Raw genomic sequence first — 55,430 nt, 5'->3', positions numbered from 1 at the left:
CTGCTGGGCTGTCTGCTCGCCACATCGGTGCAGGCGGAATGCGCCTATCCTGATAGTGATAGGCGAGAAGCGCCAGATTGGGTCTGTAGTTTAGCGGCTTATGAGGGCGCAGAATTTTTGGCCTATGGTGATAAGAGTCGCTTGCCCTCTATCTCACTTCAAAATCGATTAGCGGGAAAAGCCGCTATGATTGCCGTGGTGGCCAATTTACTCGATTACGCAAGGGCCGACCTTGCCGCGCAGCTACCCGCCGACACCGTTCTTGAATTACCCGATGCCAAGGACTTGGCGCGGGTAGCAAAGTTTAAAGGCGTGAAAATTCTTGAAAAGGCCGCCAGTCCCCAGCGTCATTTATATGTTTTGGCTGGGGTAAAGCCTGATGTTCGGGACGAGCTTATTGCTGTCGCCAAGAAAGAAGTCTTGAGCGTGAATAAAAAAAGCCTGATTGCCCAGCTTGGGCAAGATGCCTGGAAAAAATTAGCAGCCGCGAATTAGTGTTCACCCCCAGAGGACGATTTCTCTGGGGAGTAAAGAGCTAAGCTAACTCTGAGGTACAACAAGCACAGCGGCTTGCTTTGATTGGAATTTGGCTAATGCAGTGCGGGCACTCTTTGCTTGTTGGCTCTGCAGGGGCAGCTTCTTCCTCTTTGCGTTTTAAATTATTCATTGCTTTTATGAGTAGAAAGACTGCGAAGGCAACAATAATAAAGCTGATAACCGCGTTAATAAAAATTCCATAGTTGATGGTAACGGCGCCAGCTGCTTTCGCCGCCGCGAGGGTGGCGTAGGGCGCAGCGACTTCTGTCCCTTCTTTTAGCGTAATAAATAATTCTGCAAAATCGACACCGCCCATCAATATACCAATTGGCGGCATGATGACATCGGCGACCATGCTTTTCACTATGGTGGTAAATGCGCCGCCGATAATGATACCGACGGCCATATCAACAACATTGCCGCGCATGGCAAATTTCTTAAACTCATTTAGCATGGCTTATTCCTTCGGATAGATAGACGTTTAAGTATGTAGTGCATAGAAAAAATAGTGCAAGTGACTTACCGCGGAAAACGCAGGCTAAGTGCGGCGGCAAGCCCCCAAATACCGTTGACCAAGAGCACTAAGATCGGCGTGTAAATTCCTAGCTCGGTGCCGCCGAGGCCCTTGTTGGCTTGAGGAAAAAAGACCAGTAACTGCACCGCTGTTGGGGCAAGGCTAATAATTAAGCCCTTCAGTAGTAGGCGAGATTGCAGCATTGGCAGTATAAACAATAGCCCCCAAATTCCACCCCACACAATGCGCGGATACATCCACTCGGGGCTGAGGTGGGGTGCAATCGCGATATCAAATCGTGCCGTTAGTCTGTAATAGCCCAGCCACCAAAGTGCTAGGCTGTTTGCGACAGCGCCAATGCTACCAGCGGCAAAATAAATCATTAGTTTTCTCATAGATCATTTTCTCTTGATGTTGGGGGAGCCGCTTTATGGCGTGTTATTGCTAGTGAAGCCGCAGGCAAGTTCTGCGACTAATTGCGCAGCTGGGATGTCGCGGCAGTGGTGGTAATCGCTTCCTGCCCAAAGTGGCGAGAAATCGCCGCTCTCTTGTTTTTCGGCATGGCTGCGAAGCGGGCCGATAGCGGTGCTCGCCAGCGGAAATGCCGGTGCATGCGGATTGATTGGGCCAAGTTCGTGGATTAAGCGGTTGCTAATGCCACGAGCGGGACGGCCGGAAAAAATATTGGTCAAGGTGGTTGGGTGTGCTTTGTCGTGAAGTGCGCGGCGATGAACCGCACTGGTATCTGCTTCTGGGCAGAGTAAAAATGCTGTTCCGATTTGTACGCCGTCGGCGCCGAGGGCCATAATTTCGGCAATAGTGTTAGCAGAGCTAATCCCGCCCGCAGCGATAATCGGAATGTTGATAAGGGGTTTAATCGCCGCCAGCAAATCTCGTAGCGGTAATTGCTCGTCGATATTACTAGAGAGAAACATACCTCGATGGCCGCCGGCTTCAAGCCCCTGAGCGATGATGGCATCGGCGCCGTGGGCTTGCAGCCATCGCGCTTCTTCAACGGTGGTAGCTGACGCCAATATGACGCTACCCCAGCTTTTAATGCGCTCCAGCAGACTTGCATTAGGTAATCCAAAATGAAAACTAATAACCGGCGGTTTAAATTTCTCTATTAAGTCTGCGGTGGCACTGGTGAATGGTTTGCGCGCAGGGCCGCTCTTGATGTTCGTAATATCTAGGTCGAATTCATTGTAGTAGGGACTAAGTAGCTGTCGCCATGCGGCCTCTGCCGTATTGTCTGGCTGCGGCGGGGTGTGACAGAAAAAATTTAGCTGATAGGGCTTGTCTGTTTGCTTGCTAAGTGTGTTGAGTTCAGCGAGTAGTGTGTCGTCGCTTAACATTGCGCAGGGCAGTGAACCTAGGCCGCCGGCGTTTGATACCGCGATGGCGAGCTTGCTGCCCTGCACCCCAGCCATAGGTGCTTGCACAATGGCCAATTCGGTGTTGATAAGCGAGCAAAGCCTTGCTGACATAATACCGTCCGAGCGATTGATAGATCCAAACAGCTTAGCCCAGAGCTGAGCGCTGCGACAAATAAAAATCACGGTGGTCTGCCTATAATCCGCTTAGGGTTTTGCGGCCAATATGCGCTGGGGTACTATGCTGCTAATCGATAAATAAAAAGGAAACAAAATGAGTGCGCAGTCGCGAACAGAAATTGCCTTGATTACGGGTGCATCGGCGGGAATTGGGCGCGCCTTTGCCCAGCAATTGGCACCGCGTTGCAAGGGCATGATTTTAATTGGCCGCGACGCGGACAAGCTAGCGAGCGTTGTTGCAGAGCTGGAGCACGCAGATTTAAGTATTACGAGTTTGGCTCTGGATTTAACCGGTACCGAGGGGCTAACTCGGGTGATGGAAGCTATTCGTCAGAAAGGGCCCGTCACAATGCTAGTCAATAATGCGGGGTTTGCTACCCACGGGCGTTTTGCTGAGTCAGATTTGGATATGGAGATGGCCATGGTCAATCTGCACTGCAATGCCACATTGGCGCTTTGCCGCGCTGCGCTGCCTTATATGAAAGACGAAGGGCGGGGGGTGGTGATTAATGTGTCATCGATCGGCAACTTTTTCCCAGTAAAATACTCTGCGGTATACGGCGCGAGCAAAACATTTTTGAATATGTTTTCACAGGCGCTGCAGCAGGAAGTGCAAGCTGATGGTATTCGCGTGCAGTGCCTGTGCCCTAGTTACACTCGCAGCGATTTTAGTAGTAGGGAGCCTTTGGCGGCGCTTGATCAGAGTAAAGTGGCGGATGAACTTTGGTGGAATGCTGAAGACATCGTGGCGGTAAGTCTTGCTCAGTTAGATGCAGAAGAGCACGCGGTAATGTGTCTACCCGATGATCATAATCGCATGCTGGCGCAACGCGGCATAAGTGCGCAAGCCGCTGGTTTGGCTTAGTGTTTTTTGTATTGGCCAAATGGCTTTACTAATTTATTTTCGGAGTACGCTCATTTGATCAATTGGTCGCCAGATTTAGATCCGCTCAATCTTCCTCCCTTGCCAGAAATAACTGCGACCAGTTTGATTTCTGATGTTGAATGGGCGCCTGAGTATAGTTGTTACTACGATATTGATTTCGAGGAGCGCTATCCGAAATTGCGCCACCTCTTTGGCGCCTTCAATAGCGCCGGTGAGCGTATAGCCATGCAGGTTTTTCAGTTGGCAGACGCTCATAGCACGGCATTTGTCTACCACGGTTATTATGACCATGTTGGCTTGTTTAATAACGTCATAAATTATTTTTTAAAACATGGCTATTCTGTTGTCGCCTACGACTTGCCCGGGCATGGTTTGTCTACGGGAGAGCGCGCCGCAATTGATGACTTTATGCGTTACCGCCAAGTGCTGAGCGATGCCTTCGCCGTTGTGGCGGATTTTGGCTTGCCATCGCGGCGAGTAGCGTTGGCACAAAGCACGGGTTGTGCTGTGCTTATGTCGCACCTGCTAAGTGGTGGTGATAGGGATTTTGAACACGCCGTGTTGCTTGCCCCGCTGTTAAAACCCTGCGATTGGTGGTGGGGAAAGCCAGCTCATAGTCTGTTGAAATATTTTATACATAGCCTGCCGCGTAAATTTGCCGATAATTCCGATGACCAATTATTTTTGGAATTTTTGCGAGAACGCGATCCGCTGCAAGCCCGCTCGTTACCGTTAAGCTGGGTGGGCGCACTTAAAAAATGGCAGCCTTGGTTTCATCGCCAAAAGCCGGTGGCTAGCTCCTTACTCATTTTGCAGGGCGATCAAGACGAAACGGTTGAGTGGCGTTACAACCTGCCGAGGATTCAGACTAAGTTTCCCAATGCGAAAATTGTTTATGTGCCGGGAGCGCGACATCATCTTGCGAAGGAAGGGGAGCGTTTTCGGGAGCAGTTGTGGCAGGCTTGTGATGATTATCTATAGGGAGGTCGGGCGTCAGACGAAAAAACAAACTTCAATCGGAGGTCTTTGGTTGGGTTGCTAAGGATTAGTTGAAAGCAGCACATTTACTTCCGACTTCCGACTTCCGACTTCCGACTTCCGACTTCCGACTTCCGACTTCCGACCAAGCAACATTAACCCACCGACGGCGGTGTGGTATTCGCCACCCATTCCCACCACTGGTGTTCGCCTTCGGGTTTGTCGGCGTCTTGGCAGCGGTGTACATCCCAAGTAACTAAATAGTCGGGATTGCTGATTATTTCGCCGTCGCTGCTTTTATAGTTGCCCGCTGGTGCGAGAAACCAAGACGCCATTGAGGAGGGGAGGGTGAATTCTTCCTCATTTTGTTGGCGCAGGGTGATGCCGTCTTTTGCGGTAACTCTAACGACGGTACCCGCCAACATTCTTTGTTGAAGGGTGTCGCCATTGATGTCGAAATAGCTGATGCCGACCATGGCGCGCTTATCGATTAGCGCGGCGAGTTCGGGAGCGAGAATATCAGCCATTTCAACAATGCTTCCTTGTGACGGGTTTAGAACAATACGCGGCAGCGAATGGTGCCTTTTACGTTCAGCAGTTTTTCTACTGCGAACTCACTGGAGGCTTCGTCGATATCCATGACCACATAACCGACTTTTTCGCTGGTTTGCAGGTATTGGCTGCAAATATTGATGTTGTTATCAGAGAAAATTTGGTTAATGGCGCTGAGTATGCCGGGCACATTGTGGTGAATATGCAGGATACGGTGTTTGCCGGGGTGGGCCGGCAGCGCAACTTCTGGGAAGTTCACTGACGAAGTGGTGGTGCCGTTGTCTGAGTATTTTACCAGTTTGTCGGCGACTTCCATGCCGATATTAAGCTGGGCTTCAACGGTGGAGCCACCTACGTGGGGCGTTAAAAACACATTGTCGAACTCCCGCAGCGGCGAAATAAATTCATCGTTATTGCTGCGCGGTTCTTCTGGGAATACGTCGATAGCAGCGCCGGCGAGCTTGTTGTCGCGCAGTACGTTGACGAGTGCGTCAATATCAACCACGGTGCCGCGTGCGGCGTTGATTAAAATCGCGCCGGGTTTCATTTGCGCTAGTTCGTTGGCACCGATCATCATTTGGGTGGATGCGGTTTCCGGAACGTGAAGGCTGATTACGTCTGCGGTAGCCAGTAATTCACCTAGGCTGACTTGGCTGGCGTTGCCCAGAGGCAATTTATTTACCACGTCGGTGAAGCAAACTTCCATGCCCAAGCTTTCGGCGATAACAGAAAGCTGCATACCAATAGAGCCGTAGCCGATAATGCCAAGGCGCTTGCCGCGAATTTCGTAAGAGCCGACGGCGGATTTCATCCACACGCCACGGTGAGCGGCGGCGTTTTTCTCAGCTAGGCCGCGCATTAATAGTATGGCTTCGGCAATAACGAGTTCGGCTACGGAGCGGGTATTGGAGAATGGCGCATTAAATACCGCAATGCCGCGCTCGGTGGCGGCCTGTAAATTGACCTGGTTGGTGCCGATGCAGAAACAGCCGATGGCGATTAGTTTTTTGGCTTCGTCCAAGACCTCTGCGGTGAGCTGGGTGCGTGAGCGAATGCCGACAAAATGGGCGTCGGCGATCTTTTTCTTGAGCTCGTCGTCAGGCAGGGCTTTTTGGTAGTAGTCGATATTGGTGTAACCCGCCGCATGCAGGGCGTCGACAGAGGACTGATGAAGCCCTTCCAATAACAGAAATTTGATTTTGGCTTTGTCGAGGGATGTTTTTGCCATGAGATTGCTCGCCCCACTCTGAGGTACAGTGAAAGCGCAGTATGGTATCATATTCGCCTTTCCCAAGTGCTATTCAGAGAGGCATTTTTACCATGTCGGCAAGCCCTGTCCCGTCTTCCGAAACCATTATTAGTGAACTGCAGGCGATAGTCGGCGATGACAAGGTGCGTAGTGACGCGGAAATCCTGTTTAGTCATGGCCGAGATTGGACCAAAGCCCATGCCCCGACACCGCTAGCGGTGGTTTTTCCGCGCACCGCAGCAGAGGTGCAGGCGGTGGTGAAGCTCGCGAATGCATTGGAATTTGCCATTGTCCCCTCGGGTGGGCGCACCGGTTTGAGTGGCGGCGCAGTGGCGGCCAATGGCGAAGTGGTTGTGTCTTTCGATTATATGAGCCATATCAGTGACTTCGACCCTATTGATCGCACCGTGGTTTGTCAGGCGGGGGTGATTACCGAGCAGTTACAGGATTTTGCCGAAGAGCGTGGCTTATTTTACCCCGTTGATTTTGCCTCAGCAGGTTCGTCGCAAATTGGCGGGAATATCGCCACCAACGCGGGCGGTATTAAAGTGATTCGCTATGGCATGACCCGCGACTGGGTGGCGGGTTTGAAAGTCGTCACCGGCAATGGCGATATGCTGGAGTTGAATCGCGGTCTGTTGAAAAACAACGCGGGCTACGATTTGCGTCAATTATTTATTGGCGCAGAGGGCACCTTGGGGCTGATTGTTGAAGCAACTATGCAGCTCACCCGTGCGCCCAAAAATCTCACGGCCTTTGTGCTGGGGGTAGAAGACTTTAGCGGCATTATGAACTTGTTTAACCGCTTTCAGGCCGAGATGGATCTAACAGCCTTCGAGTTTTTCTCTGAGCAAGCACTGCAAAAGGTGGTTGCCCACAGCAATGTGCCACGCCCCTTTGAGTCGACCTGTCCGTATTACGCGCTCTTGGAATTTGAGTGTTTGAATGACGAGGTGGAAGCGCAGGCGATGGCCTTGTTTGAGGCCTGTGTGGAGGAGGGCTGGGTAACGGATGGCGTGATGAGCCAAAGTTTGGAGCAGCTCAAAAATCTGTGGCGTCTGCGTGAAGACATCTCTGAAACCATTTCTAAGTGGACGCCCTATAAAAATGATATCTCTACCATTATTTCTCGGGTGCCGGATTTCTTAGAAGCCGTTGAAACTTTGGTAGATGCCCAGTACCCCGATTTCGAAATTATTTGGTTTGGTCATATCGGCGACGGTAATTTACATCTGAATATCCTCAAGCCTGATGATATGGATAAAGACGAGTTCTTTGCAAAGTGCGCGACGGTTAGTACCGGCGTGTTTGAAATTGTTGCCAAATATGGCGGCAGCGTGTCCGCCGAACACGGTGTGGGATTATTGAAAAAAGCCTATTTGCCGTATTCCCGTTCAGAAACTGAAATTGCCCTAATGCGGCAAGTGAAGCAGGTTTTTGATCCTAAGGGCATTATGAACCCGGGCAAAATTTTCGATTAAGCGCATATCGCTAAGGACGGTTTATTATGCCGAGCTACAAACACCATATTGTTAATCAAGGTGAGTTTACTCATGCGCCTGGCAAAGTAGTGTGTGTGGGCAGAAATTACGCCGAGCACGCCAAAGAACTTGGCAATGCCGTTCCCTCATCCCCCTTGTTATTTATTAAACCCGCGACCGCAATGGTGACGATGGGCCAGCCGCTGCAGCTTCCAGAAGGCTTTGGGGCCTGTCACCATGAGTTGGAGATGGCGCTGTTGATTGGGCAGTCCTTAAAAAAGGCCGCGCCTGACGAGTGTCGCACAGCCATTGCCGGTATTGGTTTGGCCTTAGATTTAACCCTGCGCGAATTGCAAGATGAGCTAAAGAAAAAAGGCCACCCGTGGGAACGCGCAAAAGCCTTCGACGGCGCCTGCCCGCTGTCTGAGTTTGCAGCCTTTGATCAAACCCTGGATTTTTCATCGCTCACTTTACGCCTGCGACGCAATGGCGAGCTGCAGCAGCAAGGCAACTGCAGCGACATGCTATTCAGCGTTGAAAACTTACTGAGCGAGATTAGTCACAGCTTTACACTAATGCCCGGCGACGTGGTCTTAACCGGAACCCCTGCGGGCGTTGGGCCGCTGCATTCCGGCGATAAATTACTGGCTGAGCTAGGTGATTTGTTGCGGGTTGAGACGGTAGTGCTTTAAGCTTGAGTCGGAGGTCTGACGTTGGGCGTCTGATGCAAATTCAAAATACGTGAGTCGGAAGTCTGGTGTCGGGCGTCTGATGAAAATTCAAAAGCAGTATTTGACAGCGTCTGCGGATGCCTAAAAACTTTCCGACATCCGACATCCGACATCCGACATCCGACATCCGACATCCGACATCCGACATCCGACATCCGACATCCGACATCCGACATCCGACATCCGACATCCGACATCCGACATCCGACATCCGACATCCGACATCCGACATCCGACATCCGACATCCGACGTCGCCCTTTAAGCCTTCAGCGTTTTCACCCCTTCCGCTGTTCCCAATAACAAAATATCCGCTGGTCTGCAGGCAAAGAGCCCGTTCGTTACAACGCCGGTAATATTGTTAATCTCTTCTTCGGTTTTGCGCGGTGTGCTAATCATAAAGTCGTAGACATCGAGAATGATGTTGCCGTTGTCTGTGACCACGCCTTCACGATAAACCGGGTTGCCGCCGAGTTTTACCAATTCCCGCGCGACGTAGCTGCGCGCCATGGGGATGACTTCAACGGGTAGGGGGAATGCCCCCAGCTGATCGACCAATTTACTGCCGTCGGCAATGCAGATAAATTCTTTGCTGGCTGCCGCGACAATTTTTTCACGGGTGAGGGCTGCGCCGCCGCCTTTGATTAACTCTAGTCTGCCATTGCTTTCATCTGCGCCGTCAACGTAGACCGCGATAGTGCCAGTGGAGTTAAGCTCAAGAACTTCGATACCGTGTTTGCGCAGGCGTTCGGCGGAGGCCTCTGAACTGGCAACGGTGCCTTTAATGTCACCCTTAAATTCTGCGAGGAGGTCGATAAAAAAATTCGCTGTGGAGCCGGTGCCTACACCGATAATTTCACCATCTAATATGGCGGGCTTGATGTGGTCGATTGCGGCCTGTGCTACCGCAAGTTTTAGCTCATCTTGTGTCATTGTCGGCCTTTGCTGTTGTACGCTGGGGGCGGGATGGGTAGGCAATTATAAAATTCGCTGAGACCAATTGCGAGGTGCAATTGATTTTGAGCAAATTGTTTCGGGCAGTAGGAGAGGAAAATGCCTAAATACGAAAGTTACGAGGCGTGGTTTGACGAGTTTCAGGCTCTCGCAGAGGCAGAGGATTTAGCGTGGCTGGTGGCCACCACAGGCAAGGGCCACCGGCAGGCATTTGAGCGGGGTGATAGCCCCACAGAAGAACTGATGAGCTTAGCTGATATGGCTGAGTGGCGAGGCTGTGGTTGCGGGGGTGGTAGCTAGTCGTTTCTTCGGTCTTGCTGCGCTTTGCCCGTATACGAGGTAGACTTGCCAGCTTGAATTTTCGCGCTGTTAAATAGCGTAGCAATGGAGGCCGCACAGAGTTATGCCACAGAGTTACATCAAAAAAATCCTCAAGGCCCGCGTTTACGATGTTGCTATCGAGTCGCCGGTTGATCATATGCCTCTGCTGAGCAAGCGCCTAGGTAATGAGGTTTTATTAAAACGCGAAGATTTGCAGCCGGTGTTTTCATTCAAGTTGCGCGGCGCATATAACAAAATGGTGAGCCTTAGCGAAGAAGAGCGCAGCAAGGGTGTGGTTGCCGCATCTGCTGGAAATCACGCTCAGGGCTTGGCGCTGTCTGCATTAAAGCTTGGTGTAAAAGCCACCATCGTGATGCCGAGAACCACGCCGCAGATTAAAGTGGATGCAGTGCGCTCCCGCGGCGGAAAGGTGGTATTGCACGGCGACACTTACGATGAAGCGTCGAGCTTTGCCAAGAAATTAGTTGAAGAAAAAGGCATGGTTTATGTTCACCCCTACGACGATCCAGAGGTGATTGCCGGTCAGGGCACCGTAGGTATGGAAATTCTCCGTCAGGTTACCGGCCCGCTGGATGTGGTGTTTGTGCCTGTTGGTGGCGGCGGTTTGGCCGCCGGCGTTGCTGCCTATATCAAATATGTGCGTCCAGAAGTGAAGGTAATTGCGGTGGAGCCAGAAGACGCCGCCTGCCTTAAATTGGCAATGGAAAAAGGCCGCCGGGCTATTTTGCCGGAAGTGGGTTTATTTGCAGATGGCGTTGCGGTTGCGCAGATCGGAAAAGAAACCTTCCGCGTTTTGCGTAAAACCATCGACGGCGTATTGACGGCTAGCACCGACGAAATTTGTGCGGCGATCAAAGATATTTTTGACGACACCCGTTCAATTGCAGAACCCGCCGGGGCCTTGGCCTTGGCTGGCTTGAAAAAGTACGCAGAACAACATGATTGCAGCGGGCAAACCCTATTGGCGATAGACAGTGGCGCCAATACCAATTTTGACCGCCTGCGATATATTGCCGAGCGCACTGAAATTGGTGAGCAGCGCGAAGCGATTTTAAGCGTTACTATTCCAGAGCGTCCCGGTAGTTTTAAAAAGTTTTGCGGTGCCTTGGGTAAACGCAATATCACCGAGTTTAACTACCGTTTTGGCGATGACCGCGATGCGCAAATTTTTGTAGGTATCTCTGTAGCGGCGGGTGGCGGTGACCGGCAGGAATTGGTCGAAACACTGCAGAAAATGGAATACCCCGTCGCGGACTTTACCGACAATGAAATGGCGAAGCTGCATATCCGGCATATGGTGGGTGGGCACCGGCCGGCGACGGTGAAAAGTGAATTGCTCTATCGCTTTGAATTTCCGGAGCGCCCAGGTGCGTTGATGAACTTTTTGACCAAGCTGGGTAATCGCTGGAATATTTCTTTATTCCATTATCGCAATCACGGCGCTGCTTATGGTCGCGTTTTAGTGGGTTTGCAAGCGGATAAAAAAGAACGGGCTGAAATAGAAACCTTTCTTGATAAGCTGGCTTATCCCTATCATGAAGAAACCGGTAATCCGGCGTATGAGCTTTTCTTGAGCTAGCGTGGATCTGGCTCAGAATGCAGCCGCAGATAAGGGTTTAATGTATTGATAAAAATGGCTCTCAAGGTGAGGGCCATTTTTTGTATGGGTTCTGTTTGATGAAGGCTTCGTCACGTGGACGGACATAAAATCACAGCTAGTTAGATTTGTGGCTAGGTGCCGGTATGATATTATCATACGCTTCAGGCTAACTGAGGACCCGCCATGAGCATGCGTCGGAAAACTATCACTCTAACAGAACAACAAGAAAGCTGGGTGAAGTGTCAGATTGATGGTGGGCATTTTGGCAACGACAGTGAATACATCCGCCACCTAATCAGACAAGATCAGCACTCCCAAGAGCGCCTTTTAGAGCTTAGGCAGGCCCTCAAGAAGGGTGAGGCCAGTGGCAAATCGCGTCCGCTAGATATGTCTGCTATTAAAAGGGCAGGACGCAAACTTATCAAAGCTGCTGAGTAGTGCTTGGCCTTGAAATAACGCCCGAGGCGGAATCCGATCTCGTCGATATTTGGCTCTACACTTGCACCGAGTGGGGTGTTGATCAGGCGGACAAGTACTTGGATCAATTGAAGCGCGGCATCGATCAACTGATTGATCATCCTGAGCTGGGGCTCGATTATAGTCACGTTCTTCCCGGTTATCGCCAGCTTCACCAAGAGCACCACTTGGTGTTTTATCGACTAGAAAAACACTACATTCTTATCGTTCGAGTTCTGCATGAGGACATGGACGCACCTCGTCGACTTGCGGAATAGATATTAAAGAGCGTTCGCTATCGATCGATTAAGGGGCGCCATGATAAAGCATCTGCTTATTACCAGTTCAGAAAATGCCGCATAGATATTGGGAGTGTTTGGTTCCTGCGTCACATTGCCGGTCGATCGCAATTTTCGCGTAGTCGAAACAAGTGAACAAGAGAGTGCTTCCTATTAACACCTTGGGGAGTCACTTAAGCGATTGAAATTTATATAAAACGAGATATGATCAGGCGAAAGGGATGCTTGGCAGAAATAAAGGGATTTAGTCTTCGTTTGTAGGGCGCTTGCTAGTGGCGGGCCGCTATATCATTGAATCCCCTAGAATTCCCCAGTCAGCGTAAAAGCCAGCTCCGTGATAAGGGGGCTAAAGTGATATATGGCCTGAGTCATTTGAATAATGACTATTAGGCTACACAGAAAGGATGGTGCAGATGGAAACGGTAGATCTACCGAAGTTTAATGAAACGTTTGGCCCAATTCTTCAAGTCCTTTCAGATGGCAAAATTTTGAAAGGCAGGGAACTTCTTGGCGTAGTTGAAGAGCGGTTTTACAGCAATTTGCCAGTAGAGCTTTTGCAAAGAACCACAAAAAGCGGCGAGAGATTAATTGAAAACAGGATCGCTTGGGGCAAGTCGTACTTGAAGAAGGGCGGCTTGGTTCACTACCCGCAACGTGGTCAAGTGCAGATTACTGATAAGGGCAAAGAAGCAGCGGCGCAGGGGGTCGGGCTTGAGCAGTTGCACTCAAACGTAATCTCATTTTATGAGCCCGAAAATACCCGTCGCACAGGTTCGTCTATTGCAGTGGGAGCAGATAGTCCACAAGACCTCATAGATGCTGGTTTTGAGCAAATTGAGAGCGAGGTCAAAGACGAATTACTATCGAAGCTGAAAGAAATCGACCCGTATAGGTTTGAAACAATTATCCTAATATTGCTCAAAAAAATGGGGTATGGGGATTTTATTGAAACAGCAAAATCGGGGGATGGAGGAATTGATGGAATCATCAACGAAGATCAGCTGGGCCTCGAAAAAATATACATACAAGCCAAAAGGTTCACCCAGAACAAAGTTCGTGAAACAGATATTAGGAACTTCATTGGAGCGATGAGTGGAGATACCCGCAAAGGCATCTTCGTAACCACCTCTTCCTTTGATCAAAAGGCCGTTAAAAAAGCGCACGATGCCCACCACACTATCGTTTTGCTAGATGGTGAAGGGTTGGTAGATTTGATGCACAAATTTAATGTTGGGGTGCAGATCAAAAATTCATATGAGGTTAAGGCTGTTGATAGCGATTTTTTTGATTCCGGAGAGGTGTAGCCTAACAATTCGTTGCAGTCGAACGTTTGACCCGCCACCCACTTTTGCTATCGCAAAAGCAGGCGTCGCCTCAAGCGCCGCTGAGCTCAGGCGTTAACTGTCTATGAGAATTGTAACGTGGAATTGCAACGGTGCACTGAGAAAGAAACTTAATGAAGTTGATTCTTTAAATGCAGACGTTCTCATTATTCAAGAATGTGAAGATCCTTCTCAATCTACGAAGGCTTATCAAGAGTGGGCGGGTAATTACCTCTGGGTCGGCACAAGTAAAAATAAGGGCATTGGTGTATTTCCAAAAGCAGGCAACAAGGTAGAGCATCTAGAGTGGTCCGGCTCATTCAAAATCCAAGGGTTGCATACAAAAAGCCAAGCAACCTCGTGGTCTACTCAAGATTTAAAGCTATTTTTACCTTTTCGTCTAAACGATCAATATAACGTTTTGGCTTGTTGGACTAAAGGCAGTGATTCTCAAATATTTGGTTACATGGGGCAGTTCTGGAAATACCTTCAAGTCCACAGAGAAGAGCTTAATAAACACAATACAATTATTGCAGGCGACTTCAATAGCAACGCAGTATGGGATAAACATGATCGTTGGTGGAGCCACACAGACACAATAAACGAACTAGCTTCTATAAATATAGAGAGTTTGTATCATTATCAAACTGGTGAGCTACAGGGGCAAGAAACACAACCTTCTTTTTATCTTCAAAGAAATATCGAGAAGCCTTACCATATTGATTATTTTTTCATATCTAGTCATCTCTTGTCAGGTAGTAAAGTTGAGATAGGTAATATTAAAAAATGGCTGGCGGTTAGTGATCACATGCCATTATGCGCAACTATCAGCAGTTAACAAGTTGCTCCAGCGGATTCCATAATCTGTTACGTTTTTTGCAAAAACACGCAAGAGCCCCGCGAAATTATTTCACTGCTCGGTAAAGCGTTAAGGCTGATCATAGTGCCCACCAATAGCGAAGATATAAATGGGCTTATTATCGAATTGATATACCAAGTCGTCTATCTGTGAGATTCGTTTTGACCAAAAGGCCCGAGGGATTGTGTTTAAGTGGTTCCGGCTTACCTAGACCTGATGAAGGATCATCAGGTTGGCGCATTTCCTTTTGTGCGATGCGGATGAGGCATGGAGTGCCGAATAAAGTAAGTCGCCCAGCGAGGGCGAAAAAACTAGCCCAGGATCAGGTATCTAAACAAATGCATTTGCTAGCCGCTCAGTTGGATACCCGATCGGGTCGGGTACATGAGATACCAAAGGATCTGCACGCAAAGTTTCGATAGTGATTGTTAAAGTATTAGAGCCATACTTATCGCTTCTTCACTTTGATAACTTGGCGATCCGTCACAATAAAATCTAGGGGAATGTCCCAGTTATCGTTTGGCAGGTTATGAGCTTCTTGGCAGTGGTGGGCTAGGCCGATCATGAGGGGTTTGCGATTTTTGCTGTTTCGTTTGAACGCGAAGGCGCGGTCGTAATAGCCGCCGCCCATACCAAGTCGCCGTCCTTTTTTGTCAAACCCTGTTAGCGGCAATAGCACAAGGTCTAATTTGTGTGGGGCTTGGGGGTGGCGATGCAGGCCGCTGGGTTCGCCAATACCGTATCGGTTTGGCGTTAGTTGCTGGCGGTGGTGGTAGGGGTAAAACGCCATACTCTTGTTGGTAGCGGATGGCGATATTTTGGGTAGATAGCAGTGCTTTGCATTGAGATTGGCGAAGCGTAATACGGGTGCTGGCGAGATCTCGCCGTCGCTGGCGATGTAGGCTGCAATATGGCGAGCATTGCGAAATGCCGGCAGCCGAATTAAGCGACGCATTAACTGCTGGGCAGCGACTTTTTGCTGGTCACCGCTTAGGCTTTGGCGCTTAGCGCGCAGGGCGAGTCGCAATTTGGATTTAAGTGCAGAATTCATGCAGGCAGTATAGCGCCGGCAAGCAAAAAGTGTGACGGCTTATTCGGAGAGTGATTAACGAAGGTGTTGAAATAGGCCCCAAGATACCGCCGGCTACGTGGCCCTTGAACCCAGCGGTTCAAGGTGGAGTTCTCCGCAAGATTTTTAGGCTTTCCGACAAGCGGACATGCACACCAATCTCGGCTAGAGCCCTCCGGGGTAAAAAGCATCGGCTCAGGGGTCTAAGCAGCCTAGCTAATATCCCAGGGTGTAACAAAGTATACCGCTTGGCTTTGCCTAATAACAGGGCAGACCTATAAGGGGATGTGCTGGTTTACACTAGCAGGATGGTTTCTGTAGGTGCGTGTTTCATCAAGCTAGTGCGAGGATATTAGCTAATATCTAGTTGCCGGCAGCGCTGTAAAGTTTGTTCAACTTTGTCGCTAATGCGGTTTACGGTTTGGGTTTCCGCTTCGGTTGGGGTGGCGTTTTGCTTGGCTTGCAGCATTTCGTAGCTGATATTCAAGGCCGCCATAACAGCGATGCGCTCTAGTCCAATCACTTTGCCGGAGGTGCGAATGCCGCGCATTTTTTGGTCGAGAAATTGCCCGGCCTGCATGAGTGCGGTTTGCTCTTCTGGTGGGCAGGCCACCTGATACTCTTTATCTAATATTTTTAATGTAACGGTGTTTGTGCTCACGACTCTTTCTCCAGCGCGCGCAAGCGCTGAATCATGGACTCAACTTTTGCGCGGGCAATATCGGTTTTTTCGATCAGTTGTTCGCGCTCAGAGCGCCAGTGGAGGGCGTCCGCTTTTAAGGCGCGATTTTCCTTGTCTAATTGCTCACACAACTGGACAATTTCGTCTACTTTTCGTTCCAAAAGTTGCAACTGTCGCTGATCCATCTTTAGATTGCGTCCGTTTGTAGAAAGATATTGGATAATAGTAGAGCGGGCCCTGCAGGTGGGTCAATGTAATTAAGGTGGGCTTGTATGCCCATAATATCGATATTCGATTTTATCTGGCTTCGGCGCTACCATTGCCGGCCTATGATGTATTAACGGAAATGTATTAATGACCGCTAGTTTAGAGCACGACGATCTCGCTAATTTATTTTTGAGCTTGGGAGCTTTGCAGCCCCCAGCTGAGTTGCATGGCTATGCGGCGGGGTTTGTGTCGGTGGGTGGTCGTATAAGCGCAGATGCTTGGCTTAAGCATTGTATTGATTTGCTAGATTGCGAAACCCCAGATCCCGAGCAGAGCGAAGCACTGTACGCGGTGTATAGCGCTGCGCTGGACGGTATGGAATCAGGCGAGATGAGCTTAGATTTATTGCTGCCCGACGATGAATTCGACTTAGATCAGCGCATTGCCAGCCTTGGTCAGTGGTGCCAAGGCTATTTGACGGGCTTTGCGATGGCTGGCAAGCAGAAGAGGGTCGATAAGCAAAATGCCTATTCTGCGGATTTAACAGAGGCGATTAGTGATATTGCCGCCATCGCGCAGGTGTCGCCCGATGAGCATACCGATGAAGATGGAGAGCAAGACTACTTTGCGGTGTGTGAGTACGTTCGGGTTGCGGCGATGACCATTTTTGTTGAATGCAATGGCGGTGTTCAGCAAGAGGGCGAGGTCAATCCGCCCCGCCTGCATTGATCCTCACAGCTTAGGTATTTTTGCCACTGGCCGACCTTAAGCCGTGATAAGCTTTTGCGAATAAACCCATTGGCGCTTGCGCCCATATTTCTTAGGTAATGAGAACAACATGACGATTAATAAGCAGGAATTCGCCCGTCGCCGCAAAAATTTGATGGCGCTGATGGAGCCCGACAGCATTGCTGTTGTACCTTCTGCCAAAATGCTTACTCGCAACCGCGATTCTGAGTACGCTTTTCGTCAAGACAGCGACTTTTATTACTTAACGGGTTTTGATGAGCCGGATGCGGTGTTGGTACTGCTGCCGGGGCGAGCGAGCGGCGAGTACGTGTTGTTCTGTCGCGACCGCGATCCGGCAATGGAGCTTTGGACCGGATACCGAGCGGGGCCGGAGGGGGCGTGTTCTGAATACGGTGCAGACGATGCCTTTCCCATTAGTGATATCGACGACATATTACCGGGCCTGTTAGAAGGGCGTCAGCGCGTTTACTACGCTATGGGTCGCCACACCGAATTTGATCAGCAGGTAATGCAGTGGGTGAATGTTATTCGCTCCAAGGTTCGCACCGGCGCGCAGCCTCCGGGAGAGTTCTTGGATTTAGATCATCATTTACATGATCTGCGTTTGTATAAATCTGCCGCCGAGTTAAAAGTGATGCGTCGGGCGGGCGAAATTTCCGCCGAAGCTCACAGCCGCGCAATGCGTGCCTGCCGTCCCGGCGTGTATGAGTATCAGCTTGAAGCCGAAATCCTCCATGAATTTGGGCGCAATGGCGCACGTTTTCCGGCATACAGCACTATTGTTGGTGCGGGTAAAAATGGCTGCATCCTGCATTATGTTGAGAATAGCTGCGAGGCCCGCGACGGCGATCTGGTATTGATTGATGCCGGCTGCGAGTTGCATTACTACGCCGCTGATATTACCCGAACCTTTCCCGCCAATGGTCGGTTTAGCGCAGAGCAGCGCGCCTTATATGAGGTGGTCTTGGATGCGCAAAAGGCCGCTATTGCTGCAGTAAAACCCGGTAATCATTGGAATCAGCCCCACGACGAGACTGTCCGCGTAATTACCGAGGGCTTGGTGAAATTAGGTTTGTTGAGTGGCGATGTAAACGCACTTATTAGCGCCGAAGCCTATAAGCCTTTTTATATGCACCGTGCCGGTCATTGGTTGGGTATGGATGTACATGATGTTGGCGATTATAAAGTCGGTGGCGAGTGGCGAGTGCTTGAAGAGGGCATGGTGCTTACCGTTGAACCTGGTATTTATGTGGCGCCGGACAATAGCAATGTCGATGCGAAGTGGCGCGGTATTGGTATTCGCATTGAAGACGATGTGGCGGTAACGAAAACCGGCTGCGAGATTTTGACCGCGGCGGTGCCAAAAGAAGCGGATGAGATAGAGGCCTTAATGGCGGAGGCGCGTCTTGCCACGCACTGATTACGACATCGTTATTGCCGGTGGCGGCATGGTTGGCGCCAGCTTGGCGCTATGCCTTGATAGTTATAGTCGCGCCGGTTTGCGGATTTTGGTTGTGGAGAATTTTCCGCTCCCGCCCGTTGGCGAAGGTAAACCCGCTTATCGCCCAAGCTTTGATGCACGCTCTACGGCGCTGTCGTTTGGCAGCGCGAAAATATACGAAGAGCTGGCGGTGTGGCTGCTACTTGCAGAACATATATGCACTATCTCGCAGGTTCACGTTTCTGATCGCGGCCACTTTGGCAGTGTTTTGATGAGCGCCGCCAGCCAAGGTTGGCCGGCCTTGGGTTATGTGGTGGAGAACGCGTGGTTGGGTAATGTCTTGCTCAATCGGCTTCGCCAACACACCAGTGTTGAATTTTTGTCACCGGCTTCAGTGGAGTCGGTGACGGTGTCAAAAGGGTATGCAAGTTTATCCGTGCGCGAGGGTGGTGCTTCTCGGGAGATAAGCACGCAATTAGTCGCGGTTGCCGACGGAGCGGACTCCGGTTTGCGCACCCAGTTGGGTATTGGCGCAAGCATTGATGATTATCATCAAGTGGCGGTGATCGCCAATGTGGCGACTGAAAAACCTCACGGCGGCTGCGCTTACGAGCGCTTTACCGAAAGGGGCCCCTTGGCTTTATTGCCCTTGGTGACGGATGACTCGGGGCTTTCTCGTTCAGCCTTGGTTTGGACCTTTCCTGAAGGAATGGCCGACGAGGTGGAGAGCTGGTCTGATGAGGCGTTTTTGGCTGAGTTGCAGCGCAATTTTGGTTATCGGCTGGGGCGGCTCCGTAAAGTTGGGCAGCGCAATGCCTTTCCGCTGCGATTAATGCAGGCAGAGGAGCAGGTGCGCGCGCAAGTTGCTGTGCTGGGGAATGCGGCGCACTCGCTGCACCCAGTTGCTGGTCAGGGCTTTAATTTAGCCTTGCGCGATGTTGAGTGTTTAAGTCGTCTGGTGGCGAAGGCGCATATCAATGGCCAAAATTTAGGCGACTTAACATTGCTGCAAAGCTATACAAAAAGTCAGCGTGCAGATCAGCTAGTTACTACGACCTTCTCTGATCAATTGACGGGCATTTTCAGCAATCGCAAGCCGATCTTGAGCCTGCTCAGAAATTTGGGTCTTTCTATGCTGGATGTTAGCCCCCCAGCAAAATCACGGTTTGTAGCCAGAGCAGCGGGTATTTTGCCCGGTGCCGCAGCGGAGTAATACGCATGTCGGCAGAGAATATTGCTGATTTTGATTTAGTCATAGTCGGCGCCGGTTTGGCTGGTGCGGCACTGGCCTTGGCGGTGGCAGATTTGCCGCTAAAAGTTGCCTTAGTTGAAGCGCAGGCGGTTCGCGAAGGCTGGCCGCAAATTGAAGAAAGCGTATTTGATTATGATGCCAGGGTTAGCGCGCTTACCGACGCTTCTCGCGGGTTTTTAGATGAGATTGGTGCCTGGTCTGACATCGCCAGCCGCCGCGCCTGCGCCTATACCGATATGGAAGTGTGGGACGGCGAAGGCACTGGACGTATTCATTTTTCCGCCAGCGAAGTGCGGCGCTCGGCACTCGGTCATATTGTTGAAAATCGATTAATCAATGCATCTTTGATTAATAATCTGCGGGAAAATGCGCGGGTAAAATGCTTTTTTGGAAATCCGGTTGAAACCATGAGCCGGCAACAGGCGGGGATTAGTTTACATTTAGCCGGTGGCAGAGTGGTGCGCAGTCCGCTGGTGGTTGCCGCCGACGGCGCCAATTCTAAAATTCGCGAGTGGGCTGGCTTTGTTACACGGGAGTGGGATTATCATCATCACGCTATCGTTGCCACGGTCGAGACCGAGCTTCCCCACAGCAACACCGCGTGGCAGCGCTTCTTACCGGAAGGCCCGCTGGCATTTTTGCCGCTGCCAGATACCGCTGCTGAACAGCGTTATTGTTCTATTGTATGGTCAGCTAAACCGGACATCGCAGAGCACTTAATGTCACTTGACGATGATGACTTTTGCCGCGAGCTGGCCGCTAAGTTTGAGCACCGCTTAGGCCGAGTGCTGGCCGCGAGTCGCCGCTTTAGTTTTCCTCTTAGGCAGCGTCACGCGGCGGACTACGTTAGTGACGGTGTGGTATTGCTGGGTGATGCGGCGCACACTATTCATCCGCTGGCGGGGCAAGGCATCAATCTTGGTTTTCAGGATGCGGCGGTCTTTGCGCAGGAGTGTCGCCGTGCCTGCGAGCGCGGTGTGCCATTGTTTGACGCCTCGGTGCTGAACCGTTATCAGCGTCGGCGCAAAGGCGGCAATTTGGCGATGATGGCAATGATGGAGGGATTCCAGCATTTGTTTGAAACGCCGGTCATGCCTCTGCGCTTATTGCGCAATACCGGCATGCGTTGGTTGGATTCGGCGCTGCCGTTGAAGCGTCAGATTATTGCCAAGGCAATGGGCTTGTCGGACAAACCCTAGTTTTAAATCCGGCGATGAGCAGGGCTGAATTGCGTCGCCATTAACATTCATTACAGAATAAATCGTGGAATTCATTGAGAAGTTTAATGATAATAATTATCATCTACGCCCGATTTTCTTGTAAGAGGCTTGGATGATGCGAAATATCGCGCTGATCGTAGTAGCAACCCTAGTTCTAGCTGCCTGTGGTAATAGTGAGCCACCTGCCGCCAAGGGCCCAGAATTAGTGATTTATAGCTCGCGGATAGAGCAGCTGATTAAACCTATCTTCGACGACTTTACCAAGGAAACTGGTATTAACATTCGCTACGTCACCGACGAGGCGGGGCCGTTATTGGCGCGTCTAAAGGCTGAGGGCGAGAACTCCCCCGCGGATATGTTAATTACTGTAGATGCGGGGAATCTGTGGCATGCCGCAGAAATGGGTGTTTTACAGCCCGTGCAGTCAGAGGTATTAACAAATAATATTCCGCCAGCCTTGCGCGATGAGCAGGGGCGTTGGTACGGGGTTTCCATTCGCGCCCGTACCATTATTTATTCTACTGAGCGGGTTAAGCCCGAGGAGCTGGCGGGTTACGAAGATTTGGCCGACCCAAAATGGAATGGTCGCCTGTGTTTGCGCACCTCCAAAAAAGTGTATAACCAATCGCTGGTTGCCAGCATGATTGTTGCTCTTGGCGCGGACAAAGCCGAAGAGACTGTGGGTGCTTGGGTAAATAATTTGGCGGTGGCGCCGTTTGCCAACGACAATAAAGTGGTTGAAGCGATTGACGCTGGGCAGTGCGATGTCGGTTTGGTGAACACCTATTATTTGGCCCGTATGCTGGCCGATAATCCTGATTTGCCGGTGGGTTTGTTCTGGGCTAACCAAGCAGGCGAGGGTGTTGCTGCTCGCGGTACCCATGTGAATGTGTCTGGCGCCGGTATAACCAAGGCCAGCAAGCATAAGGAAGATGCTCTGCGCTTATTGGAATGGTTGTCTGGTCCCTCGGCGCAATACGATTTTGCGCACTTGAATCAGGAGTATCCTGTGAACGATAAAACCGCGCCGTCTGAACTGATTGAGCAGTGGGGCAGTTTTAAGGCTGATACCATGCCCCTCAGCGAAGCCGGTCGTCTGCAGGGCGACGCAATTCGCATAATGGACAGACAGGGATATCGCTGAGTGCCAGTTGCGCCATCTTCAGTAACCGCGTTTTCACAGACGCCTGCAGCGCCGCGCCGATCAAGCGCGGCGTTGTGGTTTTTGCGTGTAATTGGTGTGGCTGCGGTGCTGGCGGTGATGGCGCCGATCTTGGTGGTAGTGCTGAGCTGGAGTTCTTCGCAAACCGAGGTTTGGCAGCATTTAATCGCGACCCAACTTGGAAGTTTATTATTTAATACCCTGTTGTTGTTGGCGGGGGTGGGCTTGCTGGTCAGCATTTTGGGCATTGGTTTGGCTTGGTTTACGGTGATGTGCGAGTTTCCCGGCCGAGCATGGTTCGAGTGGCTATTGATGCTGCCGATGGCGGTGCCCGCTTACGTAATGGCCTTTGTTATTCTCGGGGTGTTTGATTTTGGCGGCCCGCTACAGAGCTTTTTAAGGCTGCAGTTTGGTCAGCAGTACGGCAGCATGGATGTTCGCAATGCCGCCACGGTGATTGTGGTGTTTGCCTTAGTTTTATACCCCTATGTTTATATGCTGGCGCGCAGTGCTTTCCTTTCTCAAAGCAGTGATACCACCGAAGCTGCGCGCGTTTTGGGCTGTAATCCTTGGCAGGCATTTTATCGCGTTGCGCTGCCAATGGCGCGCCCCGCTATTGTTGCCGGCGTGAGCTTGGCGATGATGGAAACCCTCGCCGACTTTGGTACCGTGGCGGTGTTTAATTACGACACCTTTACCACGGCAATTTATAAAGCGTGGTTTGGCTTTTTCAATATTCAGGCGGCGGCGCAGCTTGCTTCAATATTGCTGTTGTTTGTTGCCTTAACCTTGTTTGCCGAGCGGCGCTCGCGCGGTGGTCGTCGCTTTGTTCAGGGCAGCCGTTTACAGCATCGCTACCGATTTCCAGTCACGCCCGTTAAAGCCTGGGCAATGACTGCTGCCTGCAGTTCTGTGCTGGCAGTGGCCTTTGTATTGCCCGTGTTACAGCTGATGTTGTGGGCGATCGATGAAGGCGCGGTGCAATTAAACACTCGTTTTTTTGAGCTAGTGCAGCACACCGTGATACTGGCGGGGCTTGCGGCCTTGATTACGGTATTTTTGGCGCTGGTTTTGGCTTTTAATCGACGCCAAGTAAAGCGCGGTGGTTTTTTTAATATGGCTCAGTTGGGCTACGCACTGCCAGGCTCGGTATTGGCGGTGGGGATTATGCTGTCGTTTACCTTTATTGATAATCAGGTATTTATCCCTCTGCAGCGAGTGCTTGGTATGTCACCGGTGCCGATCTTGGTGGGATCAATTGCCACCCTGTTGGCAGCGTATTGGATTCGATTTTTGGCCGTGGCGACGGGGCCTTTGGAGTCGTCTCTTGAGCGTATTCGCCCAAGTCTGCCTGAAGCGGCGCGCACCCTCGGCGCCAACGGTGGCGAATTAGTGCGGCGGATATATTTGCCCATGCTGCGCCCAGGGTTGCTCACCGCGATGGTCTTGGTTTTTGTCGACGTTATGAAAGAGATGCCAGCCACTTTGCTGCTTCGCCCCTATGGTTGGGATACCTTGGCGGTGCGGATTTATGAGATGACGGCAGAGGGGCAGTGGCAGCTTGCGGCCCTGCCTGCACTGGCCTTGGTGGCGGCGGGATTAATTCCAGTGATAATCAGTATCCGCCGCAGCAGTCATTGAGCACTTTGTATTTGTTGGCAGCGGCGTTAAAATGCGCACATCTAACGTATCGTCAGTAGAGGACGGCCTTAAATGAGCAATACCCCCAGCGAATTAAAATACGCCAGCAGCCACGAGTGGGCGCGCCTTGAGTCAGACGGCACGGTTACAGTTGGTATCAGTTACCACGCACAGAATGCCCTAGGTGATGTGGTGTTTATCGAATTACCGGAAGTCGGCGCCGAGTATTCTCAAGGTGACGAAGCTGCGGTGGTCGAGTCGGTAAAAGCAGCTTCAGATATTTATGCGCCGGTTTCGGGCGAAATTATTGAAGTGAATGAGGCTTTAGATGAAAGCCCAGAAACGGTAAATGAATACCCATACAGCGACGGTTGGTTTTTCCGTATGCAGCCCTCTGATTTGAGTGAGCTGGATAATTTGCTAGATGCGGAAGCCTACGACGAGCAGTGCGACGAGTAATTTTATTTATAGGTTTTAATAGGAGCCCGGCATCGACCGGGCTTTTTTATGCGCTGGGGAACGCCTAGTCTCTAAGGCTGATGACCGGCCAGCCAGCTGCAATTGCATGCGCTTTTAGGGTGTCGTCGGGGTCGACGGCGATAGCGTGGTCGACAATTTTAAGCAGCGGCAGGTCGTTGTGGGAGTCGCTGTAAAAGTAGCTGCCGCTCAGCGAGTGGCCGGTTTCCTCAAGCCAATTGTTTAGGCGGGTGACCTTGCCTTCTTGAAAGCAGGGAATACCACCGGGCTTGCCGGTGTAGCGCCCATTGACGACTTCGCCCTCGCTGGCAAGAATGGTGTTTACGCCTAATGCCTCTGCAATCGGTCTGGTGACGAAACTATTGGTGGCGGTAATTATCATAACAAAGTCGCCCGCGTCGCGATGTTGCTGTAATAGCGCATCGGCCTTTGGCAGCCGCAGCGGGGCGATGTATTCCGCCATGAAATCTGCGTGTAAGGTACTGAGTTCTGCTTGCGTATATTGGCTGAGAGGGCTCAGGGCAAAGCGAAGATAGGCGTCAATATCAAGGCCGCCCTGTTGGTATTGGCGATAGAACTCGTCATTTTGGGTTTTGAATACCTTGCTGTCGACGATGCCTTTGGCGACTAAAAATTCACCCCATGCGTGATCACTGTCACCGCCAAGCAGGGTGTTGTCTAGGTCAAAAATGGCAAGGGCCATATAAGGTCTCCAAAAGCGGGCTTGTTGAGGCGGCATAGCATAGCGTTTGCCAGCCGCATTTTCATCTTTCTGCAGCGTTGTTGGTAGAGTGAATTCCCAGGGTCGGGAATTTGTGGAACAATAGAAAATGGAAATAAAATCAAAACAATAGGTGATGTAGTGATTGACTCGGATGGATTTCGTCCCAACGTTGGCATCGTGCTTGCAAATGAGCAAGGGCAGGTGTTGTGGGCGCGCCGTGTTGGTCAGAGTGCTTGGCAGTTTCCCCAGGGTGGGATTCATGAAGGCGAATCGCCAGAGGCGGCTTTGTATCGCGAGCTGTATGAAGAAGTCGGTTTGCGAGAGAGTGATGTCGAATTACTGGCTTGTACCCGTGGCTGGCTGCGTTATCGTCTACCCCAACGATTGATTCGTCGAGACAACAAGCCACTGTGTATCGGCCAGAAGCAAAAATGGTTTTTGCTGCAAATGAAGGCTGACGACAACAAGGTCAGTTTTCATTGTGGCGATAAGGCTGAGTTTGATCACTGGCAGTGGGTGAGCTACTGGTACCCGCTAGGTCAGGTAGTGGCGTTTAAGCGCGAAGTTTATCGGCGCGCTATGAAGGAATTGGCCCCGCGACATGCCCGTTTGGTGAAAGATGCCATGAGTGGTGAACTGCTATGATGTTGGAAGCGCTGCGGAGTATCGTTCAAGCGGTAAATGCTGCGGGCAATTTGCAGGCGGCGCTCGATATTATTGTTAGTCGTATCGCCGAGGTAATGGGCACCGAAGTGTGCACGGTGTACTTGCGCGATCCTGAATCTGGCCGCTTGATCTTTATGGCCAACCAAGGTTTGAACCCCGATTTGATCGGCAAGATCAGTCTAGGCCCTGACGAGGGCTTGGTTGGTCAGGTAGCAAGGCGGGAAGAGCCGGTAAACTTAGATCACGCCGAAAAACACCCCAATTTCTTATACCTGCCAGGCATTGGCGAAGAGCAATACCACTCCTTTTTGGGGGCGCCGATTATCCACCAGCGCACCGTTATGGGGGTTTTGGTTGTTCAGCAAAAAGATAGCCGCCGTTTCGACGAGGACGAAGAAGCCTTTCTGGTAACGATGTCTGCGCAGTTGGCGGGGGTTATTGCCCACGCTCGGGCGACAGGATCTATTTCTACTGCTCAGAACGCGGTTGGCGCAACGGCATCATTTAAAGGTATAGCTGGTGCGACGGGGGTGGCTATTGGTCGTGCAGTTGTGGTGGCGCCCATTGCCGAATTGCACTCCGTGCCGCGACGGCAGAGTGATGATCCGCAGCTTGAGTTGCAGGCATTTCAATCCGCATTAAGTGCAGTGCGAGCGGATATTCACGCCCTCAGTGAAAAGCTATTTAAGCAATTGCCCGCAGATGAGCACGCGCTGTTTGATGTTTATTTGCGAATTATTGACGACGGCACGTGGGCGGCTGAGGTCGTTAAAAAAATAAATGAAGGTGAATGGGCGCAGGGCGCGTTGAGCCAAGTGATGTCCAGTCACATCCGCACCTTTGAAATGATGGAAGATGCCTATTTCAAAGAGCGTGCAACCGATATTAAAGACCTTGGTCGCCGTGTGCTGGCCTATTTGCAAACCAGCGAAGTTGAGCCGGCAGAATACCCAGAGAAAACCATTTTAGTCGGCGAAGAGCTGACCGCTTCCATGTTGGGTGAAGTGCCCCGCGAAAAGCTGGTGGGCATGGTGTCGGTGCGGGGCTCGAGCAACTCCCATGTTGCTATCTTGGCGCGGGCGATGGGTATACCCACCGTGATGGGGGCTGCCGATTTACCGTATACCCAAATTGAAAATGCCAATCTTATTGTGGACGGCTATTCGGGCTATGTTCACTACAACCCCTCTGCGGAAGTGTATGAACATTTCCGTTCGGTGTCGGAAGAAGATCAGGTTCTGACCCAGGGCTTGGAGGCGCTGCGTGATCTACCTAGCGAGACCTTGGATGGCCATCGTATGCCGCTGTGGGTCAATACGGGTTTGATGGCAGATGTCGCACGCTCTTTAGACCGCGGCGCGGAAGGCGTTGGTCTTTATAGAACGGAAATTCCATTTCTTTTACGCGAGCGTTTTCCTAGTGAAGAGGAACAGAGGGCGATCTACCGTGAGCAATTAATTGCCTTTGCGCCTTTGCCGGTCACTATGCGTACCCTTGATATTGGTGGAGACAAGGCTCTGCCGTATTTCCCCATCGAAGAGGAAAACCCCTTCTTAGGTTGGCGCGGGATACGTGTCACCTTAGATCATCCAGAGATATTCCTTGTTCAGGTCAGAGCGATGCTCAAGGCCAGTGAAGGCCTGAATAATCTGCGCATTATGCTACCAATGATCAGTAATGTGCAGGAAGTGGATGAGGCGCTTGAGCTTGTGCGACGAGCCTACGATGAGCTAATTGAAGATGGCTGGGATATTACTCTGCCGCCAATTGGGGTGATGGTCGAAGTGCCCGCAGCGGTGTATCAGGCGCGGCAATTGGCAAGGCGGGTTGATTTTCTGTCGGTGGGCTCGAATGATTTAACTCAGTATTTGCTGGCGGTTGATCGCAATAATACGCGGGTTGCTGATCTGTATCACGCCTATCACCCCGCTGTATTAAATAGTCTGCGGCAGGTGGTAGATGCTGCGCACGCCGAGGGCAAGCCGGTAGGGATTTGCGGTGAATTGGCGGGTGATCCGGCAGCGGTATTGTTGCTGATGGCGATGGGCTACGACATGTTGTCGATGAATGATAATAGCCTGCTCAGGGTTAAGGCGGTTATTCGCAGTTGTCGCTTTGACGAGCTGCAATCCTTGCTAGATCATTCCATGCAGGTCGATACAGCAGATGAAGTGAAATCGCTGCTTCGTAAAATGATGATCGATATCGGCATGGAGCGCCTGCTTCAACCCATAGGCGCTTAAGTTTTATTGCTGCTTCTCTTCCGCAAAATTAAAGTGTTGAAGCGCTTCTTCCTGAGTTGGGGAGGTGGCGTAGCGTTTTTCCCAGAAGTCCCACTGCCCAGTTTTACTGGCGCTAACTACGCTGCTAGAGCGTGTGCCGTATTCGTTAAAACTGACGAAACGACATGACAGCGCGCGATATATGTCTTCCTCTGCGTCCATTGTTGGTTTTGTATCTTGCAGCATATTTAAAAGGTCTTGATGGCTCGGTTTTTCTGCCATCACGACTTTCATATCCTGGTAGCCTTTTTGGGTTTTAGCGTTTTTTTCGCTGAGTGGAATATTGCCGATAGCGTGAATTCCGGCAGCTAAAGTGCGCCAGCCGGCTTCGATGTTGTTGGTATAGCAGAGTTTGTCGCCATCGCTGGCGATAAAATTAAAGGGGCGGTATTGGCTTTTTTCTGGCTCTAGTCCTTCACAGAAATCTTGGCTGGTTTCGGCGCTCAACAGAAAGTCTTTCACTAGGTCGCCGCGACTGCGGTCCCCGCTGGCCTCTACCTCTCTTAGATTGGTGACCGCCGCAAAGCGGCCATTGCGGCTTATTCCGAGCCAGCTGCCGCCAAACTCTAAGTCTCTGCCTGCTAGGATTTGCGGGTGCTCTGGCCAGAAATCTGCAGCGAGGGTGGGGCGCTGAAAAAATTCGTCGCGATTGGCGGCAACCGTCAGGATTTGTTCTGGGTCATTTTGCCAGCTCAATAATATCAGGCACATTTGTCCATTCGCTGTTGTTTGTAGATTTTGGCCGTCATAATAGCAGCTTTGCTGGAGACTTCCGCGGCATGATTTTGCTAGTTTACTTGGCCGTTGGCGCTGTTGCGGGCTTGTCCGCAGGTTTGTTCGGTGTCGGTGGTGGGCTGGTGATTGTACCTGCGTTAGTTGCTTGCTTTGGCTTTTTGGCGGTGGCGCAGGAGGTTGCCATGCAACTGGCGGTGGGGACATCGCTGGCGACGATTGTGGTGACGTCGGTCAGTTCGGTTCGTGCACATCATCAACTTGCTAATATTGATTGGCCTTGCTGGAGAATATTGGCGCCTGGGATTGGCTTTGGCGTTGTGTGTGGGGTGGCAACGGCAGTGGCACTTCCTGGGCAGATATTAAAGCTAGCCTTTGGCGTGTTTAGTATAATTATCGCCGCGTATATGGGCTTGGGGTCTGTGCCTGCCGCATCGCGTCAGCTGCCAAATGCATTTGGTTTAACGTCGGTTGGTGTCGTTATTGGGTATTTTTCGGCGATGTTTGGTATTGGCGGCGGTTCTTTAACCGTGCCGTATTTGAGCTGGTGTAATGTGCGGATGCAGGCGGCGGTGGCTACGTCGGCGGCCTGTGGTTTGCCTATCGCTGTGGTCGGTGCGGCGAGTAATATGGTCGCTGGCTTTGGTCATCAGGATTTACCTGCGTATAGTTTTGGCTTTATATACCTGCCGGCCTTTATTGGAATTGTTTTGCTGAGTGCGCCCTTTGCAAAGTTGGGGGCGCTGTTGGCGCAGCGTCTATCGGCGCGGCGTTTAAAACAGTGTTTTGCCATGTTTTTGCTTGTGGTGGGTAGTCAATTTATTTGGGGAGCGCTTTAAGGCATGTTGATACATCCAAACTTTGATCCGGTGGCGGTAGAAATAGGGCCGCTGGCGATACATTGGTATGGGCTAATGTATTTGGCGGGTTTTGCGGCGGCGTGGTTCATTGCCAAAAGTCGTACCAAGCAAGCGTGGAGCCCCCTGAATGAGGCGCAGGTTGAGGATTTGATTTTTTATGGCGCGGTGGGCGTCATCGTCGGTGGCCGATTTGGCTATGTTATTTTTTATAACTTCCCGCAGTTTTTGCAAGACCCGCTCTGGTTATTTAGGGTCTGGGAGGGGGGCATGGCCTTTCATGGTGGGCTGTTGGGGGTGGTGGTCGCCGTTGCTTTATATGCGCGTCGTATTAAGGTCCCCGTTTCGGCGCTGTGGGACTTTATCGCGCCCTTGGCGCCCATTGGTTTGGGCTTGGGGCGTATCGGTAATTTTATTGGGCAGGAGTTGTGGGGGCGTCCAACCGACCAGCCTTGGGGAATGTTGTTTCCCAGAGACCCTTTGCAATTAGCTCGTCATCCGTCGCAGTTGTACCAGTTTGCGCTTGAGGGCGTGCTGCTCTTTATTATCATTTTCTGGTTTACCCGCAAACAGCGACCGCCCTATGCGGCGGGCTCCCTGTTTTTACTTTGCTATGGTTGCTTCCGCTTCTTGGTGGAGTTTGTTCGTGAGCCAGATAGCCATATCGGCTTCGAGATGCTGGGCTGGATGACGCGTGGTCAGGAGTTGTCATTGCCAATGATTTTGCTTGGTGGTGGATTGCTAATTTGGACTTACTCGCGCTCAGCCGCAAAAGGTGGAAAATAATATGCAGCAGTATTTAGATTTATTGCGAGATGTGCGAGATAACGGCACTGATAAAGGCGATCGCACGGGGGTGGGTACCCGTTCAGTATTTGGGCGACAATTACGCTTTGACTTGAGTAAGGGCTTTCCCTTGCTGACGACTAAGAAGGTGCATTTGCGCAGTATTATCAATGAGTTAATTTGGTTTTTAGAGGGCAGCTGTGACAATAATTGGCTGCGTGAGCGCGGAGTTACCATTTGGGATGAGTGGGCATTAGAAAACGGTGATCTCGGCCCTATTTATGGTAAGCAGTGGCGCAGCTGGGCGTGCCCAGATGGCTCTACCATCGACCAAATTAGTGAAGTGGTGGATATGATTCGCCGCAAGCCGGATTCGCGCCGCTTATTGGTCAATGCTTGGAACCCTGCCGATTTGCCAGATGAGTCGCTTAGTCCGCAAGAGAATGCGCGGCGTGGAAAAGCGGCCCTGCCACCTTGTCATACCCTGTTCCAGTTTTATGTTGCAGAGGGTCGTTTGTCCTGCCAGCTATACCAGCGCAGCGCGGATCTGTTTTTGGGCGTGCCCTTCAACATCGCGAGCTATGCGCTGCTAACCCACATGATTGCCCAGCAGTGCGACCTGGATGTGGGTGATTTTGTGCATACCTTTGGCGATTGTCATCTTTATCAGAACCATTTGACTGATGATATTGTTGAGGAGCAGTTGCGCCGCCAGCCGCGGGCTTTACCTGCGTTGAGAATAAAACGGCGACCAGCGTCTATTTTTGATTACACCGCAGATGATTTTGAGTTTGAGGGCTATGATCCTCATCCCCCAATTAAGGCGCCGATAGCGATATAAGCCGAGGAGAGAGAGTGGTAACAGTTTCACTTATTGTGGCGATGGCGAAAAACCGAGTCATCGGCGTGAATAACCAATTGCCTTGGCATTTGCCGGCGGATTTAAAGCACTTTAAAGCGACAACGATGGCTAAGCCAATTGTGATGGGGCGTAAGACATGGGAGTCGATTGGGCGGCCGCTACCGGGGCGATTTAATATCGTTATTAGCCGGCAGTCAGGCTATGCCGCTGAGGGCGCTGCGGTGGTGTCCGATTTGGCTAGTGCGCTGACGCTGGCCCGCCAAGAGGCGGGTTCTTCGGGGCTTGATGAGGTGTGTGTGATTGGCGGAGAGGCCATCTACCGGCAGGCCCTTGATGAGGTCACAAAAATGTATATTACGGAAGTTGACCTTGAACCCGATGGTGACGCTTGGTTTCCGGAAATTGAACTAAATGACTGGAATGAGGTCTCGCGGGAGTGTTACCCAGTAACATCTGACAAAAGCCCTGCTTATTGCTTTGTGACTTTGCAGCGAGTATGACGGAATAAGTTGTTTCTTTTGGTGCTCACTCGCGAGTGATGTTTTCACTGTCTTGAATATCTGCGCTTATTGAGCGTTACTTAAATAAGTATTTTTGTTACTTACTTTCACGAAAATGTAACCCTTCAACACATAAAATTAGCAAGGAATTTTATATTACGAAACATTTAGTTTTGTCGTTGATTCTTACGTTTGCACATGATTAAAATAAGTCCCGCTGTATGAAAGCACGGTCTTACGACTGGCCGTACGGCTGATAGAAGATAATAAGCTCTGCTTTCACTAAACGTCCCAAATAGGAAAAGCAATTCCCATGAAAACGCAACGATTGAAAACAATCGCGCTGGCGGTCAGTGTGGCTGTTGGTATGCTGGCTGGATCGCCGGCCTATTCAGCCGATACGACTGCTGGGCAAGACGCCGCAGCGCAACCTCCAGCCAAACCATTGATCCCAGTTAGCAAGGTTCTTGATGTTGGTATCAAAAGAACTAAAGCAGCAAAGCAATCTCAAGTTAAAGTTGATCGCTTAGCAGCAGAAACGGGTGATTTATTACAAGACTACAAAACTGTGATGAAGCAAGTAGACGGTCTTCGCGTCTATAACGCTCGTCTAGAAAAGCAGATTGCCGGTCAGTTAAAGCGTATCGCTGGTCTGGGCAAGTCTGTTGATGAGGCGACTATCATTCAGCGCCAAATCACTCCGCTGTTGATTCGTATGATCGACGGTCTTGAGCAGTTTGTTGCTTTAGACGTGCCATTCCACAAAGAAGAGCGCGAAGAGCGTGTTGAATTCTTGCGCACCAACATGGATCGCTCGGATATCACCATCGCAGAGAAATTCCGCCAAGTTCTTGAAGCCTACAAAATCGAAAATGAGTACGGCCGTAAAATCGATAGCTACAAAGGTGTTGCTACGGTTGGTGGTTCAGATCGCGAAGTAAACTTCTTACGTATTGGTCGTATTGGTCTGATGTACCAAACAACTGATGGCGAACAGTCGGGCGCTTGGGATCAAGATCAGCGCAAGTGGGTTGAACTGGATTCTGGCGACTACCGCGGCGCGATCCAAAAGGGTCTGCGTATCGCTCGTAAACAAGCTTCTATCGATATCATGAAACTCCCGATTCCGGCTCCGGAGGCTGCTAAATAATGAAACGTAATCTATTAAAGGCTGCTGTGTTGGCTTTCAGCGGCGCGATTGCCGTTGCAGCTATGCCGGCGATGGCCGAAGACGCAAAATCGCTCGACGAATTGTTAAAGATGGTTGAGCAAGGGCGTATCTCTGAAATTCGTGAGAACAAAGAGCGTGAGCAGCGTTTTGCTGCTGCCCGTTACGACCAGCAAAAGACGCTTGACGAAGCTAAGCGCACCTTGGCTGCAGAAGAGAAGCGTTCTTCTGATCTAGAAAAAACCTTTGAAGAAAATGAAACAGTTATCGTTGAGAAACAACGTCAGCTGAAAGAGCGTTTGGGTACCCTGACAGAATTGTTTGGACACCTGACCTCTACCGCTGGTGATCTGCGTTCTAACTTCATGTCTTCTATCATCAGTGTTCAGTTCCCTAAGCGTGAGCAGTTCGTTGATGACTTGATCGCAAAAATGTCTGGTGCTGAAGAGCTGCCAAGCATCGAAGAGATTGAGCGTATTTGGTTCGAATTGCAGCGTGAAATGACTGAGTCAGGCCGTGTTGTTAAATTCAAAACTCCTGTGACCAGTGCTGGCGGCGAGAGCAGCGAGCAAGAAGTAGTACGTGTTGGTACCTTCAATATGGTTAACGCCGATGGCGAATATTTGCAGTACATCTCTGAAACTGGTGCACTTGCAGTATTGTCACGTCAGCCAAGCGGTCCATACATGGGCTGGGCTGAGGAATTGGCTTCAACTACTTCTGGTATGAGCGCATTTGGTGTTGACCCTACTGGTCCTACAGGTGGTTCTTACTTAGCGGCATTGATTGATAGCCCGACTCTTACTGAGCGTTGGCATCAAGGTGGCGTGGTAGGTTATGTTATTTCTGCCGTTGGTGTGCTGGCGATGTTAATTGCCTTCTGGCGCTTGGTTGTTCTGTCTATCGAAGACATGAAAGTTAACGCCCAGCTGAAAAGCACTAAAGCCAACACTAACAACAGCCTTGGCCGTGTGTTAAAAGTGCATGAAGATAACCCATCAATGGATTCAGAGACTCTTGAGCTGAAACTTTCAGAAGCTATTCTGAAAGAGACTCCACGTTTGGAGAACTCACTCAATCTGCTGAAAATTATTGCTGCGGTAGCACCTCTACTAGGTCTGCTCGGTACCGTAACCGGTATGATTATTACCTTCCAAGCAATTACTATCTTCGGTGCAGGTGATCCGAAAGCAATGGCTGGTGGTATCTCTGGTGCACTGGTAACGACTGTACTTGGTCTGGTGGTTGCGATCCCAACAGTTCTGCTGCACACCTTCGTGAGCGGTCGTGCCAAGAAAATTATCCATGTTCTTGACCAGCAAACTACGGGCATCATTGCCGAACACACGGAAGGTCACGCGGGGAACTAAGCGATGTACCTACTGAATGAATGGATCGAGATTATCCGTAGATTCATGGATGCAGGTGGCGACGTGCTTTGGGCCATCGCCGGCCTGACATTCCTGATGTGGACTCTCGCTCTGGAAAGACTTTGGTATTACAAATTTGGGCTGTCGAAAGACGTCGACGGTGCCATTGGCAGCTGGGAAAAACGCGCAGAGCGTAAATCTTGGAATGCCAAGCAAATTCGTGAAAAGTTGATATCTGAGGTATCACTTAAAATTAATGCGAGTTTGCCAATGATTCAAACAATGGTGGCGCTATGCCCACTATTGGGATTGTTGGGCACGGTTACCGGTATGATTGAAGTATTTAACATCATGGCGGTAACAGGTGGCGGCGATGCTAAATCGATGGCTGGCGGTGTTTCAAAAGCAACGATCCCGACTATGGCGGGTATGGTTGCCGCTTTGTCAGGGGTCTTTATCAATACTTATATTAAAAGTATTGCAGACCGTGAAGGCGAGCTTTTGGAAGACCATCTGACAACAGATCACTAAGAGAGCTAACATGAGAAGGAATAAAAGAGGCGGAACAGAGGATAATCCCTCTGAAATAGACTTGACGCCGATGCTCGACGTTGTGTTTATCATGTTGATCTTCTTTATTGTAACGGCGTCCTTTATTAAGGAAGCTGGTGTCGAGGTGAACCGCCCTGACGCGTCAACATCGAGTAAGAAAGAGAACGTTAATATTCTGATTGCTGTAACAGCAACCAATGAAATATGGATTGATAAGCGCCGGGTAGATAAGCGTGCTGTTCGCTCTGTTGTTGAGCGTATGCATGCGGAAAATCCAAAAGGTGCCGTGGTTATTCAGGCTGATAAAGCCTCGAATACCGAGACGGTTACTGCGGTTATCGACGCCAGCCGGTCGGCAGGTGTATACGATGTTTCATTGGCCACTGAAGACAGCTGATCAATATGAATATTCGACTATTAATAGGTGCTGCATTGGCATTTTTGGTGACGGCTACGCTGTTCATCATAATGCCGTACCTTATCGAGATAGCTGACAAGACGCTGGACGAAAAACCGCGTACGAAGCTGGCCGATATACAAATGCCAGACACCAAAATTGAAACAATGAAAGACAGCAAGCCCGATAAGCCGAAGCAGCCTGATGAGCCGCCACCGGATATGGAGCAACCTGAGATGGAAGACATCAATCCGAACTTGGATGTTGTCAATATGACTCCAACTCAGGCCGTCGATCTGACAAATACTGCCGGTGGGCTTTCAGCCTCTGACGGTGAGTACTTGCCAATCGTTAAAGTTGCCCCAATTTATCCGCGTCGCGCGCAAAGTCGTGGTGTCACTGGTTACTGTACGGTTGAGTACACTGTAACCAAAGCGGGTACTACTCGGGATATCGTTGCGGTGGATTGTGAGCCTTCCGGCTATTTCGAGCGGGCTTCAATTAAAGCGGCTGAGAAGTTTAAGTACAAACCGCGTGTGTCTGACGGCGAGCCTATTGAGGTGCCGGGCATACAAAACCGGTTCACTTATGAGTTGGAAAAATGATGTCTGATTATCACTTGAGCACTAAAACGTTGCGTCCAGTGTTGGTCAAGCTGGGTTGTTCTATCGCTCTCGGTGTAGCTACAGTGTTTGCCATGCCTCTTGTAAGTTCATCCTTACAGCCGTTACTTGGTGAGCAGAGCGTGGGCATTGCCCACGCCGCTGAGAAAGAAAAGCCCAAGCGCAGCACACGTAAAACGCCAGCTATCCGCGCCAAAATTTATGAAAAACTAAATGCAGCGCAGGAAGCGGCGGACGCTAAAAAGTACAACGAAGCCATCAAGCTACTCAATGATCTCCGTGATACAGAAGGACGGAACTCACTGAATAGCTATGAGCTTGCTAACCTCTACAATATGTATGCGTTTATATACTTTACTCAGGAAAAGTATCAATTAGCGCTAGATGCATATCGTAATGTTGTGAAGCAGCCGGATATTCCGGAAGCAATGGAGTTGAATACCAAGTACACCATTGCTCAGCTTTACTTCGTGAAAGAGGACTATAAAGGCGGTGTTTCTACATTGCTGGAGTGGTTTAAAGCTAAGCAAGCTCTAGGTGAAGATCCAGGTGCGGGTGCCTATGCACTTCTATCCCAGGGTTATTACCAGCTTAAAGATCTTGATCGCGCCTTAAAGTACATTGAAGTGGCTATTAATGATTACACTAGTCGTGGAAAGGTACCTAAAGAGCAGTGGTGGGGTTTACAGCGCTACTTGTACTACGAGAAAAATGATATCAAGCGTGTAACAGCGATTCTTGAAGAAACGCTTAAGCATTACCAGAAGAAAGCCTATTGGCTGCAGTTGTCCTCAATGTACAACGAGCTAAAAATGGATGATAAAGCGACTGCAGCAATGGAGACCGCTTACACCGAAGGTGTTCTGGATAATGATAAAGAGCTGATTAATATGGCTTATCTATTCCTGTCTCAGGAAGTGCCGTATAAAGCAGCTAAAGTGCTTGATAAAGCTATTAAGAAAGGCGATGTGCCTGCGACCTCTAAAAACCTTGAGCTACTTGGCAATGCTTGGCGTCAAGCTCAAGAGTTGAAGAAGGCAATTCCAGAAATGGAAAAAGCTGCAGCGAAATCCGATAAGGGTGAGTTGTGGTCGCGTTTGGGCAGTATCTACCTTGATAACGACGAATTCGATAAGGCGGAGAAAGCCATAGAGAATGCGTTCAAAAAAGGTGATATTAAACGTCCAGACAACGCCTACCTTGTGCTAGGAATGGCTCGCTTCAACCTTCAAGAATATGAAGGAGCGCGTAAAGCGTTTAAAGAAGCTGCTAAAAGTGAAAAGTCTGCAGCTTATGCTAAGCAGTGGATGGAGTTCATGGCAAAAGAGCTAGAGCGTCAAGAAGCATTAAAAGATGGCTAATTGAACATCTAAAGCGCAATCTATTAAGGCACCTTCGGGTGCCTTTTTTGTATTTGTATTGGACGGATGTGAATTCCATTCCTATAGTTATATTGCCAATTAGAAATTCGTTAGAGCAATAAAGTGTATGTGGTCTCGAGAAGTTTACGTGAAAGTAGCGCTACTGCTCGTGACAGTTATATTCTTGGCTGGCCCGCTATCTGCTAGTGAGTCACTTGATTCAGATAAGCCAGAAGCTGGTTTTTTCAGTCGCACCTTGTCTGGTGCAGAATCTACAAGAGATACATGGTCGGAGCGTTGGGTAGATTTCGCAGAAGGCGTCGATCATTACTTCAGCAAGGAAAATGCCCCCCCTGACTATAAAAACGAAAGCTATGTGAAGCTTCAGCTCAAGCAGACTTGGGAGGAGCGAGGTGATATTCAGACGGATGTCCGAGTAAAGGCAAAGTTCGATTTACCTAATACTCAGCGCAAAGCAAAACTGTTTTTTAGTAGTGATGAATACACCGAGAATTCATTAGAAGAGCGTGTAAGAAGTAATTCCACCGGTGAACGCTTTAGGCGTAAAGAGTCTGTCTCTGGTATCGAGATAACACCGGATGATGAGTGGAATAAGTGGAAACGCTCCGCCCGCCTCGGTATTAAGCTGCGGGCGCCGCTGGTTACCTTTGGGCGTTATCGCTTGCGAAGACCTATGGAAGCATGGGGTGAATGGCTGCCAGAGTTCACTCAAGAAATATGGTATTTCAGTGACCGCGGTTGGGGAGCAACGAGTGAGTTTGAAATACAACGCCCATTAAGTGAGCGCTTTCGGTTAAATTACTTAACCGTACTTGAATTCGAAGATCAGTATGATTTCTTTGAAAACGTACATGTGTTGTCATTGAATCAGAGCTTGTCTGATCGTTCTAAGCTGGAATACCGCGTCGGGGCGGTATTTTCGACCGAGTTTCGAACACAAATGACAGCGTATTTTGTTGGCACCAGTTACAGTTACAAATTGTATGAGGACTGGATTTTTCTGACGGCCAGCCCTGAGGTGTTCTTCCCAAAAGATGACGGTTGGAATGCCGAGGCTAGCTTTACAATTGCCCTAGATGTTTATTTCTCTGAGTAGCCTTAGTCTATTATTTCACCCTTAATCATCCCAGCTTCTACAAAACTTTGAAGAGAGATGCCCTTTTCGATTGAGAGGGGAATAAGGGTAGTTGGCGCGATGTGTGCTAGAAAGAGTAACGAGAGTTGCGGTGAGTAATGTTAGCGTTTGTTTGCTCTAGGCTACAGGCGCATTAGCAGAAGCTCTATATTGTCGCTGACTTGTAAAGCACATTGCCTATACTTGATCGCCGTGAATCATTTCAGTATGAATGAGTAGAATGAATCGCGTGCTTGGCGCAAAACGATATTTAAACGGATGTTGACATAAATGCGATATTCGCAGGAGAAGTAATGACAATTCGCGTGGCTATTCATCACAAGACCTACTATAGCTTTGATCGCTTAGTAAACCTGTCCCCGCATGTGATACGTCTGCGGCCTGCTCCCCACAGCCGAACGCCAATCCATAGTTACAGCATGAAAATTGTGCCGGAAACGCACTTTTTAAATTGGCAGCAGGACGCCTTCGGAAATTATCTTGCTCGGCTTGTATTCCCTGAAAAAACGGAAAAATTTTCGGTAGAGGTAGAAGTCCTCGCCGATATGACGGTTATTAATCCCTTTGATTTTTTTGTAGAGGAATACGCTGAAAAATTTCCGTTTTACTACAAAAAACAGCTAAAAAAAGAGCTTTCGCCGTATTTGGTTAAGGAGAAACAGGGCAAGTTATTTACTAAATTACTGAAATCTATATCGACCGAAAAGCGGCCAGTTAACGACTTTTTGGTTGAAGTGAATCAAATCCTTGAAAAGAGAATTGAGTATTGCCTTCGCTTTGAGCCTGGGGTGCAAGAGCCGGAAGAAACATTGCAATTAGCCAAAGGTTCTTGCCGGGATTCCGCATGGTTGGCTGTGCAATTGTTCCGGCATATGGGAATCGCAGCGCGATTTGCTTCGGGCTATTTGGTGCAATTGACCTCGGACGAAAAATCCTTGGACGGCCCGAGTGGTCCTGAGAAAGATTTTACAGATTTACATGCATGGTGTGAGGTTTATATTCCAGGAGCAGGCTGGATTGGCTTAGACCCGACATCGGGTTTATTTGCAAGTGAGGGACATATTCCGCTGGCGTGTACACCCGACCCAGTATCTGCAGCGCCAATAGAGGGTTTTACCGACGAGTGCGAGGTAGAGTTTGACTATTCCAATGTGGTTGAGCGGGTACATGAAGACCCACGAGTGACAAAGCCTTATAGCGACGATCAGTGGGCGGACATTTTATTACTCGGTGAACAGGTCGATAAAGATTTAATAAAGAACGATGTTCGGCTGACGATGGGGGGCGAGCCAACATTTGTATCCATTGACGATATGGAATCGCCCCAGTGGAACACCGATGCACTTGGTGCCGAGAAATTAAGTCTCGCTAAAACCCTATTGCTAAAACTGCGAAATCATTTCGCCCCTCAGGGCTTATTACATTATGGCCAGGGGAAGTGGTATCCGGGGGAGGAGGTGCCCCGCTGGGCGCTTGGTTTATTCTGGCGGAAAGACAATGAGCCTTTATGGCTAGACCCAGAACTACTGGCCAGAGTCGACAAGGATTACGGCCACAATTTAGTAACCTCAGAAAAATTCGCATTGAGCTTGGCAGCTAAATTGAGCTTGGCGCCGGACTACGTTCAAGCTGCATACGAAGACGCTTTGCACTATTTGTTGCAGGAACAAAAAATACCTAAAAATATCGATATTCTTGCCGCCAAAATCAGCGACGATCTCGGTCGTCGGCGTCTCGCTCGTTTACTCGAGCAGGGCTTTAAAGACCCCACTGGCTATATCATTCCGCTTGCCTGGGAGATTGTTGCGGGGGAGTGGCGAAGTAGTATTTGGAATGTAAAACGCGAGCGCCTTATTTTAACGCCCGGTGACTCCCCTATGGGTTTGCGCCTCCCCTTAGGCGATTTGCCTGAGTTAGAAGAGCCAGAAATTCAGCCAGATCGCGATCCGTTTGAAGAGCGCAGTCCGTTGCAGCCTCGGCAAGATATTCATTTCCCTGCAGAAGCTAAGCCGCCAACGCCGCAGCGTTTACAGAATGCATCTAAAACGGTGGCAGAAAAGCTTAAGTACCCACAGACACTAATTCGGACGGCAATGTGTATTGAGGCGCGAGGCGGAAAGCTGCATATATTTATGCCGCCCTTGCATAGTTTGGAAAACTATATCGAGCTGGTTGCTGCCATTGAAGAGACCGCCAAAGAGCAGGGCGTGCCGGTGATTTTGGAAGGGTATGAGCCGCCCCGTGACTCCCGTATGCAAAAGCTATTGGTGACCCCAGACCCAGGTGTCATTGAGGTCAATGTTCATCCTACTTCTAGCTGGAAGGAGCTGGTTGCTAACACTACCGAGCTGTATTCCGCAGCGCGAGAGTCACGCCTTGCCGCTGAGAAATTTATGTTAGACGGTCGCCACACCGGCACGGGTGGCGGTAATCATATTACGCTGGGTGGCGTGACGCCGAGTGATAGTCCGATCTTGCGACGCCCGGATCTACTGCGCAGTTTAGTGACTTTTTGGCAGCATCACCCGAGCTTGTCTTATATTTTTTCTAGTGCATTTATTGGGCCGACTAGTCAGGCCCCGCGGGCTGATGAAGGTCGTGATGAAATGATGTACGAAATGGAAATTGCATTCCAGCAAATGCCAGATGGGTTGGCAGATCAGCCTTGGCTGGTGGATAGGTTGATGCGTAATTTGCTTATCGATATTACCGGCAATACCCATCGCGCCGAGTTTTGTATTGACAAACTGTATGCACCAGGCAGTGCAACTGGTCGCTTAGGTTTATTGGAGTTTCGCGGTTTTGAAATGCCACCGCACAGTCGTATGTCGCTTGTGCAGGCACTTTTGATACGAACCTTGGTTGCTTATTTTTGGAATGAGCCCTACAAAAAGCCGCTGGTTCGCTGGGGTACGGCATTACACGACAAATTTATGCTGCCACATTATCTATGGCAAGACATGAAAGATGTTGTTGCGGTGCTCGAGCGTGCCGGCTATCCCTTTAAGGCCGAGTGGCTGCTTCCCTTTGAAGAGTTTCGCTTTCCGCACTATGGTCGCGTAAAGCTCGACGAGATTGAAATAGAGCTGCGTTGGGCGGTTGAGCCTTGGAATGTACTGGGCGAAGAAATCGGAAGCTTCGGTACGGCGCGATACGTTGATTCATCGGTAGAGCGTTTACAGGTAAAACTGACGGGCTTGACGGATAGTCGCTACGTACTGGCCTGTAATGGTCGTAGGGTGCCTTTGGCTAATACGGGGCGTCACGGTGAGTATGTGGCTGGTGTGCGCTATCGTGCTTGGGCGCCGCCATCTGCCCTGCATCCAACAATTGGTGTGCATACACCCTTGGTGTTTGACTTGATTGATACTTGGACGGGGCGCTCTGTAGGCGGTTGCAGTTATCACGTGTCGCACCCGGGCGGCCGAACGTATGAAACTTTCCCTGTAAATGCATTTGAGGCGGAGTCTCGCCGTGGGAATCGCTTTAGCACCGTGGCACATACGCCCGGACCGTACACGCCAAGGCCGGATTTAGATGCTGTGCGAGAGTTTTTCTCCGAGCCGCCGCGGCCTATGGCGCCACCGCCAGAGGAGTCCCTTGGGGAGTATCCGCATACGCTCGACTTGCGCCGCAAACCCAACTGGATTGGCTAGTGTTGCTTTAAAAAAGACCTGTTAGCGCTAACTAACAGGTCTTTTTTATCTTCTTAGGAGGTATGTCCTCCAGATGGACGACATTCTTGCCGCGTGAATTCACTTAAGATTAGCGAGTTAATCATCCTGAGAATAATAATATGCCGAATAAGCTCGATTACGTAAAAACGCGTCGCGAGGACGTCGACGAAATCCCATTGAAATGGCAAAGGCTTATTCAGCGGGTGATGAAGCACTACACTCGCTTTAATGTTTGGGTTTACAAAAAAAGTGGCGGTCGCCTGCTAAAGAACTTCCCCGGTGGCTACCCGATTTGCATTGTTGGAATGACCGGAAGAAAGAGCGGCGCGCGCCGTGAAATTGCCTTGATTCATCTGCCTTGGGGAGAAAACAAACTACTGGTTGCCTCGCAAGGGGGGATGGAAAAACATCCACAGTGGTATTTTAATATCGCGGCAACACCCGAGATTGATATTATGGTTCGCGGTGTGACGCAGTCGTATTTGGCCTGCCAAGCTAGCGATGAAGAGAAGCGCGAGCTGTGGCCGCACCTCTTAAGTTTGTATCCCGATTTTGATGAATACCAAGCGCGTACAGATCGCGATATTCCGGTATTTATCTGTAAGCCTCGGTAATTCCGTTCTATAAAATAATAAGGAATACAGCCATGTCGGATGCCTCTATCGCCGTATCACAGCAGCGCCGTTTAGCGCTGCATGGCGTTATCATTTTGTTTTTGGGTCTGCTATCGGGAATCGGTTTTTCTATTGCCGCGGCGACACAAGATATGAGCAGTCCTACTTATGGCGCTTGGCGATTTGCTCATATGGAAGGGCTGGCGAATGGTTTAGTCGTTTTGGCTGTGGCGGGAGTGTGGTTGCGCATTGACGTGGAGGCGCGGTTTATTAATGCGGCGCGAATTATTTTAGTATTGGGTTGCTACGCCAATATCATTGGTCCAATTATAAATGCTTTATTTATTGCTAAGCGGCTAATTGTGCCAGAAACCCCCTTAGAAGCCTTTGTGGTGTATGGCTTTTATATTCCCGGCACCCTACCCATTTTTTCCTTCGCTATTTTTATATTTAATTTATTCGGGCATCAGAAAAATAAAACATAAATTTAAAATTGAGTGCAATGAATCCCCTGCGGACTTTCTATGGTGCTTACACAGTCGTTGCAATGGGTGCAGCGGCTTATGAAATTGGCGTCTGCTTGCGCGCGGTTTGGAAGGTCGGGATCGCTAAGCAAGGTTCGGCCCAGCTGTATAAAATCAAAACCCTGCTCCATGAGTGTGGCAAAGCTTGCGTTACTGCTTGCGCCACCAACGTAGATCATCTTGCAGGACACCGCTTCGCGGATGCGTTTCGCCTGTTTTAAAAAATATAGCTCATGGTAGGGGTAATCTTTGAACATGGATTTTCCCATCATGCGCAATGCCAAGCGCATTACGCGACTTTTTTCTGTGCGTAACATGCCGGGCAATATATTGCCGCCACGGAACATAATCATGGGGTTCATTGTGCTGGTGCCACCGCTGGTGATAATGCCGTCTATACCGGCGCTATCTAATAGCTTGCTGATCTCAATAGCGTCATCGTAATGAAGGCCGCCGCGCACACCTTCGGTCATGCTGATTTTTGCCAGCAGTGGAAAGTCTTCGCCGACTGCATCGCGGACGGCGGCTAAGACTTGTAACGGAAGTCGCATGCGGTTTTCAAAACTGCCGCCGTAATTATCTTTACGCTTATTTGTTTTCGGGCTCATAAATTGGCAGAGGCCGTAGCCGTGACCAAAGTGAATTTCTAGGGCGTCAAAGCCTACCGACTTCATAAAAACTGCGGCTTGGTAATAATGTTGAATAAGCTCGTCGATATCGCTGAGGGTCATGGCGTCGCAAAACAACATGCCGCGAGATAAGCCTAGGCCGTTTAAGCCAAAACTTGGGCCTAGTGGTCGCCGACGCCGGAGTTCACTGTTCTTTGAAAATCCCCCGCAGTGTGCCATTTGTCCAGACACCTTGGTGCCACGGGAATGCAAATCAGAAATCAGCGCAGTGAGTTGCGGGCGGATGCCCTCATGCATATACATCATGCCTTCATTTAGGCGGCCATCCGCTTCCACGGCGCAGTAACCTAAGGTCGTCATCGCGATGCCGCCATCAGCTAAGGTGCCGTGGAAATTATTGAGTGCCGCGCCGGGTACACCGCTGGGGGTCATATTTTCGAAGGTGCCCGCCTTGATAAAGCGGTTTTTGAGCTGAAGACCGTTGATAGAGGCAGGAGAAAAACAATCCGCAATGCCGTGTTGGGTGCCGCTCATAAGCCCGTCCATTTTTATTATGTGTTGAATTCTCTCTATTGTTGTTGCGGCGAGGGGTGAATTGAATACTCAGTTCGGGCTAGTTGGTTTAAACGACGGGGTGTGACTCTGTGCTGTGTATTTAATTGTGAACGGAGATCAGGCGGTAATTAACGTGGCCGGCCTTTTTTTCTTTGTCGGTATGCCAATGGCTTGGCAGTAGCGGCAAGGCTTCGTCTGCTGCGGTTTCAATATAAATGAGCGTGTCATCGCCCAAGGATTTACCGGCTAAGGCTTCAATGATGGGTGTTAATAGCTGTTTGTGAAATGGTGGGTCGAGGAAAATAATGCTGTGTTTTATATCGTTAGCGGCGATATACGATTGTGCAGTTTGGCAGTGTACCGCTGCGGTATTGCACTTTAAGGTGGTGAGGTGATCACGTATTTGCCGGCATGTGGTGCTGTCGGTTTCGACGAAATCACAATGTGCGGCGTAGCGGGACAGCGCCTCAAGGCCAAGTGCTCCAGATCCTGCGAATAAATCTAGGCAGTGAGCTCCGTGAATGTGGGGACTAAGCCAGTTAAAGAGGGTTTCCCGAATCCGGTCGCTGGTGGGGCGCAGTCCCTCTGCGGCTTGAAAGTGCAGTTTTCTGCTGCGCCATTGGCCGCCGATGATTCTTAGCATGCCTTGGGCTGCTTTGTTGTCGCCTTGCGGTTTGCGCATGGGTATTCCGGTGCCAGTTACTCAGAGAAATGGTAGGATAAGGCTTTTATTTTTGCTGTAAACCTTACCTTGGAATTTATATACCTGCATGACAGATAAAGCGACACCGTCGGAACTAGAGCCGGAAGTTAAAAAGAAGGGTTTATTTACCCGTTTTAAAGAGTCTTTTGTTGGCTCAGAAGAAGACCAAGCCGCGTTAGCCGCAGCAGAGGGCTTTATCGATGATGCTGAGGTGGCGCCTTGGCAACATCTGGAATTGTCGCCAGAAGAGCAGGCATCACTGCTGGTTCGCTTCCGTGAAGGTCTGAGTAAGACCGGCGCGCAGCTTGGCGAGGGGATGGCCAATTTATTCCTCGGCCGCAAAGAAATTGATGACGAGCTGCTGGAAGAAATCGAAACCCATTTGCTGATGGCTGATGTGGGTGTCGACGCGACCCAAGAGATCATTAGCAATCTGACTAGCCGCGTGTCCCGCAAAGAGCTAAATGACCCAGAAGCCTTATATATCGCTTTGCAGCAGGAGCTAAGCACTATGCTTGCCGCTGCAGAAGAGGAGTTAGTCATTCCTGTTAGCGACAAACCCTATGTTATTTTAATGGTTGGGGTTAACGGTGTTGGTAAGACCACCACCATCGGCAAGCTGGCTAAGCAGTTTCAGGCCGGCGGCCGCTCGGTCATGCTGGCGGCGGGAGATACCTTCCGCGCGGCGGCGGTAGAGCAGCTTCAGGTGTGGGGTGAGCGTAACGATGTTCCCGTTATCGCTCAACACACTGGTGCCGACAGTGCTTCGGTGCTGTTTGACGCTCTGCAGGCGGCGCAGGCAAGAGATGTCGATATTTTGATTGCCGATACGGCCGGCCGCTTGCACAACAAAGACAATTTGATGGAAGAATTGAAGAAAGTCGTTCGAGTGCTTAAAAAGTTAGACCCAGATGCACCCCATGAGGTGATGCTGGTTTTAGACGCCGGCACAGGTCAAAACGCGCTGTCCCAAGCCAAGCATTTTCAGCAGGCGGTGGGTGTTACCGGTTTGACCTTAACGAAGCTCGACGGCACCGCGAAGGGCGGTATTGTTTTTGCGATTAGCAAGCAGCTTGGTATTCCGATTCGATTTATTGGCGCGGGCGAGGGTATTTTGGACTTGCGCCCATTCCGGGCCAATGAGTTTGTTGGTGCCTTATTTGGGTGGCAGCAAAAGCAATGATTGAATTTGATCAGGTTTGCAAGCGTTATGAAGGCGGTTATGAAGCGCTCACTAACCTGAGCTTCCATATTCCCCGTGGCGAAATGCGCTTTTTAACCGGCCACAGTGGCGCTGGTAAAAGCACCTTGCTCAAGCTGATTATGGTGATGGAGCGAGCCAGCTCCGGACAAGTTATTGTCGGTGGACGGAATCTGTCGAGCCTACCGGCGCGCCGCATACCAGAGGTGCGCCGCGATGTTGGGGTGGTTTTTCAGAATCATCAGTTGTTGTTCGACCGCACCGTCTACGACAATGTTGCGCTGCCGCTAATTATTGCTGGTTATGGTCATCGCGACATCGGCCGTCGGGTGCGGGCGGCCTTAGACAAGGTGGGCCTGCTAGATAAGGAGCGGAAAAACCCTATTACCCTGTCTGGGGGAGAGCAGCAGCGGGTGGGGATTGCCCGCGCGGTGGTGAATAAGCCTGCCTTATTATTGGCCGATGAACCCACGGGTAACCTTGACCCACAATTGTCCGCTGAAATTATGCATTTGTTTGAGCAGTTTAAGCAGGTCGGCGTGACCGTACTTATCGCCACCCACGACCTCGGTTTGATTGCGCGGATGCCCTATCGTCTGCTGACCTTGCGCAATGGGCAGCTGGTCACACGGGGAGGGGATGACAATGTCCCCGAATAAGCAGAATAGAATGAATAAGCGCCGCTTGGGCCAATTGCAGGCACCTGCCGGCAAAAAAGATATCAAGGGTGCGCGTAAGCACAAAACCAGTTTAAGTGACCGCCTAGCCGGCTACCGCAGCCACCATCAACAGGTGGCAATAGACAGTTTGCGTCGTCTTGTCGCTCGTCCGGCAACCACTATCATGACCACCTTAGTGATCGCTATCGCCTTGGCGCTGCCAACAAGCCTCTACGTAGGCTTGAATAATATCGATGCGGTTAGTGACGGTTGGGAAGGCGCAGCGCGTATATCACTATTTTTAAAGCCCAGCGTGAGTAGCGGGCAGGCCGAGGTGTTGCGACGCAATATTGCTGAGCGCGATGGCGTTGTAGCGGCGGACTATATTTCTCCAGATGCCGCGCTAGAAGAATTCCGCGCTAGTTCGGGGTTTGGCGACGTACTTGATCAGCTCGATGCCAACCCGCTGCCCAGCTTAATCGTGGTGACTCCCCGTGAGGCCAATGTTTCTGCTGCGGCAGTGACGGAATTGCAGGCCTCGCTAGGGCTATTGCCAGAAGTCGAATTGGCAAAGCTAGATATGGAGTGGTTGCAGCGTTTAAATCGTATTACTGAGCTTGGGCGCCGTTTAACCTTGGCGCTTGGTGCCATGCTCGCGGTCGGTGTATTACTCATTATTGGTAATACCATTAAATTGGCAATAGAGGGGCGACGGGCGGAAATTCTTGTCGTTAAGCTGGTCGGGGGCACCAATGCCTTTGTGCGCAGACCATTTTTGTACACCGGATTGTGGTACGGTCTTGGTGGTGGTTTGGTGGCGTGGATCTTGGTGCAAAGCGGGCTGTGGTGGCTAAGTGGCCCTATTGCTGATTTATCACAGTCTTACCAGAGTGACTTTCACCTATTGGGCCTCGGCTTTATTGATACTATAGTCTTGTGGCTATTTGCTGCCATGCTGGGTTTATTGGGCGCATGGCTGGTTGTGGGGCGTGAATTGCGGGCTATTGAGCCGCGCTGATTCGCTGAATTCCCCGTGTTGAGTGGGTTTTCTGCTTGGTACTTGAACTTTGGTGCGTTTGGTACTCTAATAAGCAGCGGTGTAAAACGTAGTTTCATCAACGAATTTTAGGAGGATGTGCAATGAGTACTCATCTACAGCCGATACAGCAGCTTGTACCGGGTGGTGATCTCTCTGCATATATTCAGTCGGTCGGCAGCATCCCTGTGCTTAGCGCAGAGCGTGAGCGTGAGCTGGCTGAGGATCTGTTTTATCACGGCAACGTCGAGGCGGCACGTCAATTAGTTATGTCGCATCTGCGCTTTGTTGTGCATATTGCTAAAAGTTACAAAGGCTATGGCCTGGCCCAGGCTGATCTGATCCAAGAAGGTAATGTAGGTCTAATGAAGGCTGTTAAGCGTTTCGACCCTGAAAAAGGCGTGCGCTTGGTGTCATTTGCTGTTCATTGGATTAAGGCTGAGATTCACGAGTACGTTTTGCGCAACTGGCGCATTGTTAAAATTGCGACGACCAAGGCACAGCGTAAATTGTTCTTTAATCTTCGCAGCGCGAAAAAGCAGCTGTCTTGGTTGAGCAATGATGAGGTGCACGCTGTTGCCGCTGATTTGGGTGTAGACGTTGCCGAAGTGCGCAGAATGGAAGGTCGTCTGAGTTCGGTAGATGTGGGTTTTGATGCCGACACCGACGACGAGCGCGGCCCCGTCGCACCGGTTCACTACCTTGAAGATCACAGTGCTGACCCTGCTTTATTGCTAGAGTCCGATGATCTGGAAGAGAGTAATCACCAGAATCTGTCACTGGCTTTGTCTGAGCTTGATGAGCGCAGTCGCGACATTCTGCAAAGCCGCTGGCTGGGTGATAGCAAGGCGACCTTGCATGATTTGGCAGACCGTTACGGCGTTTCAGCTGAGCGTATTCGCCAGCTAGAACAAGCCGCAATGAAAAAACTGCGGGCGGCAATGGAAGCCTAGCTTTTAGTTTTAGTGTTTTAAAAAGCCTCGCAACGCGGGGCTTTTTCATTTTTGCCTAGCAGAAAGCGCGTCATTTACGAGTTGTTGCGGCACTTGGCTTTTTTAAGCCCGTCTAGATCCGTACAATAGCGCCATCAATTACTATCTGGGTATACACATGGCTTCCCTAACGCTTTTTGTAGCGGCGGTTTTAGGATTTTTGGCGGTTGGCTTGGGCGCATTTGGCGCGCACGGCTTAAAGGCGAGCTTGCCTGCCGACATGATGGCGGTGTATCAAATCGCTGTTCAGTACCATTTTTATCATTGTTTCGCGTTGCTCATCGTTGGCGTGCTTATGCATAGCGGTGTTCAGCATCTATCATTGCGAATATCTGCTGTTTTGTTTTTTGCTGGGACGCTCGTCTTCAGCGGCAGCTTGTACGCCTTGGCATTAACCGGAACACGGTGGCTGGGCGCGATCACTCCGATTGGTGGTTTAATGTTTTTAGTGGCTTGGGCGTGTTTGGCCTACTCTGCATGGAAAGCGATGTAATGACTGAGAATGCCGCACCTATCCGGCGCCGGATTAAAAGCTTTGTTCTTCGCACCGGAAGAATGACCGACGGTCAGCGTCGGGCCTATGAGATTAACCTCGCTGAGCTGGGCTTGCAGCGCAGCGACGGCATGCAAAACTTTGAAAATACCTTTGGGCGTGTGGCGCCGGTGGTGCTTGAAATTGGTTTCGGTATGGGTGATTCCCTCGCTGAAATGGCCGCCAATGCCCCAGAAAATGATTTTATCGGCGTAGAGGTTCACACCCCCGGCGTTGGTCGTCTTATGTACTTGGTGCAGGACGCCGGTTTGAAAAATGTCCGCACCTATGAAGACGACGCGGTAGAGGTGTTGGCACAGTGCATACCTGATAATAGTTTAAGTCGCGTCCAGGTCTATTTTCCCGACCCCTGGCATAAAGCCCGTCACCACAAGCGCCGCCTTATCCAGCCGCAATTTGTGCAGGCGCTACGCAGCAAATTAAACGTAGGCGGTGTACTGCACTTGGCGACCGACTGGGAAAATTACGCCGAACACATGATGGACGTAATGAGCGAGGCCGAAGGCTATAGCAATATGGCCGGTGACAGAGCGTATTCGCCACGTCCAGACTATCGTCCCATTACGAAGTTTGAAAAACGTGGCGAGCGCCTGGGGCACGGCGTGTGGGATTTGCTGTTTACTAAAGTGAGTTAGTGCGAGCTCTGATTGCGTCTTCATTATGTAGGCGCAAGATGGCACTTGATTTTGAAAGCCCATACCCGGTGTAACAAACCTAATGCGGGCGAGTCTCTGTATTACTTCCTAGCCAATATGCGGTTTTATTCGTTGGCTAAAATAATAATCAAAGAGTACAGGCTTATGACGAACCCGTTTTTATTTTTTAGTGAATTACTGCGCCAACCCATGTGGATTGTCATTTGGGTTGCGATACTTATGGCGGCTAATTTAACAAGCCTATTGTTTTGGGATGAGTGGCTGGCGAAAGTGATCTTTGCCACCTTTTTAATCTCGGCAAGCGCAATGTTGCTGATGTTTAGTATGGTTGGCTATCAACGGGTGCTCGGTTTGGCGCATATATTGTGGGTACCCCTGCTGTATTTTGTGCTGCGTGAAATTCCATTGGCAGAGGGTAATTATAAAATATATCTGCTAGTGCTCGCGGCCTGCAACGGCCTGTCCTTGGTGTTTGATGTGCGTGATGTGTGGCTCCATTTTTTCGCCAAGGACTAATCGTTAGATAGTTCGCAGGGAACCCATAAACCACTCGACATAATAACTTTGCAGCGCGCCCACTGTTTAAAGCTGCGGAGTGAACATGATTGATCTATGCCGATAACATCGTCACTTTTACCCGCTGCGGTGCGAAAGGTGATGCGCTTTCCCTCTATGGCTAACACCTCCCTTACCGCCCATTGCTCACCCCGTGCCGCATTGCTGTAACACAGGCCGGTTTGAATTTTTAACGGCTTTCGTGTTCTACGCCGGGCGCTGCGCGATGCTAATTCAAATAATTCACTTAAATCATCGGGTGTAACATCAATGAATGAGTTCATTTGGTGCAGTGCGGCGGCAAAATCCTCTTGGGCGATGTCGGGGCTGATATGGCGGAATCCACGTTTGGCGATGGAAGTTGATCCCGCGTACTCACGGCGAAACCAGTGGCCGGGATAGCGGCGCCATTTAAATAGGGCGTTAAAAAGTACGCCGCAGCCAACGAGGGCAAGTGTATTTAAGAGTACGGGAAAAACGACGTAGGCATAGCCAAGGGAATATATGCTGTCGCCGCCGGCTACCGCAAAAAGCGCGGTGGCGCCGCCAGGAGGGTGTAGGCAGCGCATATGATACATCGCAAATATGGCGAGGCCGACAGCGACGGCGGCGGCAATTTGGATGTCAGCGATATGCTGTTGACAGTACACGCCAATGCAGGCAGATACAAGGTGGCCGCCGATAACCGGCCACGGTTGTGACAACGCGCCGTGGGGTACGGCAAAGACAAGCACAGCTGAAGCGCCGGCGGAGGCCACAATGAGCAAGCTTGCTGGGCCAGAAACATAGATGTTCGATATTAAGTAGCACAGGCTAATCCCGAAAAAGCCACCTAAGCCAGACAGAAGTTTTTCAAGTTGGCTGGTGGTATTTTGTTCAATGCCGATGACGAGGCCGACTTCCTTTATAAAGTTACGCATTTAGCTTTTCAGATTTATGAGTGATTTTGGTGCGCACGCACTGTGCATGGCCACATATTGGGGCATGAATGGTAAATGCTTGCTTTAAATTCGTATAATGAATATATATGATGGTTAAGTTCAAAAAAACGGAATTAAAGGTGTGTATCGATTGCGCGCCGAGTGATGGAGCCCTAAATGGATATTGAGTTAGCTCGTACCTTTCTGGAGGTAATGAGTGCGGGAAGTTTTTGCGGCGCGGCTGAGCGCTTGCATATTAGCCAGACAACCGTGACGGCGCGGGTGCAGTCGTTGGAAGAAACGGTTGATTGTCAGCTATTCATTCGCAATCGCAGTGGCGCGCGCTTAACCGTAGAGGGTGAGCGCTTTGTCGCCTATGCCAGAAATCTTGTGCAGAGCTGGGAATGCGCGAAAGCAGAAATGAAACTGCCAAGGGGGCGTGAGTCCCGTTTGCGTATAGGCGCTGAAACCAGTCTGTGGAATCCCGTGTTAACAAACTGGGTGAATTGGTTGCAAACTAACTCCCCCAGTGTAGCGGTCCACACCGATGTTGCCGACGCAGCTAGTTTGCTCGCGAAACTTGAAAAAGGTTTTCTTGACGCGGTAATTGTACACCGCCCCAATTATTTGTCTGGGGTGATGATTGAGCAGTTGTTAGAAGAGAAGCTGGTTCATGTGCAAGTGCCGAATAATGCCAAGCCAAATTTATTTGTTGACTGGGGGGCGGAGTTTCGAGCGCAGTACGACGCTGCTTTACCCCAGCCACGACAGGCGGCTTTTACATTCAATTTGGGGCCGCTGGCCCTGCGGGTTATGTTGAGCGGCGGCGGCAATGGCTATTTTAGAACCCGTGTTGTTGAGCCCTATTTGCGCAGCGGCGAGTTGGAGCGAGTAGCGGATTCGCCAGAGTTTACGCACCCAGTGTATTTGGTATATCGCACCTCGAATGCGCGATCAGAACTGCCAATTGCACTTGAGGGTTTGCGTAATATCGTGAGGGATCATTCAGAGTGGCAGGTTTAGTTTTCAAGAAAACATTATTAATTCGCTATACGAATAGAGAGAAATTGAATGGAAAATGTATTTGAAGAATTAAAATTTCCCTGCGGTAAAATCATGCCAAATAGATTGGCGTTGGCGCCGTTAACGAATACCCAAAGCAACGCTGACGGCTCGTTATCTGACGAAGAAATTAAGTGGTTGGCAATGCGCGCTGAGGGCGGCTTTGGCATCACCATGACCGCCGCTGCCCATGTTAATAGCGCGGGTCAGGGTTTCCCTGGTCAGCTTGGAGTTTTCAATGACGAGCATCTTGCGGGCTTGAAAAAACTAGCGAAAATAATTAAGGCGCAGGGCAGTCTTGCGGTTGTGCAGCTTCATCATGCTGGACTACGTTCGCCACGGGAATTAATTGGTGAAATGCCGGTGGCCCCCTCGCCATCAGAAAAATTTTCAGCTCGCGGTCTAAGTCATGGTGAGGTGAAAAGTTTGATTGAAGATTTTATAACAGGCGCAGAGCGTGCCAAGGCGGCGGGGTTCGATGGCGTGGAATTGCACGCGGCGCACAATTACATTATTTGTCAGTTTTTAAGTTCTGAATTTAATCAGCGCACTGACGAATACGGTGGTTCATTGCAAAATAGATCGCGGGTTCTGTTTGATATTATCACCGGTATTCGAGAGCGCTGCGGCAAAGAATTTTTGCTAGGCGTTCGGCTTACGCCAGAGCGTCACGGAATTGAATTAGAAGAAGCGATTGCAACCGCTAAAGTATTATTTGAGAAGAAGGAAATTGATTTTCTCGATATTTCTGCATGGAATGTTTACAAAGAGCCCGTTGATGAAGCTCTGCAGGGGCGCCGTTTACTTTCTTACTTTACCGAGCTTGATCGCGGTGCGATATGTTTGGCCGCGGCGGGAAAAGTGTATACGCCAGAAGATATAAACTACTGCTTAGATGCAGGTTTAGATTTTGTGCTAATGGGACGGGCAGCGATGCTGCATCACAACTACCCGGCGTTATTGAAATCAGATAACGGCTTTGTCCCAAACCGTATTCCCGTGAGTCGTGAATACCTTTTGGCCGAAGGTTTGAGCGAGAGATTTATCGATTACGTCGGTGGCCAATGGCCTGATTTTATTGGGTCTTGATGATGAGAAATAGAAACCATACTGTTTTTTTGAGTATGGTTTTTAGGCGCTCTGTGCGCTGTCTTTATTTGAAGCGTTTCCAGATTTTATCGGGTAAGTGACCTAGGGCCGGACGAAATAGGCTCCAAGGTAGGCGCGGCACAAATACATCTTTGCGGCGGGCGAGTATGGCTTTGGCCATTTCTTTTGCTGCCTGTTCTACAGAAATAGCAAAGGGATAGCGATCGATATTTTCCATGATCTCGGTTTTGATAAAACCGGGGCGTATTTGGGTAACGTCAATATTGTTATCTTTATGCTCTATACGCAGTGCGTCTAAATACATAGATATTCCCGCCTTGGAGGCGCAATAGGCCGCTTGGCTAGGAATAGGCTGTAATGATGCCAGAGAAGAAATGCCGACAATTTGGCCGCGCCCTCTTTCTAAAAAATAGCTCACGGCCGCATTGGCGGTGGCCATTGCGCCAATGAGATTGGTACGGATAATTGCAGTTTCGTCTGCGAGCTGACCGTTTCCAACGCGGGTAAAATTATTAATGCCCGCGTTAATCACAATGCTATCTACGTCTCCCAGTTTTGTGCACAAGTCCAGCAGGTTTTGCTCAACGCTGTCGGTCTCATCTACATCTACACGGGCAATGTGGACCTCGACGCCGGTCTGCGCTTGCAGTTCACTTTGTAATTGCTCGAGCACGTCTAGGCGTCGGCCGGTTAAGCCCAGTCGACAATTACGGCGCGCAAACTCCCACGCTAGGGCTTTGCCGATCCCCGCGCTGGCGCCGGTAATGATGAGTGTGTTTGGCACTGCTTGTCTCCTGTTTTTAAATGTCGACGACGCCTTAGAAATAACGGCGAGCGGTCAGGCCGATGCTGCGCGGCGGTATAGTAAAGGCTTGATAGGAGCCTTCCGCAGCACCCACATTGCGATCTACTTGGGTGTGAATATTGGCCGGCGCGGTCTGCGCAACCGCATTTTTAGTGCTTAGATTTTTACCCCACAGGGCCAAGTCCCATTGGCTATTTTGCCATCCCAGTCGCAGATTGGTGATGCCGTAGGAACTGGTTTCTGCGCGGGGGTCCAGCGAGGCGCTATTGTTGGCGTCACCGTTGTAAAGATAGTCCAACCGCGTATAAAACTCACCGGAAAGCATAGTGCGATAATAATTTAGCGCGATGTTTCCCTTAATGCGGGTGGCCGAAGGCAGGTTTTCGCCGCTGAGATCACATTGGCCAAGATCGTTGTCTGGGGTTCTGCCGTAGTAGCATTGTCCGCCGGTGTATTTGTCATAAATGGTATCGATATAAGCAACATTGATGTTGGCAATAAGTGATGGGGTTAGGATGAAGGTAGAGTCGATTTCTACCCCGCTAACGGTGACTAACTCGGCGTTGTTCACCACAAAAATCAGTCCCGCGTAGCTGGCGTTTTGAAAGTCTTCATACTCAGTATAAAACGCGGCGGCATTTATTCGTGCCCGCTTGTCGAGAAATTCACTTTTCAGGCCGATCTCGTAGTTGGTGACGTTTTCTTCGCCATAGGGGCGGGACTCATTAGTGGCTGTGCCATTTTGCAGACTGAAGCCGCCCGCTTTGAAGCCGGTGGAAAGCGAACCGTAAATCATACTGTCGGCAGTTAAAAAGTAACTGCTCGAGAAGGCGCCGGTAATGGCCTCGAAATCTAGGGTGCCGTCGTAGTTGCTGCCGTCGGGGGTGACGCTGCAAAGTAAATTGGTATTAAGTGGTGGCACGCAGCCGAG

59 protein-coding genes and 1 other RNA gene (2 of these 60 only partly in view) are annotated in these 55,430 nt (G+C 50.2%); 43 read left to right on the top strand and 17 right to left on the bottom strand.

Features of this window, described 5'->3' with window-relative positions:
* Window positions 1-495 carry the 3' portion of a hypothetical protein gene (locus C0068_RS03620; RefSeq protein WP_103683122.1) on the top strand. It extends 30 nt beyond the left edge of the window, so the window shows 495 of its 525 coding nt (coding positions 31-525); its start codon lies off the left edge, out of view; it ends in the stop codon at window positions 493-495.
* A 40-nt stretch (window positions 496-535) separates the two neighbouring features.
* Here the strand turns inward: C0068_RS03620 and mscL are convergent, their stop codons facing one another.
* The 3 genes from mscL to C0068_RS03605 form a co-directional block, all read right to left on the bottom strand.
* On the bottom strand, window positions 536-991 hold the full coding sequence (gene mscL / locus C0068_RS03615; RefSeq protein WP_103683121.1) for a large conductance mechanosensitive channel protein MscL: 456 nt from the start codon (window positions 989-991) through the stop codon (window positions 536-538).
* A 65-nt stretch (window positions 992-1,056) separates the two neighbouring features.
* A complete protein-coding gene (locus C0068_RS03610) occupies window positions 1,057-1,446 on the bottom strand; it encodes a hypothetical protein (RefSeq protein ID WP_103683120.1) in 390 nt (129 codons plus the stop codon).
* A 33-nt stretch (window positions 1,447-1,479) separates the two neighbouring features.
* Window positions 1,480-2,538 carry an NAD(P)H-dependent flavin oxidoreductase gene (locus C0068_RS03605; RefSeq protein ID WP_103683149.1) on the bottom strand — a complete coding sequence of 353 codons (1,059 nt, stop codon included), beginning with the start codon at window positions 2,536-2,538 and terminating at the stop codon, window positions 1,480-1,482.
* Window positions 2,539-2,698: 160 nt separating this feature from the next.
* On the opposite strand from C0068_RS03605, the gene C0068_RS03600 reads away from it, so the two are divergent.
* Together C0068_RS03600 and C0068_RS03595 are read left to right on the top strand one after the other, a co-directional pair.
* Complete coding sequence (locus C0068_RS03600) at window positions 2,699-3,469, top strand: SDR family NAD(P)-dependent oxidoreductase (RefSeq protein WP_103683119.1); 771 nt, start codon at window positions 2,699-2,701, stop codon at window positions 3,467-3,469.
* A gap of 54 nt (window positions 3,470-3,523) precedes the next feature.
* Complete coding sequence (locus tag C0068_RS03595; protein WP_146047835.1) at window positions 3,524-4,471, top strand: alpha/beta hydrolase; 948 nt, start codon at window positions 3,524-3,526, stop codon at window positions 4,469-4,471.
* A 152-nt stretch (window positions 4,472-4,623) separates the two neighbouring features.
* On the opposite strand, the gene C0068_RS03590 is transcribed toward C0068_RS03595, so the two are convergent.
* Window positions 4,624-4,995 (bottom strand): hypothetical protein, encoded by a 372-nt coding sequence (locus tag C0068_RS03590; protein WP_103683117.1) that lies wholly within the window; start codon window positions 4,993-4,995, stop codon window positions 4,624-4,626.
* Between the two features lie 26 nt (window positions 4,996-5,021).
* Entirely contained in the window at window positions 5,022-6,248 is a 1,227-nt protein-coding gene (serA, locus tag C0068_RS03585) for a phosphoglycerate dehydrogenase (RefSeq protein WP_103683116.1), read from the bottom strand.
* A 92-nt stretch (window positions 6,249-6,340) separates the two neighbouring features.
* Between serA and C0068_RS03580 the strand changes: the two genes are divergently transcribed.
* Window positions 6,341-7,750, top strand: coding sequence for an FAD-binding oxidoreductase (locus C0068_RS03580; protein WP_103683115.1), 1,410 nt, complete (start codon window positions 6,341-6,343; stop codon window positions 7,748-7,750).
* Between the two features lie 26 nt (window positions 7,751-7,776).
* Window positions 7,777-8,442 (top strand): fumarylacetoacetate hydrolase family protein, encoded by a 666-nt coding sequence (locus C0068_RS03575; RefSeq protein ID WP_103683114.1) that lies wholly within the window; start codon window positions 7,777-7,779, stop codon window positions 8,440-8,442.
* 298 nt (window positions 8,443-8,740) lie between these two features.
* Here C0068_RS03575 and rpiA read toward each other — a convergent pair whose 3' ends face one another.
* A complete protein-coding gene (rpiA, locus tag C0068_RS03565; RefSeq protein WP_103683112.1) occupies window positions 8,741-9,412 on the bottom strand; it encodes a ribose-5-phosphate isomerase RpiA in 672 nt (223 codons plus the stop codon).
* A gap of 120 nt (window positions 9,413-9,532) precedes the next feature.
* On the opposite strand from rpiA, the gene C0068_RS03560 reads away from it, so the two are divergent.
* The 6 genes from C0068_RS03560 (at window position 9,533) to C0068_RS03535 (ending at window position 14,290) form a co-directional block, all read left to right on the top strand.
* Window positions 9,533-9,733, top strand: a complete 201-nt coding sequence (locus tag C0068_RS03560; RefSeq protein WP_103683111.1) for a hypothetical protein — start codon at window positions 9,533-9,535, stop codon at window positions 9,731-9,733.
* 103 nt (window positions 9,734-9,836) lie between these two features.
* Window positions 9,837-11,354 carry a threonine ammonia-lyase, biosynthetic gene (ilvA, locus tag C0068_RS03555; RefSeq protein ID WP_103683110.1) on the top strand — a complete coding sequence of 506 codons (1,518 nt, stop codon included), beginning with the start codon at window positions 9,837-9,839 and terminating at the stop codon, window positions 11,352-11,354.
* Window positions 11,355-11,558: 204 nt separating this feature from the next.
* On the top strand, window positions 11,559-11,813 hold the full coding sequence (locus tag C0068_RS03550; protein WP_103683109.1) for a type II toxin-antitoxin system ParD family antitoxin: 255 nt from the start codon (window positions 11,559-11,561) through the stop codon (window positions 11,811-11,813).
* Window positions 11,813-12,109, top strand: coding sequence for a type II toxin-antitoxin system RelE/ParE family toxin (locus C0068_RS03545; RefSeq protein ID WP_103683108.1), 297 nt, complete (start codon window positions 11,813-11,815; stop codon window positions 12,107-12,109). The genes C0068_RS03550 and C0068_RS03545 overlap by 1 nt, the downstream gene beginning before the upstream one ends.
* A gap of 434 nt (window positions 12,110-12,543) precedes the next feature.
* Window positions 12,544-13,434, top strand: coding sequence for a restriction endonuclease (locus C0068_RS03540; RefSeq protein ID WP_103683107.1), 891 nt, complete (start codon window positions 12,544-12,546; stop codon window positions 13,432-13,434).
* A gap of 103 nt (window positions 13,435-13,537) precedes the next feature.
* Window positions 13,538-14,290, top strand: coding sequence for an endonuclease/exonuclease/phosphatase family protein (locus C0068_RS03535; RefSeq protein ID WP_103683106.1), 753 nt, complete (start codon window positions 13,538-13,540; stop codon window positions 14,288-14,290).
* 469 nt (window positions 14,291-14,759) lie between these two features.
* On the opposite strand, the gene C0068_RS03525 is transcribed toward C0068_RS03535, so the two are convergent.
* The 4 genes from C0068_RS03525 to C0068_RS03510 all read right to left on the bottom strand — a co-directional run bounded on the left by C0068_RS03525 (window position 14,760) and on the right by C0068_RS03510 (window position 16,247).
* Window positions 14,760-15,362 (bottom strand): 5-formyltetrahydrofolate cyclo-ligase, encoded by a 603-nt coding sequence (locus tag C0068_RS03525; protein WP_103683105.1) that lies wholly within the window; start codon window positions 15,360-15,362, stop codon window positions 14,760-14,762.
* 71 nt (window positions 15,363-15,433) lie between these two features.
* Window positions 15,434-15,614: non-coding RNA, 6S RNA (gene ssrS / locus C0068_RS03520), on the bottom strand.
* A gap of 118 nt (window positions 15,615-15,732) precedes the next feature.
* Window positions 15,733-16,041 (bottom strand): cell division protein ZapA, encoded by a 309-nt coding sequence (locus C0068_RS03515; RefSeq protein ID WP_103683104.1) that lies wholly within the window; start codon window positions 16,039-16,041, stop codon window positions 15,733-15,735.
* Window positions 16,038-16,247 carry a TIGR02449 family protein gene (locus tag C0068_RS03510; protein ID WP_103683103.1) on the bottom strand — a complete coding sequence of 70 codons (210 nt, stop codon included), beginning with the start codon at window positions 16,245-16,247 and terminating at the stop codon, window positions 16,038-16,040. Before C0068_RS03510 ends, C0068_RS03515 begins: the two co-directional genes overlap by 4 nt.
* A gap of 169 nt (window positions 16,248-16,416) precedes the next feature.
* Here C0068_RS03510 and C0068_RS03505 point away from each other — a divergent pair, with 169 nt between their 5' ends.
* The 7 genes from C0068_RS03505 (at window position 16,417) to gcvH (ending at window position 24,194) form a co-directional block, all read left to right on the top strand.
* Window positions 16,417-16,998, top strand: coding sequence for a UPF0149 family protein (locus tag C0068_RS03505; RefSeq protein WP_103683102.1), 582 nt, complete (start codon window positions 16,417-16,419; stop codon window positions 16,996-16,998).
* Window positions 16,999-17,107: 109 nt separating this feature from the next.
* Window positions 17,108-18,439: a Xaa-Pro aminopeptidase gene (gene pepP, locus C0068_RS03500; RefSeq protein WP_103683101.1), complete on the top strand. Its 1,332-nt coding sequence runs from the start codon at window positions 17,108-17,110 to the stop codon at window positions 18,437-18,439.
* Entirely contained in the window at window positions 18,426-19,673 is a 1,248-nt protein-coding gene (ubiH, locus tag C0068_RS03495) for a 2-octaprenyl-6-methoxyphenyl hydroxylase (protein WP_103683100.1), read from the top strand. Before pepP ends, ubiH begins: the two co-directional genes overlap by 14 nt.
* 5 nt (window positions 19,674-19,678) lie before the next feature.
* Window positions 19,679-20,911 carry a UbiH/UbiF/VisC/COQ6 family ubiquinone biosynthesis hydroxylase gene (locus tag C0068_RS03490; protein WP_103683099.1) on the top strand — a complete coding sequence of 411 codons (1,233 nt, stop codon included), beginning with the start codon at window positions 19,679-19,681 and terminating at the stop codon, window positions 20,909-20,911.
* A 133-nt stretch (window positions 20,912-21,044) separates the two neighbouring features.
* Window positions 21,045-22,076, top strand: coding sequence for an extracellular solute-binding protein (locus C0068_RS03485; protein ID WP_233208722.1), 1,032 nt, complete (start codon window positions 21,045-21,047; stop codon window positions 22,074-22,076).
* The gene (locus C0068_RS03480; protein ID WP_103683098.1) at window positions 22,077-23,735 is read left to right on the top strand and encodes an ABC transporter permease; all 1,659 of its coding nucleotides are present in this window, start codon (window positions 22,077-22,079) and stop codon (window positions 23,733-23,735) included.
* Between the two features lie 72 nt (window positions 23,736-23,807).
* Entirely contained in the window at window positions 23,808-24,194 is a 387-nt protein-coding gene (gene gcvH / locus C0068_RS03475) for a glycine cleavage system protein GcvH (RefSeq protein WP_103683097.1), read from the top strand.
* Window positions 24,195-24,258: 64 nt separating this feature from the next.
* On the opposite strand, the gene C0068_RS03470 is transcribed toward gcvH, so the two are convergent.
* Window positions 24,259-24,915, bottom strand: a complete 657-nt coding sequence (locus C0068_RS03470; RefSeq protein WP_103683096.1) for a histidinol-phosphatase — start codon at window positions 24,913-24,915, stop codon at window positions 24,259-24,261.
* A gap of 159 nt (window positions 24,916-25,074) precedes the next feature.
* Here C0068_RS03470 and rppH point away from each other — a divergent pair, with 159 nt between their 5' ends.
* Both rppH and ptsP read left to right on the top strand, forming a co-directional pair.
* Entirely contained in the window at window positions 25,075-25,581 is a 507-nt protein-coding gene (gene rppH, locus C0068_RS03465; protein WP_103683095.1) for an RNA pyrophosphohydrolase, read from the top strand.
* Window positions 25,581-27,845, top strand: a complete 2,265-nt coding sequence (gene ptsP, locus C0068_RS03460; protein WP_103683147.1) for a phosphoenolpyruvate--protein phosphotransferase — start codon at window positions 25,581-25,583, stop codon at window positions 27,843-27,845. The genes rppH and ptsP overlap by 1 nt, the downstream gene beginning before the upstream one ends.
* A gap of 3 nt (window positions 27,846-27,848) precedes the next feature.
* Here ptsP and C0068_RS03455 read toward each other — a convergent pair whose 3' ends face one another.
* Complete coding sequence (locus C0068_RS03455) at window positions 27,849-28,595, bottom strand: NRDE family protein (protein WP_103683094.1); 747 nt, start codon at window positions 28,593-28,595, stop codon at window positions 27,849-27,851.
* Between the two features lie 68 nt (window positions 28,596-28,663).
* Between C0068_RS03455 and C0068_RS03450 the strand changes: the two genes are divergently transcribed.
* The 14 genes from C0068_RS03450 to C0068_RS03385 all read left to right on the top strand — a co-directional run bounded on the left by C0068_RS03450 (window position 28,664) and on the right by C0068_RS03385 (window position 43,024).
* Window positions 28,664-29,455 carry a sulfite exporter TauE/SafE family protein gene (locus tag C0068_RS03450; protein WP_103683146.1) on the top strand — a complete coding sequence of 264 codons (792 nt, stop codon included), beginning with the start codon at window positions 28,664-28,666 and terminating at the stop codon, window positions 29,453-29,455.
* Window positions 29,456-29,458: 3 nt separating this feature from the next.
* Window positions 29,459-30,259 carry a prolipoprotein diacylglyceryl transferase gene (gene lgt / locus C0068_RS03445; protein ID WP_103683093.1) on the top strand — a complete coding sequence of 267 codons (801 nt, stop codon included), beginning with the start codon at window positions 29,459-29,461 and terminating at the stop codon, window positions 30,257-30,259.
* Between the two features lies 1 nt (window position 30,260).
* A complete protein-coding gene (locus C0068_RS03440) occupies window positions 30,261-31,100 on the top strand; it encodes a thymidylate synthase (protein ID WP_103683092.1) in 840 nt (279 codons plus the stop codon).
* Window positions 31,101-31,114: 14 nt separating this feature from the next.
* A complete protein-coding gene (locus tag C0068_RS03435) occupies window positions 31,115-31,621 on the top strand; it encodes a dihydrofolate reductase (protein WP_233208721.1) in 507 nt (168 codons plus the stop codon).
* A gap of 313 nt (window positions 31,622-31,934) precedes the next feature.
* On the top strand, window positions 31,935-32,771 hold the full coding sequence (locus C0068_RS03430) for a DUF3450 domain-containing protein (RefSeq protein WP_103683091.1): 837 nt from the start codon (window positions 31,935-31,937) through the stop codon (window positions 32,769-32,771).
* Window positions 32,771-34,159, top strand: coding sequence for a MotA/TolQ/ExbB proton channel family protein (locus C0068_RS03425; RefSeq protein WP_103683090.1), 1,389 nt, complete (start codon window positions 32,771-32,773; stop codon window positions 34,157-34,159). The genes C0068_RS03430 and C0068_RS03425 overlap by 1 nt, the downstream gene beginning before the upstream one ends.
* 3 nt (window positions 34,160-34,162) lie before the next feature.
* The gene (locus tag C0068_RS03420; RefSeq protein WP_199176098.1) at window positions 34,163-34,690 is read left to right on the top strand and encodes a MotA/TolQ/ExbB proton channel family protein; all 528 of its coding nucleotides are present in this window, start codon (window positions 34,163-34,165) and stop codon (window positions 34,688-34,690) included.
* 10 nt (window positions 34,691-34,700) lie between these two features.
* Window positions 34,701-35,108, top strand: coding sequence for an ExbD/TolR family protein (locus C0068_RS03415; protein WP_103683089.1), 408 nt, complete (start codon window positions 34,701-34,703; stop codon window positions 35,106-35,108).
* Window positions 35,109-35,113: 5 nt separating this feature from the next.
* Entirely contained in the window at window positions 35,114-35,713 is a 600-nt protein-coding gene (locus tag C0068_RS03410; RefSeq protein ID WP_103683088.1) for an energy transducer TonB, read from the top strand.
* Window positions 35,710-37,092: a tetratricopeptide repeat protein gene (locus C0068_RS03405; RefSeq protein WP_233208720.1), complete on the top strand. Its 1,383-nt coding sequence runs from the start codon at window positions 35,710-35,712 to the stop codon at window positions 37,090-37,092. The genes C0068_RS03410 and C0068_RS03405 overlap by 4 nt, the downstream gene beginning before the upstream one ends.
* 148 nt (window positions 37,093-37,240) lie before the next feature.
* Window positions 37,241-38,209 (top strand): hypothetical protein, encoded by a 969-nt coding sequence (locus tag C0068_RS03400; RefSeq protein WP_146047834.1) that lies wholly within the window; start codon window positions 37,241-37,243, stop codon window positions 38,207-38,209.
* A 332-nt stretch (window positions 38,210-38,541) separates the two neighbouring features.
* Window positions 38,542-41,904: a transglutaminase family protein gene (locus C0068_RS03395; protein ID WP_103683085.1), complete on the top strand. Its 3,363-nt coding sequence runs from the start codon at window positions 38,542-38,544 to the stop codon at window positions 41,902-41,904.
* A gap of 140 nt (window positions 41,905-42,044) precedes the next feature.
* Window positions 42,045-42,539 (top strand): nitroreductase family deazaflavin-dependent oxidoreductase, encoded by a 495-nt coding sequence (locus tag C0068_RS03390; protein ID WP_103683084.1) that lies wholly within the window; start codon window positions 42,045-42,047, stop codon window positions 42,537-42,539.
* Window positions 42,540-42,571: 32 nt separating this feature from the next.
* Window positions 42,572-43,024, top strand: a complete 453-nt coding sequence (locus tag C0068_RS03385; protein ID WP_103683083.1) for a styrene oxide isomerase — start codon at window positions 42,572-42,574, stop codon at window positions 43,022-43,024.
* A gap of 2 nt (window positions 43,025-43,026) precedes the next feature.
* Here C0068_RS03385 and C0068_RS03380 read toward each other — a convergent pair whose 3' ends face one another.
* Both C0068_RS03380 and rsmD read right to left on the bottom strand, forming a co-directional pair.
* Window positions 43,027-44,226: an NADH:flavin oxidoreductase gene (locus tag C0068_RS03380; RefSeq protein ID WP_103683082.1), complete on the bottom strand. Its 1,200-nt coding sequence runs from the start codon at window positions 44,224-44,226 to the stop codon at window positions 43,027-43,029.
* A gap of 121 nt (window positions 44,227-44,347) precedes the next feature.
* On the bottom strand, window positions 44,348-44,929 hold the full coding sequence (gene rsmD, locus C0068_RS03375; RefSeq protein WP_103683081.1) for a 16S rRNA (guanine(966)-N(2))-methyltransferase RsmD: 582 nt from the start codon (window positions 44,927-44,929) through the stop codon (window positions 44,348-44,350).
* Window positions 44,930-45,017: 88 nt separating this feature from the next.
* Here rsmD and ftsY point away from each other — a divergent pair, with 88 nt between their 5' ends.
* The 7 genes from ftsY (at window position 45,018) to C0068_RS03340 (ending at window position 50,563) form a co-directional block, all read left to right on the top strand.
* On the top strand, window positions 45,018-46,133 hold the full coding sequence (gene ftsY, locus C0068_RS03370) for a signal recognition particle-docking protein FtsY (RefSeq protein WP_103683080.1): 1,116 nt from the start codon (window positions 45,018-45,020) through the stop codon (window positions 46,131-46,133).
* Entirely contained in the window at window positions 46,130-46,810 is a 681-nt protein-coding gene (gene ftsE, locus C0068_RS03365; RefSeq protein ID WP_103683079.1) for a cell division ATP-binding protein FtsE, read from the top strand. Before ftsY ends, ftsE begins: the two co-directional genes overlap by 4 nt.
* Window positions 46,797-47,828, top strand: a complete 1,032-nt coding sequence (gene ftsX / locus C0068_RS03360) for a permease-like cell division protein FtsX (RefSeq protein WP_103683078.1) — start codon at window positions 46,797-46,799, stop codon at window positions 47,826-47,828. The genes ftsE and ftsX overlap by 14 nt, the downstream gene beginning before the upstream one ends.
* A gap of 122 nt (window positions 47,829-47,950) precedes the next feature.
* Window positions 47,951-48,799: an RNA polymerase sigma factor RpoH gene (gene rpoH / locus C0068_RS03355; RefSeq protein ID WP_103683077.1), complete on the top strand. Its 849-nt coding sequence runs from the start codon at window positions 47,951-47,953 to the stop codon at window positions 48,797-48,799.
* Between the two features lie 157 nt (window positions 48,800-48,956).
* Window positions 48,957-49,331, top strand: a complete 375-nt coding sequence (locus C0068_RS03350) for a DUF423 domain-containing protein (RefSeq protein ID WP_103683076.1) — start codon at window positions 48,957-48,959, stop codon at window positions 49,329-49,331.
* Window positions 49,331-50,026, top strand: coding sequence for a tRNA (guanosine(46)-N7)-methyltransferase TrmB (gene trmB / locus C0068_RS03345; protein ID WP_103683075.1), 696 nt, complete (start codon window positions 49,331-49,333; stop codon window positions 50,024-50,026). Before C0068_RS03350 ends, trmB begins: the two co-directional genes overlap by 1 nt.
* Before the next feature lie 165 nt (window positions 50,027-50,191).
* Window positions 50,192-50,563 (top strand): hypothetical protein, encoded by a 372-nt coding sequence (locus tag C0068_RS03340; protein WP_103683074.1) that lies wholly within the window; start codon window positions 50,192-50,194, stop codon window positions 50,561-50,563.
* On the opposite strand, the gene C0068_RS03335 is transcribed toward C0068_RS03340, so the two are convergent.
* Entirely contained in the window at window positions 50,560-51,522 is a 963-nt protein-coding gene (locus C0068_RS03335) for an HPP family protein (RefSeq protein ID WP_103683073.1), read from the bottom strand. The genes C0068_RS03340 and C0068_RS03335 overlap by 4 nt on opposite strands.
* A 177-nt stretch (window positions 51,523-51,699) precedes the next feature.
* Here C0068_RS03335 and C0068_RS03330 point away from each other — a divergent pair, with 177 nt between their 5' ends.
* Both C0068_RS03330 and C0068_RS03325 read left to right on the top strand, forming a co-directional pair.
* On the top strand, window positions 51,700-52,545 hold the full coding sequence (locus C0068_RS03330; protein WP_103683072.1) for a LysR family transcriptional regulator: 846 nt from the start codon (window positions 51,700-51,702) through the stop codon (window positions 52,543-52,545).
* Between the two features lie 48 nt (window positions 52,546-52,593).
* Complete coding sequence (locus C0068_RS03325) at window positions 52,594-53,673, top strand: NADH:flavin oxidoreductase (protein ID WP_103683071.1); 1,080 nt, start codon at window positions 52,594-52,596, stop codon at window positions 53,671-53,673.
* A gap of 64 nt (window positions 53,674-53,737) precedes the next feature.
* Here C0068_RS03325 and C0068_RS03320 read toward each other — a convergent pair whose 3' ends face one another.
* Both C0068_RS03320 and C0068_RS03315 read right to left on the bottom strand, forming a co-directional pair.
* Entirely contained in the window at window positions 53,738-54,478 is a 741-nt protein-coding gene (locus tag C0068_RS03320) for an SDR family NAD(P)-dependent oxidoreductase (RefSeq protein WP_103683070.1), read from the bottom strand.
* A 34-nt stretch (window positions 54,479-54,512) separates the two neighbouring features.
* On the bottom strand, window positions 54,513-55,430 hold the end of the coding sequence (locus C0068_RS03315; protein ID WP_103683069.1) for a TonB-dependent receptor. The gene runs 1,443 nt beyond the window's last position; only the last 918 of its 2,361 coding nucleotides appear in the window; the start codon falls outside the window, past its right edge; it ends in the stop codon at window positions 54,513-54,515.

The sequence above is a fragment of the Zhongshania marina genome, assembly GCF_002915595.1.
Classification (GTDB): Bacteria; Pseudomonadota; Gammaproteobacteria; order Pseudomonadales; family Spongiibacteraceae; genus Spongiibacter; species Spongiibacter marinus_B.
Note: the sequence above shows the minus strand (reverse complement) of the source record. Positions and strands in the feature narration are given on the sequence as shown.

Excerpts from the sequence above, each read along its gene's own strand:
- ftsX (WP_103683078.1), top strand. The coding sequence starts at position 46,797 with ATGTCCCCGAATAAGCAGAATAGAATGAATAAGCGCCGCTTGGGCCAA.
- C0068_RS03425 (WP_103683090.1), top strand. The coding sequence starts at position 32,771 with ATGAAACGTAATCTATTAAAGGCTGCTGTGTTGGCTTTCAGCGGCGCG.
- ftsY (WP_103683080.1), top strand. The coding sequence starts at position 45,018 with ATGACAGATAAAGCGACACCGTCGGAACTAGAGCCGGAAGTTAAAAAG.
- lgt (WP_103683093.1), top strand. The coding sequence starts at position 29,459 with ATGTTGATACATCCAAACTTTGATCCGGTGGCGGTAGAAATAGGGCCG.
- C0068_RS03505 (WP_103683102.1), top strand. The coding sequence starts at position 16,417 with ATGACCGCTAGTTTAGAGCACGACGATCTCGCTAATTTATTTTTGAGC.
- C0068_RS03340 (WP_103683074.1), top strand. The coding sequence starts at position 50,192 with ATGACGAACCCGTTTTTATTTTTTAGTGAATTACTGCGCCAACCCATG.
- gcvH (WP_103683097.1), top strand. The coding sequence starts at position 23,808 with ATGAGCAATACCCCCAGCGAATTAAAATACGCCAGCAGCCACGAGTGG.
- C0068_RS03440 (WP_103683092.1), top strand. The coding sequence starts at position 30,261 with ATGCAGCAGTATTTAGATTTATTGCGAGATGTGCGAGATAACGGCACT.
- C0068_RS03575 (WP_103683114.1), top strand. The coding sequence starts at position 7,777 with ATGCCGAGCTACAAACACCATATTGTTAATCAAGGTGAGTTTACTCAT.
- ilvA (WP_103683110.1), top strand. The coding sequence starts at position 9,837 with ATGCCACAGAGTTACATCAAAAAAATCCTCAAGGCCCGCGTTTACGAT.
- C0068_RS03490 (WP_103683099.1), top strand. The coding sequence starts at position 19,679 with ATGTCGGCAGAGAATATTGCTGATTTTGATTTAGTCATAGTCGGCGCC.
- C0068_RS03380 (WP_103683082.1), bottom strand. The coding sequence starts at position 44,226 with ATGAGCGGCACCCAACACGGCATTGCGGATTGTTTTTCTCCTGCCTCT.
- C0068_RS03450 (WP_103683146.1), top strand. The coding sequence starts at position 28,664 with ATGATTTTGCTAGTTTACTTGGCCGTTGGCGCTGTTGCGGGCTTGTCC.
- C0068_RS03410 (WP_103683088.1), top strand. The coding sequence starts at position 35,114 with ATGAATATTCGACTATTAATAGGTGCTGCATTGGCATTTTTGGTGACG.
- C0068_RS03420 (WP_199176098.1), top strand. The coding sequence starts at position 34,163 with ATGTACCTACTGAATGAATGGATCGAGATTATCCGTAGATTCATGGAT.
- C0068_RS03325 (WP_103683071.1), top strand. The coding sequence starts at position 52,594 with ATGGAAAATGTATTTGAAGAATTAAAATTTCCCTGCGGTAAAATCATG.
- C0068_RS03550 (WP_103683109.1), top strand. The coding sequence starts at position 11,559 with ATGAGCATGCGTCGGAAAACTATCACTCTAACAGAACAACAAGAAAGC.
- ptsP (WP_103683147.1), top strand. The coding sequence starts at position 25,581 with ATGTTGGAAGCGCTGCGGAGTATCGTTCAAGCGGTAAATGCTGCGGGC.
- C0068_RS03535 (WP_103683106.1), top strand. The coding sequence starts at position 13,538 with ATGAGAATTGTAACGTGGAATTGCAACGGTGCACTGAGAAAGAAACTT.
- C0068_RS03430 (WP_103683091.1), top strand. The coding sequence starts at position 31,935 with ATGAAAACGCAACGATTGAAAACAATCGCGCTGGCGGTCAGTGTGGCT.
- C0068_RS03600 (WP_103683119.1), top strand. The coding sequence starts at position 2,699 with ATGAGTGCGCAGTCGCGAACAGAAATTGCCTTGATTACGGGTGCATCG.
- rpoH (WP_103683077.1), top strand. The coding sequence starts at position 47,951 with ATGAGTACTCATCTACAGCCGATACAGCAGCTTGTACCGGGTGGTGAT.
- C0068_RS03540 (WP_103683107.1), top strand. The coding sequence starts at position 12,544 with ATGGAAACGGTAGATCTACCGAAGTTTAATGAAACGTTTGGCCCAATT.
- C0068_RS03455 (WP_103683094.1), bottom strand. The coding sequence starts at position 28,595 with ATGTGCCTGATATTATTGAGCTGGCAAAATGACCCAGAACAAATCCTG.
- C0068_RS03610 (WP_103683120.1), bottom strand. The coding sequence starts at position 1,446 with ATGAGAAAACTAATGATTTATTTTGCCGCTGGTAGCATTGGCGCTGTC.
- C0068_RS03335 (WP_103683073.1), bottom strand. The coding sequence starts at position 51,522 with ATGCGTAACTTTATAAAGGAAGTCGGCCTCGTCATCGGCATTGAACAA.
- C0068_RS03590 (WP_103683117.1), bottom strand. The coding sequence starts at position 4,995 with ATGGCTGATATTCTCGCTCCCGAACTCGCCGCGCTAATCGATAAGCGC.
- mscL (WP_103683121.1), bottom strand. The coding sequence starts at position 991 with ATGCTAAATGAGTTTAAGAAATTTGCCATGCGCGGCAATGTTGTTGAT.
- C0068_RS03405 (WP_233208720.1), top strand. The coding sequence starts at position 35,710 with ATGATGTCTGATTATCACTTGAGCACTAAAACGTTGCGTCCAGTGTTG.
- C0068_RS03560 (WP_103683111.1), top strand. The coding sequence starts at position 9,533 with ATGCCTAAATACGAAAGTTACGAGGCGTGGTTTGACGAGTTTCAGGCT.
- rpiA (WP_103683112.1), bottom strand. The coding sequence starts at position 9,412 with ATGACACAAGATGAGCTAAAACTTGCGGTAGCACAGGCCGCAATCGAC.
- C0068_RS03395 (WP_103683085.1), top strand. The coding sequence starts at position 38,542 with ATGACAATTCGCGTGGCTATTCATCACAAGACCTACTATAGCTTTGAT.
- rsmD (WP_103683081.1), bottom strand. The coding sequence starts at position 44,929 with ATGCGCAAACCGCAAGGCGACAACAAAGCAGCCCAAGGCATGCTAAGA.
- C0068_RS03510 (WP_103683103.1), bottom strand. The coding sequence starts at position 16,247 with ATGGATCAGCGACAGTTGCAACTTTTGGAACGAAAAGTAGACGAAATT.
- C0068_RS03330 (WP_103683072.1), top strand. The coding sequence starts at position 51,700 with ATGGATATTGAGTTAGCTCGTACCTTTCTGGAGGTAATGAGTGCGGGA.
- trmB (WP_103683075.1), top strand. The coding sequence starts at position 49,331 with ATGACTGAGAATGCCGCACCTATCCGGCGCCGGATTAAAAGCTTTGTT.
- C0068_RS03580 (WP_103683115.1), top strand. The coding sequence starts at position 6,341 with ATGTCGGCAAGCCCTGTCCCGTCTTCCGAAACCATTATTAGTGAACTG.
- C0068_RS03470 (WP_103683096.1), bottom strand. The coding sequence starts at position 24,915 with ATGGCCCTTGCCATTTTTGACCTAGACAACACCCTGCTTGGCGGTGAC.
- C0068_RS03390 (WP_103683084.1), top strand. The coding sequence starts at position 42,045 with ATGCCGAATAAGCTCGATTACGTAAAAACGCGTCGCGAGGACGTCGAC.
- serA (WP_103683116.1), bottom strand. The coding sequence starts at position 6,248 with ATGGCAAAAACATCCCTCGACAAAGCCAAAATCAAATTTCTGTTATTG.
- C0068_RS03385 (WP_103683083.1), top strand. The coding sequence starts at position 42,572 with ATGTCGGATGCCTCTATCGCCGTATCACAGCAGCGCCGTTTAGCGCTG.
- C0068_RS03525 (WP_103683105.1), bottom strand. The coding sequence starts at position 15,362 with ATGAATTCTGCACTTAAATCCAAATTGCGACTCGCCCTGCGCGCTAAG.
- C0068_RS03485 (WP_233208722.1), top strand. The coding sequence starts at position 21,045 with ATGATGCGAAATATCGCGCTGATCGTAGTAGCAACCCTAGTTCTAGCT.
- C0068_RS03605 (WP_103683149.1), bottom strand. The coding sequence starts at position 2,538 with ATGTCAGCAAGGCTTTGCTCGCTTATCAACACCGAATTGGCCATTGTG.
- pepP (WP_103683101.1), top strand. The coding sequence starts at position 17,108 with ATGACGATTAATAAGCAGGAATTCGCCCGTCGCCGCAAAAATTTGATG.
- C0068_RS03350 (WP_103683076.1), top strand. The coding sequence starts at position 48,957 with ATGGCTTCCCTAACGCTTTTTGTAGCGGCGGTTTTAGGATTTTTGGCG.
- ftsE (WP_103683079.1), top strand. The coding sequence starts at position 46,130 with ATGATTGAATTTGATCAGGTTTGCAAGCGTTATGAAGGCGGTTATGAA.
- C0068_RS03415 (WP_103683089.1), top strand. The coding sequence starts at position 34,701 with ATGAGAAGGAATAAAAGAGGCGGAACAGAGGATAATCCCTCTGAAATA.